Origin of the sequence: Streptococcus parapneumoniae (genome assembly GCF_037076355.1) — a bacterium.
Classification (GTDB): domain Bacteria; phylum Bacillota; class Bacilli; order Lactobacillales; family Streptococcaceae; genus Streptococcus; species Streptococcus parapneumoniae.
On record NZ_AP026968.1, the window covers coordinates 1,874,131 to 1,931,801 of the forward strand.

A 57,671-nucleotide genomic window follows, 5' to 3' on the forward strand; every position below is an offset into this window, starting at 1 on the left:
CAAAGTCCAAGCTTGTCAAGCGACTCTGCTCACGCGCTTCTCTGACTATTTTTGCAATATTCATCTAGGACCCCCTCCGTGCAATCTGACTAGGCTAGCAATGGTGTCTGGCAAATCTCTTCTTTTGACAATCGCATCCACAAAGCCATGTTCCAATAGGAATTCTGCCTTTTGGAAATCCTCAGGCAAGCTTTCACGAACCGTATTTTCAATGACACGACGCCCAGCAAAACCGACCAAGCTCTGTGGTTCAGCCAGAATAATATCGCCTTCCATAGCGAAAGAAGCTGTCACACCACCAGTCGTTGGATCTGTCAAAATGGTCAGGTAAAAGAGACCAGCATTTGAATGGCGTTTAACTGCTGCAGAAATTTTGGCCATCTGCATGAGACTCATGATTCCTTCCTGCATACGGGCTCCACCAGAGGCTGTGAAGAGAACAACTGGCAATTGTTCGACAGTTGCATACTCAAATAAGCGAGTGATTTTTTCCCCTACAACCGTACCCATAGAAGCCATGATAAAGTTGGAATCCATAATACCAAGAGCCACAGTCTGATCTTTAATAAGAGCAGTTCCTGTCACAACAGCTTCATCCAGACCTGTTTTTTCACGCATAGATGCCAGTTTCTTTTGATAACCAGGGAAATGCAAGGGATCCTTACTTTCAATCCCCGTAAACAATTCCTTGAAGGTTCCCATATCAATCGTCAAAGCCAAGCGTTCTTGGGCAGAAATACGAAAGGTATAGCTACAATGTGGACAGATACGCTCACTTCCCAGATCCTTCTGGTAGATGGTATGCTTACAACCCGGACACTGGGAAAATAATTCATCTGGAACCTCTGGCTTAGCTTGAGGTTTTTCCCTAACCGAACGATTGGGATTGATTCGAATATACTTATCTTTTTTACTAAATAGAGCCATTGATTCCCCTTTTCGGTTTAAACTCTTGAAGTCATTTTATTCTTTTTCTTGATATTTAGGTAAGAAAGTTTCCATCAAGAAGGAAGTATCGTAATCTCCAGCAATGACATTGCGATCTGAAATGAGGTCAAGCTGGAAATCTGCATTGGTCTGCACCCCTTCAATCTCTAGTTCATAGAGGGCACGTTGCATTTTCATCAAGGCATCAAAACGATTTTCTCCATGAACGATGATTTTAGCAATCATACTATCATAATAAGGCGGAATGGTATAACCTGGATAAACTGCTGAATCCACGCGCAAGCCAACTCCACCACTTGGCAGATAGAGATTAGTAATCTTACCTGGACTTGGAGCAAAGTTAAAGGCTGGGTTTTCTGCATTGATACGACACTCGATGGCATGACCGCGTAGGACAATATCTTCTTGCTTAACAGACAAAGGATGACCTGCCGCAATGCGAATCTGTTCCTTAACGATATCCACACCTGAAACAAATTCTGTTACTGGATGTTCTACTTGTACACGAGTATTCATTTCCATGAAATAGAAATTGCCACTGACTTCATCAAGAAGAAACTCAATGGTCCCTGCATTTTCATAGCCAACAGACTCTGCCGCTCGAACAGCAGCAGAACCAATTTCATGGCGTAGCGTTTTCCCGATTGCAATCGAAGGACTTTCTTCCAAAACCTTTTGGTTGTTCCGTTGTAGAGAACAATCCCGTTCCCCCAAGTGAATCACATTCCCGTGTTCATCTCCTAGGATTTGAACCTCGATGTGACGAGCTGGATAGATAACCCGTTCTATGTACATGGCACCATTGCCATAATTGGCCTTGGCTTCACTAGAGGCAGTTTCAAAGGCTGAAACGAGGTCTTCTGGCTTTTCAACCTTACGAATCCCTTTACCACCTCCACCTGCTGAAGCCTTGAGCATAACAGGGTAGCCAATTTTTTCAGCAACAATCAAGGCTTCCTCAGAGTTATGCACTTCTCCATCTGAACCTGGAATGACTGGAACACCAGCTTTGATCATCTGAGCACGCGCATTGATTTTGTCTCCCATCATATCCATGACATGACCAGATGGGCCGATAAACTTAATCCCCACCTCTTCACACATGGTCGCAAATTTGGAATTTTCACTGAGAAATCCAAAGCCTGGGTGAATGGCTTCTGCCTCAGTCAAGACTGCAGCTGATAGAACCGCATTGATATTGAGATAAGACTCAGTTGCCTTACCAGGACCGATGCAAACAGCCTCATCTGCCAAAAGCGTATGAAGGGCTTCCTTATCAGCAGTTGAATAAACCGCCACCGTCGCAATCCCCAGTTCACGCGCCGCACGGATAATACGAACCGCAATTTCACCACGATTGGCAATTAAAATTTTTCGAAACATGGAGAACCTCCTTAGTTCCCTATTGCAAAGGTAAGAGTACCACTAGCTGCAAGCTTGCCATCCACTTCAGCCTTTGCTTCAACCACAGCTATGGTGCCACGACGTTTTACAAAAGTCGCTGTCATAAGCAATTGGTCGCCTGGTACAACTTGCTTCTTGAACTTAACCTTGTCCATACCAGCGTAAAAGACCAGTTTTCCTTTATTTTCAGGTTTTGATAACTCCAAGACACCAGCAGTTTGCGCCAAGGCTTCCATAATCAGAACACCTGGCATAACTGGGTATTGAGGAAAATGGCCGTTAAAGAAAGGCTCATTGATGGTCACATTTTTGATGGCAACGATGGTATCCTCGCTCACTTCCAAGACACGGTCCACTAGGAGCATAGGATAACGGTGGGGAAGGGCTTCTTTGATTCCTTGAATATCGATCATTTGATGCGTACCAATCCTTTACCAAACTCAACCATTTCTTCGTTAGAGACGAGAATTTCAGTTACCACACCATCCTTAGGTGCAGGAATTTCATTCATGACTTTCATGGCTTCGATGATCACCAATGTTTGACCTTTTTTGACACTATCGCCAACTGTTACAAAGGCAGGTTTATCTGGACCAGCAGCCAAGTAAGCCACCCCAACAAGTGGGCTCTCTACAACATCTCCCTCAGCAGCCACACTTGCTTCAGCTGGTGCTGGAACCTCTTCTGTTACAGTCTCTGCTGGAGTAGATGTAGTAGCCACTGGACTCGGTGTTGTTAGAACGGGCGCTGGAGCGACTTGAGATGCAACTTCAGATACAAGTCTCGCTTCATTCTTGCTAAACTGCAACTCATTCGTCCCATTCTTATAAGAAAATTCTCTCAAACTTGACTGGTCAAATTGGGCCATCAAGTCTTTAATATCGTTTAAATTCATACTTATTTATTCTCCCAACGTTTGAAAGCAAGAACGGCATTGTGGCCGCCAAAACCAAAAGTATTTGAAATAGCGTATGGAATTTCTTGCTCCAAGCCTTGTCCATAAACGACATTGGCTTCGATATAATCTGATACTTCACTTGTTCCAGCTGTCATTGGTACAAAGTTATGACGCATGGCTTCGATTGTAACGATAGCTTCTACTGCACCCGCAGCACCCAGCAAATGTCCTGTGAAAGACTTGGTTGATGATACAGGTACTTCCTTACCAAGAACATCTACGATTGCACCACTTTCTCCTTTTTCATTAGCAGGAGTTGATGTTCCGTGAGCATTGACATAGGCTACTTGCTCTGGAGAAATCTCTGCTTCTTCCAAGGCTAGTTTGATGGCCTTGATGGCTCCCTGACCTTCTGGATGTGGTGAAGTCATGTGGTAGGCATCACAAGTATTTCCGTAACCAACCACTTCAGCCAGGATAGTAGCGCCACGTTTTTCGGCGTGTTCAAGACTTTCAAGAACCAACATCCCTGAACCTTCCCCCATAACAAACCCATTTCTGTCCTTATCAAATGGGATAGAAGCACGAGTTGGATCCTCTGTAGTAGAGAGAGCTGTCAAGGCTTGGAAACCAGCAATAGCAAAAGGTGTGATAGAGGCTTCTGAACCGCCTACCAACATAACGTCTTGGAAACCAAACTTAATCGAGCGGAAGGCATCCCCAATCGCATCATTTGATGAAGCGCAGGCAGTGTTAATGGATTTACAAACACCGTTTGCTCCAAAACGCATGGCAACATTTCCTGAAGCCATATTTGGCAAGGCTTTTGGAAGGGTCAATGGTTTCACACGTTTTGGTCCTTTTTCGTTGAGACGAAGCACTTGATCTTCAATTTCCTTGATTCCACCAATACCAGAGGCCACAATAACACCAAAACGATCCTTGTCAAGAGTCTCTACATCAAGACCTGCATGATTAACAGCCTCTTGAGCTGCATACAAGGCATATAAAGAATAGTTATCAAAACGGTTGCTATCTTTCTTTACAAAGTATTTATCAAAAGGAAAATCTTGGATTTCTGCCGCATTATGCACATCAAAGTCACTGTGATCAAATTTTGTTATTTGACCAATTCCGATTTTTCCAGTTGTCAAACTATTCCAAAATTCTTCTGGTGTATTTCCGATTGGAGATGTCACTCCATAACCTGTTACTACTACGCGATTTAGTTTCATCTTTTTTACCTCTAGCTTCTGCTACATACTGAGGCCGCCATCAATGGCAACCACTTGACCAGTTAGATAATCTTGGCCTGCTAAAAATACTGTCAAATCTGCAACCTGCTCTGCCTGCCCAAATTCTTTCATCGGAATCTGAGCTAGTGTAGCTTCCTTAATCTTATCTGATAAGATAGCGGTCATATCAGACTCAATCATTCCTGGAGCAATCACATTGACTCGTATATTCCGACTAGCGACTTCGCGTGCCACAGACTTGGTAAAGCCAATCAAGCCAGCCTTAGAAGCAGCATAGTTAGCTTGACCAATATTCCCCATCAAACCAACAACACTAGACATATTAATGATAGCACCTTCTCTGGCTTTCATCATCGGTTTCAAGACTGATTGTGTCATATTAAAGGCACCAGTCAGATTGACCTTGAGCACTTTTTCAAAATCTGCTTCTGTCATCTTGAGCATAAGAGTATCTTGGGTGATCCCTGCATTGTTGACCAAAACATCTACTGAACCCAGTTCTGCAATAGCTTGATCAATCATACGCTTAGCGTCTGCAAAATCTGATACATCTCCTGAAATGGGAACCACCTTGATACCATAGTTTGAAAACTCAGCGAGCAATTCTTCTGAGATTGCCCCACGACTGTTTAAGACAATGTTGGCTCCTGCTTGAGCAAACTTGTGGGCGATGGCAAGACCAATTCCACGACTCGAACCTGTAATAAAGATATTTTTATGTTCTAGTTTCATTTTTTTCCTTTCAAAACTTCTACTTATTTTAGTCTATTTTTCTAAAAGTGCTACTAAACTCGCTTGATCTTCCACATGAGCTAAGTGAGCAGTTTGATCAATTTTTTTAACAAAACCTGACAAGACTTTCCCCGGTCCAATCTCGATAAAGTTGCTTATGCCTGCTTCTTGCATGACCCCAATACTTTCATAGAAACGAACGGGTTCCTTGACCTGACGCGTCAAGAGCTGAGCAATGTCCTCTTTTTGCATCACAGCAGCTTCTGTATTGCCGACTAGGGGACAAGTAAAATCTGAAAAACTTACCTGAGCTAGAGTTTCAGCTAGTTTCTGGCTAGCAGGTTCAAGGAGAGCGGTGTGAAAGGGACCTGACACCTTGAGAGGAATCAAGCGTTTGGCACCTGCTTCTTGCAAAAGTTCAACCGCTCGATCAACTGCAACCACTTCTCCAGCAATGACGATTTGTGCAGGTGTGTTATAGTTGGCTGGAGTAACCACTCCAAGTTCAGAAGCTTTTTGACAGGCTTCTTCAATGACCTCTACTGGCGTATTGAGAACTGCTACCATCTTGCCAGAGTCAGCAGGAGCCGCTTCTTCCATATAGGCTCCACGCTTAGCTACCAAGGCAACCGCATCTTCAAAATCCAAGGCGCCGCTTGCCACCAAGGCAGAGTATTCTCCAAGAGATAAACCAGCAACCATATCAGGCTGATAGCCCTTTTCTTGCAATAAACGGTAGATAGCAACCGAAGTCGCTAGAATGGCTGGTTGCGTATAGCGGGTCTGATTGAGTTTGTCTTCTTCCCTATCGATGAGATAACGCAAATCATAACCGAGCACCTGACTCGCTCGATCAATCGTTTCTTTGACAATAGGGTAGTGATCATAGAGATCCCGTCCCACCCCTAGATACTGGGCACCTTGACCAGCAAATAAAAAGGCTGTTTTAGTCATTTCTTACAACTCCTGCCCAGCGAGAGGCTTCTTCTTGAATTTTCTTAGCTGCTCCGTAATACAAATCTTTTAGGATTTCTTCAGCTGTTTCTTCTTTAGAAACAAGCCCTGCGATTTGACCTGCCATGACAGAGCCACCATCCACATCACCGTGAACAACTGCTTTGGCTAGGGCGCCTGCTCCCATTTGTTCAAAGATTTCTAAATCAGGATCTTCCTGCTTAAAGGCATCTTTTTCAGCCAGTTCAAAATCTCTAGTCAACTGATTTTTAATAGCACGAACAGCATGACCAAAGTGCTGAGCTGAAATCGTAGTATCAATATCCCTTGCTTTTAAAATTTTCTCCTTGTAGTTTGGATGGGCATTCGACTCTTTTGCAACTACAAACCGTGTCCCCACCTGTACAGCCTCTGCACCTAGCATAAAGCCAGCCGCAGCACCTTCACCATCCGCAATTCCTCCTGCAGCAATAACAGGAATAGATACAGCTGCCGCCACTTGACGCACCAAGGTCATGGTTGTTAATTTACCGATATGTCCCCCAGCTTCCATTCCTTCTGCAATAACAGCGTCTGCACCGATTTTTTCCATGCGTTTAGCTAAAGCAACACTAGGAACGACAGGAATAACGATTATCCCTGCTTCATGGAAGCGTTCCATGTATTTGCCAGGATTTCCTGCCCCTGTTGTCACTACCTTAACACCTTCCTCGATAACAAGGTCTACAATATCTTCCACAAAGGGAGACAAGAGCATGATGTTGACACCAAAAGGTTTATCAGTCAATGATTTGATTTTATCAATATTGGCCTTGACAACTTCTTTAGGGGCATTCCCCCCACCGATAATGCCTAGTCCCCCAGCCTTGGAAACAGCCCCTGCCAAATCACCATCAGCAACCCAGGCCATTCCTCCTTGGAAAATAGGATACTCAATATTCAATAATTCTGTAATACGCGTTTTCATAGTGCCTCCATCGTTTCTTGCTTACGTAATAGTTCGATACTGTCATAATTTGACAATCAAACTATTGCCTAAACAAGAGGGAGCGGGTTTCCCTACTCCTTCTATCTATATTCTGCTTATACTCTTCGAAAATCAAATTCAAACCACGTCAGCGTCACCTTGCCGTACTCAAGTACAGCCTGCGGCTAGCTTCCTAGTTTGCTCTTTGATTTTCATTGAGTATTATTTTGTTTGCTCTTCAACGTAGGCAACCAAGTCACCAACTGTTTTCAAGTCATCTTCTGCTTCGATTTGGATATCAAAAGCATCTTCGATTTCTGAGATTACTTGGAACAAGTCCAATGAATCAGCGTCCAAATCATCAAAAGTTGATTCAAGTGTTACTTCTGATGCATCTTTTCCAAGTTCTTCAACGATAATTTCTTGTACTTTTTCAAATACTGCCATGATAGGACTCCTTTAAAATAAATAGTTTTTTATAACAATGTGTTCACCACATGATTACCTAAATTGTAAGAATGAGCGTGCCCCAGGTCAAGCCTCCACCGAAGCCTGATAGCAGAACAGTCTGACTACCATCTAAACGGATGAGGCCTTGTTCTACACACTCTGAAAGTAAAATCGGGATACTGGCTGCACTGGTATTGCCATATTCCATCATATTGGCTGGAAGTTTGGCTCGGTCAACACCAATTTTTCTAGCCATCTTATCCAAAATACGGATATTAGCCTGATGCAATAGCAGATAATCCAAGTCTGTCGCCTCTATAGGAGATTCTTCAATAGTCTGCTTGATAGACTTGGCTACATCCCGAATAGCAAAATCAAAGACCGCGCGCCCATCCATCTTCAAAAATGAATCTGCATTTTCTTGATCTGAAAATGGAGAATGTAGACCTGAATGTCCATAGGTCAGACACTCGCTGCGACTTCCATCGCTATTGAGACTCTCAGCCAAGAAATGCTCTTGCTCGCTAGCTTCTAACAAGACGCCACCAGCACCATCTCCAAACAAAACAGCTGTTGATCGGTCCGACCAATCGACTGCCTTAGAGAGGGTTTCACTACCAATCACCAAGCCTTTTTGAAAGCGACCGGAAGCGATAAACTTTTCAGCAGTTGAAAGAGCAAATACAAATCCACTGCAAGCAGCTGTTAGGTCAAAAGCAAAAGCTTTTTTTGCACCAATATTAGCTTGAACACGAGCAGCTGTAGAGGGCATCATCGAATCTGGAGTAATGGTAGCTAGGATGATAAAATCCAACTCCTCCCCTGTGATTCCTGCTTTTGTCATCAGTTTCTTAGCAACCTCTGTAGCCAAATCACTGGTAGATTCTGTTCTTGAAATATGCCTTTGTCGTATTCCCGTCCGACTTGAAATCCACTCATCATTGGTATCCATAATCTGAGCCAAGTCGTGATTTGTAACCACTTGCTCTGGCACATAATGAGCAACCTGGCTTATTTTTGCAAAAGCCATTATTTCAAATCCTCCAAAAATTGGTAAAGATTGGTCAACCCTTTGCTCATAACATCAATTTCTTCCTTACTCATACCATCAATGATTTTTTCAACCATGGCCTTGTGGAAGCGTTTATGTAACCTATGAACCAAGCGACCCTTCTTTGTCAAATGTAAATGCACCACACGACGATCCTGCTCTGAGCGAATGCGTTCAATGTAACCCTTGCGTTCGAGATTATTCAAACTAGTCGTAACGGTCCCAAGAGTCACCATCAACTCTTTTGACACTTGACTTGGTGTCACGTCTGGGAATTTCCCAATCACATCAATCGTATGCATTTCTTTGATGGAGATATCCTTGAAACGACTACCTCTCAAGCTCACTTCCTCAATGACAAGGACATTGTTAAATATAGATGTTAAATATTCATTAATTCGTTGGTAGTCCAATCTTTCTTTCCCTCCTTCTCAAAAAACTTTTACAATCAAAACATTTGACAAGAGAATTATATCAAAGTTCAAAGAATGATGCAAGTATTTTTTTATTTTCCTGTAAATTTAGGTCTTCTTCTCTCCGAATGAGCTCGCACTCCCTCTTTGAAATCCTCTGTTTGAGCTAAGGATTCCTGTAGGTTCAGTTCTAAAGTAGCGTAATCCTGCCAGTCTTTAAATTGGCTCTCCCAAACCAACTTCTTAATGGCTACATAGGAATTACTTGAACCACGTCTTAATTTTTTAAGAAGCTGTTCTCTCGTCTTTTCAAGTTTATCAGCTTCAGAAACGCGGTAAACCAATCCCCATTCTAGGGCTTTTTCTGCGGTCAAAGCCTCACCTGTCATGGCTAATTGAGTTGCACGCGTCACACCGATACTGCGACTCAAGAGATGAATTCCCCCTGCATCTGGAGCCAAGCCAACGCCAACAAAGGCTTGGATAAACTTAGCCTTATCCGTTGCAAGACAGAAATCTGCCGCAACAGCCATATTCGCTGCGGCACCTGCAACAGCACCGTCAACTTCCATTAAAACAGGTTTGGCTATTTGTTTGATTTTATACGAAATCGTATTGACCAGTTCTGCGATTCTCGTCAATGATGGAATATCATCCTCATCCACTGCCCGCTTCATCTCTACCAAATCTCCTCCAACTGAAAAGACTTTGCCATTGGCATTGATTAAGATAAAATGCACAGCTGGATTTTCTTCTGCCAGAGTCAAGGCTTCTAAAATTTCTTCACACATAGGAATATGAAAGCCATTTGCAACCTCAGGACGGTTCAAGGTAAGGATTGCCAAGTCCTCTTCAAGCTGATAAATAATATGTTCCATCAGGACTCCTTTTTATTTTATAAGCAGTGTAAATTATTTTGTTTTCAAAGTATATCTTTTTTAGGAGCAGAAAGCAAGAAAAAATCGACTAAAAGTGTCTCAGCCGATTGGAAAGGCTCGCTTTAGAATAGAAAACGCTTACATAGACTCCCAAAGAAAGATGGATAGAAAGACGCTTTTCAACTTCTTTCTATCCATTACTTCCTTCAAGAGTCCACACCAGCAATTTTCAGTTCCATTTCATGAACTATCTTACTTGTCTCGTGTTTCTTCTTTATCTTACTCTACCATCAAAGCCTTCTACTTGTACTAGAGGAGGAAGGATTCCCATCCAAAAGATGGTGTCCTGTTTCCAGAACCACTTCCCCGCTAGAAGCTGACATATTCCCACTACAGGTTTGCGACTAATTTTTCCTATAGTTTTTATCCAGCAATATAGTAACTTCTATGGTCGCCTGCGATATTTCACATGTCGCTTATCTTAACTGAGCAAGAATAGCTTTGAGTTTCTCAATCAACTCATCTTCTGTGTGGTCAGACTCTTTCTCATTGGCTAGGAAAGCAACTGCTTGAGCGAGTGCTTCTCGTGCTTGGTCGAGAACTTTCGCATCTACACTTGTAAGGTCGTTTTCTTGCAGAACCTTAGTCAATTCCTTGGTCAATTTCTTGAGTTCTGACTCTTTCTTGCGACGAGCGATGAGGAAGAGAAGGAGACCAAGAAGGGCAAGTAGACTGCCAATCATCGTACCATATGGAAGATGACCTTGCTCTTTCCTTGTTTCTTTCATTTCTTCTTCATCCTTAGTCGCTTGCTTGCCTTTCAAGGATTCGAGTGCTTCTTTGACCTTGGCAGTCATCTCTTTCAAGCCTGCCTCTGTCAAGTCAGCATTTCTAAGGGCTTCTTGACCCTCTCCGAGAATGATCTTCGCAGCGTCGATGACAGATTGATCAATACCATCCAAGTCTTTCAAACGAGTTTCTAGTTCTTCAACCAATCGAGCAAGTTCAGACTTGTCAACAGGACGAGTCTCGCTAGGAGTCACTGTAGTGCCTGAATTGTTTGAAGTAGATGTAGAAACTGGTGTTTCTTGAGCTGGAGTACTTGCTTGAGCCTGTCCAACAGTAGACGATGGAGTAGCAGGATTGCTATTACTACTATCGTCTGTCGTCACACCAGGGGCTGGAGTATTACCACTGTTACCCGGTGTCGTACTGTTGCTATTGCTGTCAGCAGGGGTAGTAGTACCGCCGTTGTTGGTGTTAGCACCGTTATCGGCATTAGTACCGCTGTTGGTGTTAGCACTGTCGTCAGGACGTGGAGTTGGATTTGGACGAGGAGCAGGCTGAGGATTGATGTTATCGATAGCTTGTTTGCCATTATTCTTCGCTTCATCTACCTTATCGTTAGTTGTCGCGTCGTCAATAGCTTTCTTAGCGACAGTTACTGCTGTATCAACATCAGTTTTCGCTTTGTCCTTCTCTTCTTTCGTCAAGTCGGTACGCTTATCAATCTCATCTTTCTTAGCCTTAGCTGCTTGGTCGATTTCTTGCTTAGCGTTTGGTTTTGAATGCGGCGTTGTGTCTACATCGTTGATGGCTTGGATTCCATCCGTTTTCGCTGTAGATACTGTATCATTCGTTGTCGCATCCGTTACAGCTTTCTTCGCTTTTGTAACTTCTGTATCAACTGCTGCTTTCGCCGCTTTCTTCTCTTCATCCGTTAACTGGTTGTTGCCGTCGATAGCGTTTTTCTTCGCTGTGGCTGCCTGATCAATCGCGGTGTTCGCTGCTGGTTTAACCTTGCCTGAATGAGCTTCGTTAAGGGCTTCAATTCCCTTATTCTTCGCGTCCGTTACTCCGGCATCAGTCGTTGCCGCATCAATCTTAGATTCCGCATCTTGCTTCGCATCCGCTACTGCTTGCTTGGCTTCTCTACGTTCGTCTTCCGTCATGTCCGCAGTATTGTCAATCGCGGTGTTTGCCTCTTGAGCTTTCGTTGCGATTTCTTGCTTAGCGTTTGGTTTTGAATGCGGCGTTGTGTCTACATCGTTGATGGCTTGGATTCCATCCGTTTTCGCTGTAGATACTGTATCATTCGTTGTCGCATCCGTTACAGCTTTCTTCGCTTTTGTAACTTCTGTATCAACTGCTGCTTTCGCCGCTTTCTTCTCTTCATCCGTTAACTGGTTGTTGCCGTCGATAGCGTTTTTCTTCGCTGTGGCTGCCTGATCAATCGCGGTGTTCGCTGCTGGTTTAACCTTGCCTGAATGAGCTTCGTTAAGGGCTTCAATTCCCTTATTCTTCGCGTCCGTTACTCCGGCATCAGTCGTTGCCGCATCAATCTTAGATTCCGCATCTTGCTTCGCATCCGCTACTGCTTGCTTGGCTTCTCTACGTTCGTCTTCCGTCATGTCCGCAGTATTGTCAATCGCGGTGTTTGCCTCTTGAGCTTTCGTTGCGATTTCTTGCTTAGCGTTTGGTTTTGAATGCGGCGTTGTGTCTACATCGTTGATGGCTTGGATTCCATCCGTTTTCGCTGTAGATACTGTATCATTCGTTGTCGCATCCGTTACAGCTTTCTTCGCTTTTGTAACTTCTGTATCAACTGCTGCTTTCGCCGCTTTCTTCTCTTCATCCGTTAACTGGTTGTTGCCGTCGATAGCGTTTTTCTTCGCTGTGGCTGCCTGATCAATCGCGGTGTTCGCTGCTGGTTTAACCTTGCCTGAATGAGCTTCGTTAAGGGCTTCAATTCCCTTATTCTTCGCGTCCGTTACTCCGGCATCAGTCGTTGCCGCATCAATCTTAGATTCCGCATCTTGCTTCGCATCCGCTACTGCTTGCTTGGCTTCTCTACGTTCGTCTTCCGTCATGTCCGCAGTATTGTCAATCGCGGTGTTTGCCTCTTGAGCTTTCGTTGCGATTTCTTGCTTAGCGTTTGGTTTTGAATGCGGCGTTGTGTCTACATCGTTGATGGCTTGGATTCCATCCGTTTTCGCTGTAGATACTGTATCATTCGTTGTCGCATCCGTTACAGCTTTCTTCGCTTTTGTAACTTCTGTATCAACTGCTGCTTTCGCCGCTTTCTTCTCTTCATCCGTTAACTGGTTGTTGCCGTCGATAGCGTTTTTCTTCGCTGTGGCTGCCTGATCAATCGCGGTGTTCGCTGCTGGTTTAACCTTGCCTGAATGAGCTTCGTTAAGGGCTTCAATTCCCTTATTCTTCGCGTCCGTTACTCCGGCATCAGTCGTTGCCGCATCAATCTTAGATTCCGCATCTTGCTTCGCATCCGCTACTGCTTGCTTGGCTTCTCTACGTTCGTCTTCCGTCATGTCCGCAGTATTGTCAATCGCGGTGTTTGCCTCTTGAGCTTTCGTTGCGATTTCTTGCTTAGCGTTTGGTTTTGAATGCGGCGTTGTGTCTACATCGTTGATGGCTTGGATTCCATCCGTTTTCGCTGTAGATACTGTATCATTCGTTGTCGCATCCGTTACAGCTTTCTTCGCTTTTGTAACTTCTGTATCAACTGCTGCTTTCGCCGCTTTCTTCTCTTCATCCGTTAACTGGTTGTTGCCGTCGATAGCGTTTTTCTTCGCTGTGGCTGCCTGATCAATCGCGGTGTTCGCTGCTGGTTTAACCTTGCCTGAATGAGCTTCGTTAAGGGCTTCAATTCCCTTATTCTTCGCGTCCGTTACTCCGGCATCAGTCGTTGCCGCATCAATCTTAGATTCCGCATCTTGCTTCGCATCCGCTACTGCTTGCTTGGCTTCTCTACGTTCGTCTTCCGTCATGTCCGCAGTATTGTCAATCGCGGTGTTTGCCTCTTGAGCTTTCGTTGCGATTTCTTGCTTAGCGTTTGGTTTTGAATGCGGCGTTGTGTCTACATCGTTGATGGCTTGGATTCCATCCGTTTTCGCTGTAGATACTGTATCATTCGTTGTCGCATCCGTTACAGCTTTCTTCGCTTTTGTAACTTCTGTATCAACTGCTGCTTTCGCCGCTTTCTTCTCTTCATCCGTTAACTGGTTGTTGCCGTCGATAGCGTTTTTCTTCGCTGTGGCTGCCTGATCAATCGCGGTGTTCGCTGCTGGTTTAACCTTGCCTGAATGAGCTTCGTTAAGGGCTTCAATTCCCTTATTCTTCGCGTCCGTTACTCCGGCATCAGTCGTTGCCGCATCAATCTTAGATTCCGCATCTTGCTTCGCATCCGCTACTGCTTGCTTGGCTTCTCTACGTTCGTCTTCCGTCATGTCCGCAGTATTGTCAATCGCGGTGTTTGCCTCTTGAGCTTTCGTTGCGATTTCTTGCTTAGCGTTTGGTTTTGAATGCGGCGTTGTGTCTACATCGTTGATGGCTTGGATTCCATCCGTTTTCGCTGTAGATACTGTATCATTCGTTGTCGCATCCGTTACAGCTTTCTTCGCTTTTGTAACTTCTGTATCAACTGCTGCTTTCGCCGCTTTCTTCTCTTCATCCGTTAACTGGTTGTTGCCGTCGATAGCGTTTTTCTTCGCTGTGGCTGCCTGATCAATCGCGGTGTTCGCTGCTGGTTTAACCTTGCCTGAATGAGCTTCGTTAAGGGCTTCAATTCCCTTATTCTTCGCGTCCGTTACTCCGGCATCAGTCGTTGCCGCATCAATCTTAGATTCCGCATCTTGCTTCGCATCCGCTACTGCTTGCTTGGCTTCTCTACGTTCGTCTTCCGTCATGTCCGCAGTATTGTCAATCGCGGTGTTTGCCTCTTGAGCTTTCGTTGCGATTTCTTGCTTAGCGTTTGGTTTTGAATGCGGCGTTGTGTCTACATCGTTGATGGCTTGGATTCCATCCGTTTTCGCTGTAGATACTGTATCATTCGTTGTCGCATCCGTTACAGCTTTCTTCGCTTTTGTAACTTCTGTATCAACTGCTGCTTTCGCCGCTTTCTTCTCTTCATCCGTTAACTGGTTGTTGCCGTCGATAGCGTTTTTCTTCGCTGTGGCTGCCTGATCAATCGCGGTGTTCGCTGCTGGTTTAACCTTGCCTGAATGAGCTTCGTTAAGGGCTTCAATTCCCTTATTCTTCGCGTCCGTTACTCCGGCATCAGTCGTTGCCGCATCAATCTTAGATTCCGCATCTTGCTTCGCATCCGCTACTGCTTGCTTGGCTTCTCTACGTTCGTCTTCCGTCATGTCCGCAGTATTGTCAATCGCGGTGTTTGCCTCTTGAGCTTTCGTTGCGATTTCTTGCTTAGCGTTTGGTTTTGAATGCGGCGTTGTGTCTACATCGTTGATGGCTTGGATTCCATCCGTTTTCGCTGTAGATACTGTATCATTCGTTGTCGCATCCGTTACAGCTTTCTTCGCTTTTGTAACTTCTGTATCAACTGCTGCTTTCGCCGCTTTCTTCTCTTCATCCGTTAACTGGTTGTTGCCGTCGATAGCGTTTTTCTTCGCTGTGGCTGCCTGATCAATCGCGGTGTTCGCTGCTGGTTTAACCTTGCCTGAATGAGCTTCGTTAAGGGCTTCAATTCCCTTATTCTTCGCGTCCGTTACTCCGGCATCAGTCGTTGCCGCATCAATCTTAGATTCCGCATCTTGCTTCGCATCCGCTACTGCTTGCTTGGCTTCTCTACGTTCGTCTTCCGTCATGTCCGCAGTATTGTCAATCGCGGTGTTTGCCTCTTGAGCTTTCGTTGCGATTTCTTGCTTAGCGTTTGGTTTTGAATGCGGCGTTGTGTCTACATCGTTGATGGCTTGGATTCCATCCGTTTTCGCTGTAGATACTGTATCATTCGTTGTCGCATCCGTTACAGCTTTCTTCGCTTTTGTAACTTCTGTATCAACTGCTGCTTTCGCCGCTTTCTTCTCTTCATCCGTTAACTGGTTGTTGCCGTCGATAGCGTTTTTCTTCGCTGTGGCTGCCTGATCAATCGCGGTGTTCGCTGCTGGTTTAACCTTGCCTGAATGAGCTTCGTTAAGGGCTTCAATTCCCTTATTCTTCGCGTCCGTTACTCCGGCATCAGTCGTTGCCGCATCAATCTTAGATTCCGCATCTTGCTTCGCATCCGCTACTGCTTGCTTGGCTTCTCTACGTTCGTCTTCCGTCATGTCCGCAGTATTGTCAATCGCGGTGTTTGCCTCTTGAGCTTTCGTTGCGATTTCTTGCTTAGCGTTTGGTTTTGAATGCGGCGTTGTGTCTACATCGTTGATGGCTTGGATTCCATCCGTTTTCGCTGTAGATACTGTATCATTCGTTGTCGCATCCGTTACAGCTTTCTTCGCTTTTGTAACTTCTGTATCAACTGCTGCTTTCGCCGCTTTCTTCTCTTCATCCGTTAACTGGTTGTTGCCGTCGATAGCGTTTTTCTTCGCTGTGGCTGCCTGATCAATCGCGGTGTTCGCTGCTGGTTTAACCTTGCCTGAATGAGCTTCGTTAAGGGCTTCAATTCCCTTATTCTTCGCGTCCGTTACTCCGGCATCAGTCGTTGCCGCATCAATCTTAGATTCCGCATCTTGCTTCGCATCCGCTACTGCTTGCTTGGCTTCTCTACGTTCGTCTTCCGTCATGTCCGCAGTATTGTCAATCGCGGTGTTTGCCTCTTGAGCTTTCGTTGCGATTTCTTGCTTAGCGTTTGGTTTTGAATGCGGCGTTGTGTCTACATCGTTGATGGCTTGGATTCCATCCGTTTTCGCTGTAGATACTGTATCATTCGTTGTCGCATCCGTTACAGCTTTCTTCGCTTTTGTAACTTCTGTATCAACTGCTGCTTTCGCCGCTTTCTTCTCTTCATCCGTTAACTGGTTGTTGCCGTCGATAGCGTTTTTCTTCGCTGTGGCTGCCTGATCAATCGCGGTGTTCGCTGCTGGTTTAACCTTGCCTGAATGAGCTTCGTTAAGGGCTTCAATTCCCTTATTCTTCGCGTCCGTTACTCCGGCATCAGTCGTTGCCGCATCAATCTTAGATTCCGCATCTTGCTTCGCATCCGCTACTGCTTGCTTGGCTTCTCTACGTTCGTCTTCCGTCATGTCCGCAGTATTGTCAATCGCGGTGTTTGCCTCTTGAGCTTTCGTTGCGATTTCTTGCTTAGCGTTTGGTTTTGAATGCGGCGTTGTGTCTACATCGTTGATGGCTTGGATTCCATCCGTTTTCGCTGTAGATACTGTATCATTCGTTGTCGCATCCGTTACAGCTTTCTTCGCTTTTGTAACTTCTGTATCAACTGCTGCTTTCGCCGCTTTCTTCTCTTCATCCGTTAACTGGTTGTTGCCGTCGATAGCGTTTTTCTTCGCTGTGGCTGCCTGATCAATCGCGGTGTTCGCTGCTGGTTTAACCTTGCCTGAATGAGCTTCGTTAAGGGCTTCAATTCCCTTATTCTTCGCGTCCGTTACTCCGGCATCAGTCGTTGCCGCATCAATCTTAGATTCCGCATCTTGCTTCGCATCCGCTACTGCTTGCTTGGCTTCTCTACGTTCGTCTTCCGTCATGTCCGCAGTATTGTCAATCGCGGTGTTTGCCTCTTGAGCTTTCGTTGCGATTTCTTGCTTAGCGTTTGGTTTTGAATGCGGCGTTGTGTCTACATCGTTGATGGCTTGGATTCCATCCGTTTTCGCTGTAGATACTGTATCATTCGTTGTCGCATCCGTTACAGCTTTCTTCGCTTTTGTAACTTCTGTATCAACTGCTGCTTTCGCCGCTTTCTTCTCTTCATCCGTTAACTGGTTGTTGCCGTCGATAGCGTTTTTCTTCGCTGTGGCTGCCTGATCAATCGCGGTGTTCGCTGCTGGTTTAACCTTGCCTGAATGAGCTTCGTTAAGGGCTTCAATTCCCTTATTCTTCGCGTCCGTTACTCCGGCATCAGTCGTTGCCGCATCAATCTTAGATTCCGCATCTTGCTTCGCATCCGCTACTGCTTGCTTGGCTTCTCTACGTTCGTCTTCCGTCATGTCCGCAGTATTGTCAATCGCGGTGTTTGCCTCTTGAGCTTTCGTTGCGATTTCTTGCTTAGCGTTTGGTTTTGAATGCGGCGTTGTGTCTACATCGTTGATGGCTTGGATTCCATCCGTTTTCGCTGTAGATACTGTATCATTCGTTGTCGCATCCGTTACAGCTTTCTTCGCTTTTGTAACTTCTGTATCAACTGCTGCTTTCGCCGCTTTCTTCTCTTCATCCGTTAACTGGTTGTTGCCGTCGATAGCGTTTTTCTTCGCTGTGGCTGCCTGATCAATCGCGGTGTTCGCTGCTGGTTTAACCTTGCCTGAATGAGCTTCGTTAAGGGCTTCAATTCCCTTATTCTTCGCGTCCGTTACTCCGGCATCAGTCGTTGCCGCATCAATCTTAGATTCCGCATCTTGCTTCGCATCCGCTACTGCTTGCTTGGCTTCTCTACGTTCGTCTTCCGTCATGTCCGCAGTATTGTCAATCGCGGTGTTTGCCTCTTGAGCTTTCGTTGCGATTTCTTGCTTAGCGTTTGGTTTTGAATGCGGCGTTGTGTCTACATCGTTGATGGCTTGGATTCCATCCGTTTTCGCTGTAGATACTGTATCATTCGTTGTCGCATCCGTTACAGCTTTCTTCGCTTTTGTAACTTCTGTATCAACTGCTGCTTTCGCCGCTTTCTTCTCTTCATCCGTTAACTGGTTGTTGCCGTCGATAGCGTTTTTCTTCGCTGTGGCTGCCTGATCAATCGCGGTGTTCGCTGCTGGTTTAACCTTGCCTGAATGAGCTTCGTTAAGGGCTTCAATTCCCTTATTCTTCGCGTCCGTTACTCCGGCATCAGTCGTTGCCGCATCAATCTTAGATTCCGCATCTTGCTTCGCATCCGCTACTGCTTGCTTGGCTTCTCTACGTTCGTCTTCCGTCATGTCCGCAGTATTGTCAATCGCGGTGTTTGCCTCTTGAGCTTTCGTTGCGATTTCTTGCTTAGCGTTTGGTTTTGAATGCGGCGTTGTGTCTACATCGTTGATGGCTTGGATTCCATCCGTTTTCGCTGTAGATACTGTATCATTCGTTGTCGCATCCGTTACAGCTTTCTTCGCTTTTGTAACTTCTGTATCAACTGCTGCTTTCGCCGCTTTCTTCTCTTCATCCGTTAACTGGTTGTTGCCGTCGATAGCGTTTTTCTTCGCTGTGGCTGCCTGATCAATCGCGGTGTTCGCTGCTGGTTTAACCTTGCCTGAATGAGCTTCGTTAAGGGCTTCAATTCCCTTATTCTTCGCGTCCGTTACTCCGGCATCAGTCGTTGCCGCATCAATCTTAGATTCCGCATCTTGCTTCGCATCCGCTACTGCTTGCTTGGCTTCTCTACGTTCGTCTTCCGTCATGTCCGCAGTATTGTCAATCGCGGTGTTTGCCTCTTGAGCTTTCGTTGCGATTTCTTGCTTAGCGTTTGGTTTTGAATGCGGCGTTGTGTCTACATCGTTGATGGCTTGGATTCCATCCGTTTTCGCTGTAGATACTGTATCATTCGTTGTCGCATCCGTTACAGCTTTCTTCGCTTTTGTAACTTCTGTATCAACTGCTGCTTTCGCCGCTTTCTTCTCTTCATCCGTTAACTGGTTGTTGCCGTCGATAGCGTTTTTCTTCGCTGTGGCTGCCTGATCAATCGCGGTGTTCGCTGCTGGTTTAACCTTGCCTGAATGAGCTTCGTTAAGGGCTTCAATTCCCTTATTCTTCGCGTCCGTTACTCCGGCATCAGTCGTTGCCGCATCAATCTTAGATTCCGCATCTTGCTTCGCATCCGCTACTGCTTGCTTGGCTTCTCTACGTTCGTCTTCCGTCATGTCCGCAGTATTGTCAATCGCGGTGTTTGCCTCTTGAGCTTTCGTTGCGATTTCTTGCTTAGCGTTTGGTTTTGAATGCGGCGTTGTGTCTACATCGTTGATGGCTTGGATTCCATCCGTTTTCGCTGTAGATACTGTATCATTCGTTGTCGCATCCGTTACAGCTTTCTTCGCTTTTGTAACTTCTGTATCAACTGCTGCTTTCGCCGCTTTCTTCTCTTCATCCGTTAACTGGTTGTTGCCGTCGATAGCGTTTTTCTTCGCTGTGGCTGCCTGATCAATCGCGGTGTTCGCTGCTGGTTTAACCTTGCCTGAATGAGCTTCGTTAAGGGCTTCAATTCCCTTATTCTTCGCGTCCGTTACTCCGGCATCAGTCGTTGCCGCATCAATCTTAGATTCCGCATCTTGCTTCGCATCCGCTACTGCTTGCTTGGCTTCTCTACGTTCGTCTTCCGTCATGTCCGCAGTATTGTCAATCGCGGTGTTTGCCTCTTGAGCTTTCGTTGCGATTTCTTGCTTAGCGTTTGGTTTTGAATGCGGCGTTGTGTCTACATCGTTGATGGCTTGGATTCCATCCGTTTTCGCTGTAGATACTGTATCATTCGTTGTCGCATCCGTTACAGCTTTCTTCGCTTTTGTAACTTCTGTATCAACTGCTGCTTTCGCCGCTTTCTTCTCTTCATCCGTTAACTGGTTGTTGCCGTCGATAGCGTTTTTCTTCGCTGTGGCTGCCTGATCAATCGCGGTGTTCGCTGCTGGTTTAACCTTGCCTGAATGAGCTTCGTTAAGGGCTTCAATTCCCTTATTCTTCGCGTCCGTTACTCCGGCATCAGTCGTTGCCGCATCAATCTTAGATTCCGCATCTTGCTTCGCATCCGCTACTGCTTGCTTGGCTTCTCTACGTTCGTCTTCCGTCATGTCCGCAGTATTGTCAATCGCGGTGTTTGCCTCTTGAGCTTTCGTTGCGATTTCTTGCTTAGCGTTTGGTTTTGAATGCGGCGTTGTGTCTACATCGTTGATGGCTTGGATTCCATCCGTTTTCGCTGTAGATACTGTATCATTCGTTGTCGCATCCGTTACAGCTTTCTTCGCTTTTGTAACTTCTGTATCAACTGCTGCTTTCGCCGCTTTCTTCTCTTCATCCGTTAACTGGTTGTTGCCGTCGATAGCGTTTTTCTTCGCTGTGGCTGCCTGATCAATCGCGGTGTTCGCTGCTGGTTTAACCTTGCCTGAATGAGCTTCGTTAAGGGCTTCAATTCCCTTATTCTTCGCGTCCGTTACTCCGGCATCAGTCGTTGCCGCATCAATCTTAGATTCCGCATCTTGCTTCGCATCCGCTACTGCTTGCTTGGCTTCTCTACGTTCGTCTTCCGTCATGTCCGCAGTATTGTCAATCGCGGTGTTTGCCTCTTGAGCTTTCGTTGCGATTTCTTGCTTAGCGTTTGGTTTTGAATGCGGCGTTGTGTCTACATCGTTGATGGCTTGGATTCCATCCGTTTTCGCTGTAGATACTGTATCATTCGTTGTCGCATCCGTTACAGCTTTCTTCGCTTTTGTAACTTCTGTATCAACTGCTGCTTTCGCCGCTTTCTTCTCTTCATCCGTTAACTGGTTGTTGCCGTCGATAGCGTTTTTCTTCGCTGTGGCTGCCTGATCAATCGCGGTGTTCGCTGCTGGTTTAACCTTGCCTGAATGAGCTTCGTTAAGGGCTTCAATTCCCTTATTCTTCGCGTCCGTTACTCCGGCATCAGTCGTTGCCGCATCAATCTTAGATTCCGCATCTTGCTTCGCATCCGCTACTGCTTGCTTGGCTTCTCTACGTTCGTCTTCCGTCATGTCCGCAGTATTGTCAATCGCGGTGTTTGCCTCTTGAGCTTTCGTTGCGATTTCTTGCTTAGCGTTTGGTTTTGAATGCGGCGTTGTGTCTACATCGTTGATGGCTTGGATTCCATCCGTTTTCGCTGTAGATACTGTATCATTCGTTGTCGCATCCGTTACAGCTTTCTTCGCTTTTGTAACTTCTGTATCAACTGCTGCTTTCGCCGCTTTCTTCTCTTCATCCGTTAACTGGTTGTTGCCGTCGATAGCGTTTTTCTTCGCTGTGGCTGCCTGATCAATCGCGGTGTTCGCTGCTGGTTTAACCTTGCCTGAATGAGCTTCGTTAAGGGCTTCAATTCCCTTATTCTTCGCGTCCGTTACTCCGGCATCAGTCGTTGCCGCATCAATCTTAGATTCCGCATCTTGCTTCGCATCCGCTACTGCTTGCTTGGCTTCTCTACGTTCGTCTTCCGTCATGTCCGCAGTATTGTCAATCGCGGTGTTTGCCTCTTGAGCTTTCGTTGCGATTTCTTGCTTAGCGTTTGGTTTTGAATGCGGCGTTGTGTCTACATCGTTGATGGCTTGGATTCCATCCGTTTTCGCTGTAGATACTGTATCATTCGTTGTCGCATCCGTTACAGCTTTCTTCGCTTTTGTAACTTCTGTATCAACTGCTGCTTTCGCCGCTTTCTTCTCTTCATCCGTTAACTGGTTGTTGCCGTCGATAGCGTTTTTCTTCGCTGTGGCTGCCTGATCAATCGCGGTGTTCGCTGCTGGTTTAACCTTGCCTGAATGAGCTTCGTTAAGGGCTTCAATTCCCTTATTCTTCGCGTCCGTTACTCCGGCATCAGTCGTTGCCGCATCAATCTTAGATTCCGCATCTTGCTTCGCATCCGCTACTGCTTGCTTGGCTTCTCTACGTTCGTCTTCCGTCATGTCCGCAGTATTGTCAATCGCGGTGTTTGCCTCTTGAGCTTTCGTTGCGATTTCTTGCTTAGCGTTTGGTTTTGAATGCGGCGTTGTGTCTACATCGTTGATGGCTTGGATTCCATCCGTTTTCGCTGTAGATACTGTATCATTCGTTGTCGCATCCGTTACAGCTTTCTTCGCTTTTGTAACTTCTGTATCAACTGCTGCTTTCGCCGCTTTCTTCTCTTCATCCGTTAACTGGTTGTTGCCGTCGATAGCGTTTTTCTTCGCTGTGGCTGCCTGATCAATCGCGGTGTTCGCTGCTGGTTTAACCTTGCCTGAATGAGCTTCGTTAAGGGCTTCAATTCCCTTATTCTTCGCGTCCGTTACTCCGGCATCAGTCGTTGCCGCATCAATCTTAGATTCCGCATCTTGCTTCGCATCCGCTACTGCTTGCTTGGCTTCTCTACGTTCGTCTTCCGTCATGTCCGCAGTATTGTCAATCGCGGTGTTTGCCTCTTGAGCTTTCGTTGCGATTTCTTGCTTAGCGTTTGGTTTTGAATGCGGCGTTGTGTCTACATCGTTGATGGCTTGGATTCCATCCGTTTTCGCTGTAGATACTGTATCATTCGTTGTCGCATCCGTTACAGCTTTCTTCGCTTTTGTAACTTCTGTATCAACTGCTGCTTTCGCCGCTTTCTTCTCTTCATCCGTTAACTGGTTGTTGCCGTCGATAGCGTTTTTCTTCGCTGTGGCTGCCTGATCAATCGCGGTGTTCGCTGCTGGTTTAACCTTGCCTGAATGAGCTTCGTTAAGGGCTTCAATTCCCTTATTCTTCGCGTCCGTTACTCCGGCATCAGTCGTTGCCGCATCAATCTTAGATTCCGCATCTTGCTTCGCATCCGCTACTGCTTGCTTGGCTTCTCTACGTTCGTCTTCCGTCATGTCCGCAGTATTGTCAATCGCGGTGTTTGCCTCTTGAGCTTTCGTTGCGATTTCTTGCTTAGCGTTTGGTTTTGAATGCGGCGTTGTGTCTACATCGTTGATGGCTTGGATTCCATCCGTTTTCGCTGTAGATACTGTATCATTCGTTGTCGCATCCGTTACAGCTTTCTTCGCTTTTGTAACTTCTGTATCAACTGCTGCTTTCGCCGCTTTCTTCTCTTCATCCGTTAACTGGTTGTTGCCGTCGATAGCGTTTTTCTTCGCTGTGGCTGCCTGATCAATCGCGGTGTTCGCTGCTGGTTTAACCTTGCCTGAATGAGCTTCGTTAAGGGCTTCAATTCCCTTATTCTTCGCGTCCGTTACTCCGGCATCAGTCGTTGCCGCATCAATCTTAGATTCCGCATCTTGCTTCGCATCCGCTACTGCTTGCTTGGCTTCTCTACGTTCGTCTTCCGTCATGTCCGCAGTATTGTCAATCGCGGTGTTTGCCTCTTGAGCTTTCGTTGCGATTTCTTGCTTAGCGTTTGGTTTTGAATGCGGCGTTGTGTCTACATCGTTGATGGCTTGGATTCCATCCGTTTTCGCTGTAGATACTGTATCATTCGTTGTCGCATCCGTTACAGCTTTCTTCGCTTTTGTAACTTCTGTATCAACTGCTGCTTTCGCCGCTTTCTTCTCTTCATCCGTTAACTGGTTGTTGCCGTCGATAGCGTTTTTCTTCGCTGTGGCTGCCTGATCAATCGCGGTGTTCGCTGCTGGTTTAACCTTGCCTGAATGAGCTTCGTTAAGGGCTTCAATTCCCTTATTCTTCGCGTCCGTTACTCCGGCATCAGTCGTTGCCGCATCAATCTTAGATTCCGCATCTTGCTTCGCATCCGCTACTGCTTGCTTGGCTTCTCTACGTTCGTCTTCCGTCATGTCCGCAGTATTGTCAATCGCGGTGTTTGCCTCTTGAGCTTTCGTTGCGATTTCTTGCTTAGCGTTTGGTTTTGAATGCGGCGTTGTGTCTACATCGTTGATGGCTTGGATTCCATCCGTTTTCGCTGTAGATACTGTATCATTCGTTGTCGCATCCGTTACAGCTTTCTTCGCTTTTGTAACTTCTGTATCAACTGCTGCTTTCGCCGCTTTCTTCTCTTCATCCGTTAACTGGTTGTTGCCGTCGATAGCGTTTTTCTTCGCTGTGGCTGCCTGATCAATCGCGGTGTTCGCTGCTGGTTTAACCTTGCCTGAATGAGCTTCGTTAAGGGCTTCAATTCCCTTATTCTTCGCGTCCGTTACTCCGGCATCAGTCGTTGCCGCATCAATCTTAGATTCCGCATCTTGCTTCGCATCCGCTACTGCTTGCTTGGCTTCTCTACGTTCGTCTTCCGTCATGTCCGCAGTATTGTCAATCGCGGTGTTTGCCTCTTGAGCTTTCGTTGCGATTTCTTGCTTAGCGTTTGGTTTTGAATGCGGCGTTGTGTCTACATCGTTGATGGCTTGGATTCCATCCGTTTTCGCTGTAGATACTGTATCATTCGTTGTCGCATCCGTTACAGCTTTCTTCGCTTTTGTAACTTCTGTATCAACTGCTGCTTTCGCCGCTTTCTTCTCTTCATCCGTTAACTGGTTGTTGCCGTCGATAGCGTTTTTCTTCGCTGTGGCTGCCTGATCAATCGCGGTGTTCGCTGCTGGTTTAACCTTGCCTGAATGAGCTTCGTTAAGGGCTTCAATTCCCTTATTCTTCGCGTCCGTTACTCCGGCATCAGTCGTTGCCGCATCAATCTTAGATTCCGCATCTTGCTTCGCATCCGCTACTGCTTGCTTGGCTTCTCTACGTTCGTCTTCCGTCATGTCCGCAGTATTGTCAATCGCGGTGTTTGCCTCTTGAGCTTTCGTTGCGATTTCTTGCTTAGCGTTTGGTTTTGAATGCGGCGTTGTGTCTACATCGTTGATGGCTTGGATTCCATCCGTTTTCGCTGTAGATACTGTATCATTCGTTGTCGCATCCGTTACAGCTTTCTTCGCTTTTGTAACTTCTGTATCAACTGCTGCTTTCGCCGCTTTCTTCTCTTCATCCGTTAACTGGTTGTTGCCGTCGATAGCGTTTTTCTTCGCTGTGGCTGCCTGATCAATCGCGGTGTTCGCTGCTGGTTTAACCTTGCCTGAATGAGCTTCGTTAAGGGCTTCAATTCCCTTATTCTTCGCGTCCGTTACTCCGGCATCAGTCGTTGCCGCATCAATCTTAGATTCCGCATCTTGCTTCGCATCCGCTACTGCTTGCTTGGCTTCTCTACGTTCGTCTTCCGTCATGTCCGCAGTATTGTCAATCGCGGTGTTTGCCTCTTGAGCTTTCGTTGCGATTTCTTGCTTAGCGTTTGGTTTTGAATGCGGCGTTGTGTCTACATCGTTGATGGCTTGGATTCCATCCGTTTTCGCTGTAGATACTGTATCATTCGTTGTCGCATCCGTTACAGCTTTCTTCGCTTTTGTAACTTCTGTATCAACTGCTGCTTTCGCCGCTTTCTTCTCTTCATCCGTTAACTGGTTGTTGCCGTCGATAGCGTTTTTCTTCGCTGTGGCTGCCTGATCAATCGCGGTGTTCGCTGCTGGTTTAACCTTGCCTGAATGAGCTTCGTTAAGGGCTTCAATTCCCTTATTCTTCGCGTCCGTTACTCCGGCATCAGTCGTTGCCGCATCAATCTTAGATTCCGCATCTTGCTTCGCATCCGCTACTGCTTGCTTGGCTTCTCTACGTTCGTCTTCCGTCATGTCCGCAGTATTGTCAATCGCGGTGTTTGCCTCTTGAGCTTTCGTTGCGATTTCTTGCTTAGCGTTTGGTTTTGAATGCGGCGTTGTGTCTACATCGTTGATGGCTTGGATTCCATCCGTTTTCGCTGTAGATACTGTATCATTCGTTGTCGCATCCGTTACAGCTTTCTTCGCTTTTGTAACTTCTGTATCAACTGCTGCTTTCGCCGCTTTCTTCTCTTCATCCGTTAACTGGTTGTTGCCGTCGATAGCGTTTTTCTTCGCTGTGGCTGCCTGATCAATCGCGGTGTTCGCTGCTGGTTTAACCTTGCCTGAATGAGCTTCGTTAAGGGCTTCAATTCCCTTATTCTTCGCGTCCGTTACTCCGGCATCAGTCGTTGCCGCATCAATCTTAGATTCCGCATCTTGCTTCGCATCCGCTACTGCTTGCTTGGCTTCTCTACGTTCGTCTTCCGTCATGTCCGCAGTATTGTCAATCGCGGTGTTTGCCTCTTGAGCTTTCGTTGCGATTTCTTGCTTAGCGTTTGGTTTTGAATGCGGCGTTGTGTCTACATCGTTGATGGCTTGGATTCCATCCGTTTTCGCTGTAGATACTGTATCATTCGTTGTCGCATCCGTTACAGCTTTCTTCGCTTTTGTAACTTCTGTATCAACTGCTGCTTTCGCCGCTTTCTTCTCTTCATCCGTTAACTGGTTGTTGCCGTCGATAGCGTTTTTCTTCGCTGTGGCTGCCTGATCAATCGCGGTGTTCGCTGCTGGTTTAACCTTGCCTGAATGAGCTTCGTTAAGGGCTTCAATTCCCTTATTCTTCGCGTCCGTTACTCCGGCATCAGTCGTTGCCGCATCAATCTTAGATTCCGCATCTTGCTTCGCATCCGCTACTGCTTGCTTGGCTTCTCTACGTTCGTCTTCCGTCATGTCCGCAGTATTGTCAATCGCGGTGTTTGCCTCTTGAGCTTTCGTTGCGATTTCTTGCTTAGCGTTTGGTTTTGAATGCGGCGTTGTGTCTACATCGTTGATGGCTTGGATTCCATCCGTTTTCGCTGTAGATACTGTATCATTCGTTGTCGCATCCGTTACAGCTTTCTTCGCTTTTGTAACTTCTGTATCAACTGCTGCTTTCGCCGCTTTCTTCTCTTCATCCGTTAACTGGTTGTTGCCGTCGATAGCGTTTTTCTTCGCTGTGGCTGCCTGATCAATCGCGGTGTTCGCTGCTGGTTTAACCTTGCCTGAATGAGCTTCGTTAAGGGCTTCAATTCCCTTATTCTTCGCGTCCGTTACTCCGGCATCAGTCGTTGCCGCATCAATCTTAGATTCCGCATCTTGCTTCGCATCCGCTACTGCTTGCTTGGCTTCTCTACGTTCGTCTTCCGTCATGTCCGCAGTATTGTCAATCGCGGTGTTTGCCTCTTGAGCTTTCGTTGCGATTTCTTGCTTAGCGTTTGGTTTTGAATGCGGCGTTGTGTCTACATCGTTGATGGCTTGGATTCCATCCGTTTTCGCTGTAGATACTGTATCATTCGTTGTCGCATCCGTTACAGCTTTCTTCGCTTTTGTAACTTCTGTATCAACTGCTGCTTTCGCCGCTTTCTTCTCTTCATCCGTTAACTGGTTGTTGCCGTCGATAGCGTTTTTCTTCGCTGTGGCTGCCTGATCAATCGCGGTGTTCGCTGCTGGTTTAACCTTGCCTGAATGAGCTTCGTTAAGGGCTTCAATTCCCTTATTCTTCGCGTCCGTTACTCCGGCATCAGTCGTTGCCGCATCAATCTTAGATTCCGCATCTTGCTTCGCATCCGCTACTGCTTGCTTGGCTTCTCTACGTTCGTCTTCCGTCATGTCCGCAGTATTGTCAATCGCGGTGTTTGCCTCTTGAGCTTTCGTTGCGATTTCTTGCTTAGCGTTTGGTTTTGAATGCGGCGTTGTGTCTACATCGTTGATGGCTTGGATTCCATCCGTTTTCGCTGTAGATACTGTATCATTCGTTGTCGCATCCGTTACAGCTTTCTTCGCTTTTGTAACTTCTGTATCAACTGCTGCTTTCGCCGCTTTCTTCTCTTCATCCGTTAACTGGTTGTTGCCGTCGATAGCGTTTTTCTTCGCTGTGGCTGCCTGATCAATCGCGGTGTTCGCTGCTGGTTTAACCTTGCCTGAATGAGCTTCGTTAAGGGCTTCAATTCCCTTATTCTTCGCGTCCGTTACTCCGGCATCAGTCGTTGCCGCATCAATCTTAGATTCCGCATCTTGCTTCGCATCCGCTACTGCTTGCTTGGCTTCTCTACGTTCGTCTTCCGTCATGTCCGCAGTATTGTCAATCGCGGTGTTTGCCTCTTGAGCTTTCGTTGCGATTTCTTGCTTAGCGTTTGGTTTTGAATGCGGCGTTGTGTCTACATCGTTGATGGCTTGGATTCCATCCGTTTTCGCTGTAGATACTGTATCATTCGTTGTCGCATCCGTTACAGCTTTCTTCGCTTTTGTAACTTCTGTATCAACTGCTGCTTTCGCCGCTTTCTTCTCTTCATCCGTTAACTGGTTGTTGCCGTCGATAGCGTTTTTCTTCGCTGTGGCTGCCTGATCAATCGCGGTGTTCGCTGCTGGTCTTGTATCTGGAACAACATAATTAACTGAAACTTCTTCTTGGCTCTCATCCTTATAAATTACGTGAAGAATAATCTTATGGGTACCAAATGTTTCTGAGTAACTTTGTCCTTGTTTCAATACCACAGACTTCTTATTATCAACTGTTACAGCGTTTGATAAATCTGTTTCTGTTGGAGTTCCTGTAGACGGTTTAGTAATATCACTAACCGTAATATCATGTTCAGGCACCGTAATTGATGTTTCTGTTTCTGCGCTCTTAAGATTTCCTTCACCTTTAGTAGCAACAGCTGTAATCTTGCGAGTTCTTCCAACATCTTTCGAGTTAACAACTAAGTAGTCACCATCTTTTGTAAGTACAGAGTTAGCTGGTACTGTCCATCCATCCCTTTCTGAGTGTGTGACAATCACATCATTTAACTGATTATCACCAGGGATTGTAAATTCAACTCTATCCGCATCATCTGGTAACTTAATACGAGTTGTACCATTTTGCTTGTTCTCATGAGCCAACTCTGCTGGTGCTGGATTGGTAACTGTAATCTTTACATCGCGTTCGTCGACCCTACTTGAACCAGTCTCTGATAATCGAACCTTATATGTTCTTGTTCCAACCCTTTCAATATCAGGCTGTCCGTCTTTCCATATAGCTGTAAAGTCACCTGGGAAGTCTTTTTCTACATCGTTTTCAGTATATTTAATGCCTTTTCGAGCATCTGCTTTCAAGGCAGTCAGAGTTTGACTTCCCTTAGCTGCTGTAATGGTTTTACCTTCGAAATTACGCTTTTTAGCTACATAAATCTTGCTTTCATCGCTTTCGGCAGTAAAGACAATTTGTTTTACTTTAACAGGTTGGTCTGACGAGCCAATTTCAGCTGTGTGCTCTGTTTGACGTAAGTACATATTATTCTCTAGTTTATATGTCCAGACACCATTTTTCAGTGCACCTTCGCCTGGTTGAAGATTAGCTGGGTCTTTTCCGTTATTAGCGTCAATTCCAACAGTTTTACCTGTTTGTAAGGTCAATACAACCTTCGTAGCACTTTGAAGCGCCCTACCTCTAACTACACGGTCTATATCTTGTAACTTAGGATCATGTTCATCACCAGCGGTCCTAGTAAATGTCGGCTCTGTTGGTTTGGCTACTTGAGTATGAGAAATAGCAATAGTAGAACCATCTGGGAAACCAAGCACAGCTACCTTGGTCTTATCTTCTATATTACCAGCTGTATAGGTTGTTGTAGCTGGAAGTACCGTACGATTTAGCTCTTGGATCTTATCTTTAAAGTTTGTTTTGGCTGCTGGTGTAAAGTTACCATTCGTGATGGCCGTATCATTATAGGTGACTTTTTCAGCATCTGTTGGGTACTTAACAGTGTCACGATAATAATTAGCATGGCTCTTAATCACGACATTTCTTTCAAGAAGATTAGACTCTTCTCCTGCAGCATCTCGTGTTGATAAGACAAGAGTATAGTTACCTGGAGCGATGCGACCATTTGCTTGAGCACTGACAGAAGTTCCCTCGATATTGCGAGCAGTATCTCGACCAGTGAATACACGAACACGTAAGTTCCTTTGTGAAGAAGCTCCGTATCCTACTGTCTTACCTGCATCATCCTCAACGTCATGACCCGCAAAGTAATCTTTCAACTCATCGACTGTTGGCGATGGAATGGTTTGACCTTCCTGAACTTCTTTTCCAGACCGCCATTCTACTGTTGGAAGTGTATTGGTTACCGAGCTTCCAACCCATCCGCTCGCAGGTCTACCCCAAATATCGTTACCTATCGGTACATGAACACGTGTCTCTATCTTGTTATCACCTTTTTGAAGCCTAAAGCTAGGTGTACTTGCTGGATCGGTATTTTTCAACCTAAGTGTTAGATTTATGCGACTCGGATCCTGATTCGCACTACCTTGAACAATCTCTATAGCATCACGATCTCTAGCATCCACAATTCTCCAGTTTCCTGTAGCATCTCGAGTAATTCCGATATCACTTCCCCTACCTGCTACTTTTACTGCCACTGTGTACGCATCGTGCGGAATGCTCAAATCAATATCACGACCAGCCGCTACCGCTCCTACTACATTGGCATTTCCTAGATAAACATCTATCTCTTTTTCAGCAGAAGAAATATTGTCTACCGTTTGCGAAACTTTAACACGAGTTGCATTAACCCCTAGAGTATCCGTTCTATTGTTATTAAAACCATTAGGTGTATATGATAACACTTCTCTATCTTTTAGAGCATAACTCCATGCACCGTTTTCATCCGCTTGCGCAGTACGTTGTGTTCCATCTTGCAAGGTGATTGTTACAGTTGCCCTTGGAGCTGCTGTTCCTGAAATGCTACGCGCTGTAGATTCCAAAGCTTCATCAACAAGATTTTCTCGACTCTTAGTTACTGTTGGAGTATTTGGTCTTGATTTAACCGTTATATCTACATCTTCCGTTGACCCATCTTGGTAAGTCAAGGTAGTTGCAACAACTTTCGTCGTTCCTGCAGCAATAGCGGTTTGTGGGTCTTTAGCTACAACGGATTGTTTGGTTGCGACTGTTACACCTGTAGCTAGCTGCTCATTTGTAGGTGTCGCACCGGCAGCGATAACAACGTTTTGGGTTGTTGGAGCTGTGTGTTCTGGGATAGCATAACTTTGGTTATTTGCTTGAGATTCAACATCACCCTTTCCTCTAGTAGAGGCCGTTGTGATATTTGTATCCCTATTTACTTTTGTATAGTCAAGCGTAACCTTACCATTTGCTAGACTGACACCATCTGGTAAGTTTGTTGAAGATGTCCAATTAGTTCCTTCTTTAGCCAAGGTTACTGTGGCATTGGTATTTTGTTTATTCTTATAAGTTAAGGTTACTTTTTCTGCATCTGTCGGTAATGTAACTTCTACATCTCCGTTTTGACGTGTAGTACTAGTTGTTCCGCTCGGTTGTTCAAACTTGGCTTTGCTTTCTACAGTAGTAGTTGTACTATTGTCATTTGATGCGATGACCGAAACTGTTGAGCCATCCGCAACATTAGCTTTCGGAATAATAATCTTACGATCTTCAGAATAAGTGTTTGTTCCATCGTGTCTTGTCCAGGTTGTTCCCGTTTTGGTATATTCCAATGTCTTAGGTGCTGCTTGACCCTGTGGCGTATAGGTCAAACTCATACGCGTCGCATCTTCCGGAACACGGATTTCCACAGAACCATCTGCTTGGGCTACATTCGTCAAGCCTTCCAAGCGTCCTAAAACTTTATGAACGGCATTCTCAGATACAAGGGTTTGTCCTTCTTCTCTCTGGTTGGTTACAACTTGCGAACCAATTCTAGCTTCTCCATATGGGATACGAACTAGGGCTGTTCCATCGTTACTATTTGTAACAGAGACATATGGGACCGCTTGCGCTTGATCCTTTTCCCAACTGTTTCCTGTTTTAGAAAGCATTACAGTTTGGAAAGAGCCCCTTGGATCACTAAATAATACAGTTGCTCTATTCGCGTTTCCTCGTCCTACTTTTATGGTTACATCCAAGTCTTCTGGACTTTGGTTAATCTCTGGTTTGTTTGGATGTCGGGCTGTTGGTCCCGTAGGTACATCTATACTACTCTCTTCGCTGTACTCTGTACTAGCATCTACTTTTTGGCGAGCATAGATTTTTGTGCCACCCTTAGCTGTACCAGAAGGAATATGAACCGTTGCTGTTCCTGTATTTCCAGCATCTTCTGTTACGACGATAGTGGTATCTTGATTCGGATTGTCTTTTTCCCAACGACTATTGACCTTGCTAAAACCAACAGTCTTGTCAATTCCAGCTTCATCTTTATAGCGAACTTGCGCCTTATCCGCTTGTAAGTGACCGATAGAAGCTGTAATTTCATTCGTTCCCTTGTCTAGTTCTGGACTCTTGGTAAACTGAGGGTAAGTAGCTTCCAGAGTATCATCACTCAAAGCAGAGACGTACTTATCGACAATTTGATTTGTGTCAGTATTGACCATAGCCACAACCAGATGCAAGGGTTCCCTTTTCAATTGTTCCCGCTTGAAATCCCCTTTTCGAGCAGATATAAATTCAGCAGTTCCATCTTCTTTAACTATTGTCTCTGCTACAATATGATCTTTAAAGTCAACTGCTTTTTTACTACCAGAATCTGAATCGTCAACATTTCTACCACCATCTACTAAGAAAGCCTTCCATTTATGTTTACCGTCAATGCCATGAGCGTTACTAACATTGATTCCTTTAGCTTTAATAACAATTGGTGGCTGTTCTGTTGCAAGAGGAACCAGAGCCTTACCCTTGAGCTTTTCTGGAGTGCTGACATAGTCTTCTGGTGGATTTTTGTCAAAGCTACCTGAGTTTGGCGGAAAACTTATATTCATTCGGTATTCTTTTACATTCCCTAAACTATCAGTAGCAGCGACGACGACAGAATAGCCACCTGAGTTTCCTCCTGGAGCTCTTAAGTTGACCCCTAGTGTCGTTTCGCCTTTTTGTCCATAAGATTCTTTAGCCTCTCCTTTTAGCCCACCCAAAACAGTGACATTCAAGCTCTTAAGCCCTTTTGGACTCTTAGCTCGAAATCCTATCAAAACGTCACTTCCAGCTGGTAGGTTAAAGTCCGTAATGTTATTTAAAGCAGGTTTATCCTTCCAATTTGTATCGCTTCGTCCACCAATAGCAGCGATACGCTCTATAACAATCGCTGATGCATCTTTTTCTGACGATTGGTCTGAATAGACACCCTCACGTTTTGTACCATCCTGTCCATACCAAGTGCCGTTAACCTTTTGCTTGACGTAATAATTTGCATAGTCAACAGTGATATTGTTAAAAGTAACGGTTCCTCCTTGGTCCCCTGAAGAGATACTAGATACCAGGGTGTCGTTTTGTCCCTCACCGACTTTTTTATAGAGTTCAACAGTCGTATTGCTATCCACATTGGATACTCTAATATTCGTAGTTGTCCCAGCCGCTGTGCTCAAGTTTGTATCAATAGTTGGTTTCTTCGGTTTTGTTACAAAATTAATTGTACCTTCATTATAAGAACCATCTGTATATGAAACTTTATATTTATAAGTATGAACACCAGGTGTAGAGATAGCATCTTTTGTTAGGTCTTCTTTGCTGATTTCACCTACACCTTTGTACCAAGTAATATTTTGACCTGCAGCTTCTGCATCGTGTATAGCTGTTTCTTTATTTAGTACCCTATCAGCTTCATCTACATATTCGCTATACGATTTCACATCAAGCTCGAATGCTCCGTCTGAACCTCTATTCTTACTAGCAGTTAACACTCCCTTAACTCCAGAGTCCAGAGGTCTATCATCATATTTAGCATAAGAGTAAGCTTTATTGTTACCATCTGTTTTAACGACACTACCTTCTCCATATAAACCACTATTTGTGAAGTAAGCGGTATTTTTATCAACTTCGTAGTATCCATTCCCTTTAAGGCGGAATTTCTTTTTATCTGCGAAACCTTTTTCAGCATCCGTTCTGGCATGTAAAACTAAACCATAGTTAGCTCTACCATTTATAAATCCTTTTATAGCAGCTAGATATGATAACTTATCTAAATCATCATTTCCTGTAGTTTGGAAAGCAATTCGGTATTTGTTATTTCCAGCTACACGACCATAATAAGTCGTTCCCCTAGAATCTATAACTTGTTTTAGTTTATTATCCCCTAAAGTAAGTTCCGAAGAGTCATGAAGTTCTTCATACCCGCCGCGCCTGCTTCCATCTCCCCTAGAGTAGTAAGCATCTCCAAACTTTCCAGCTTCTCCAGTTACAAAATCCTGAAGCGTCCTAACACTATAATAATTTGATTGTGACGAATGTCTCCCAATATTCTGTGCATTCGTATTAGCTGGCGTTCCTTTAGCTACATTTTGTGCATTAGCCCTTTTTAAAGATGCGCTCAGCTCATCATCACTTCCACTAGCACTAGCAGAGTGCGAAGTAGTACCTTGGTCATCCGTTTTAGTTACAGTTACTGTATCTGGTTTTATAATTTGTCCACTAGGTACAGTAAAAATAAAGCTAAGTCCATCTACAGATTGTCTACCCTTGTTAATTTCAATATCCCAATGAAGTCCATTCCCTGTTGGAGTAACTTTTGCTGTTAAATAGCTTTCTAAGCCTTTTACTAACTCAGGTATCCCTGTACCTTGAGGTCTTTTTAAGTTAAAGAAGGCAAGAGTATAACGACTATAAGGACTGTCAGGGTCTTGACCCCTTTCAAAATAATATCTATATTTATTTTTATAAATTCCTGTTCCTGCTCTATTTTGATCAGCAGAACGTGTCGTACGAGTTAGTGCGCCTGCTGACACATTGCGGAAACCTGACCATCCTGTAGTGTTGGTTCGTGGTTGGATAGTTACATTGTCAGCTATTGCTGATTCATCCTCAATTGGAATAGCTTCATAGTCAGATGAACCACCATTCGAAGCTCGTGGTTCAAGGGGATTTGAAACAACCGCTCCATTAGCCTCTTTTTCAGAGAGGACTCCTTCAATCAGTTCACGTGATTTTTTCAGATCTGCTAGGGCAGCATTAAAATCTTCTTGACTGATGGTGTAGCCTTTAGAGAAGGCTTCATTGAACTTATCAACAGCTGCCTTGGCTGCTTGGATTTTATCTGCTGACGCTCCGTTAGCTCGGAGTTGCTCAGTGATGAACTCTAATTCATCTTTTAGTCCATAAACACCATTTTCACCTTCTGTATTGGTGTAGGTTGGGAGTGCCTGCGGAGTCGTTTGAGAGTTCGTCCCAGCAGCTGTTGTGTTTCCTCCAGCAGATGGATTGGCTTGATTTTCATCTGACGTAGGCGCGCTCAAAGCTCTTCTACGACCTTTCCCTCCACTTGCTTGATTAGTCGTAGCTCCCTCTGGACTAGCAAGTCCAGTAGATGCCAAACCTGTAGATGTGAGACCCGCATTTTCCAAGATTGTTGGAGTTTCTAGGCTAGGTGTCAAGGCTTGATTAACACGGCTCATAAGCTCAGCCATCAGTCTTGCTTGCTCATCAACCTGCGCTTGTGTCGCTTTAGGGTCGCTCAAAACTGCATTAGCTGCTGCTAGACCCGCTTCCACTTCATCGTGGAGAGCCTTCATAGAGTCTAGGGTTAGGTTTGCCAACAAAGCTTGCAGATTCCCTTGAGTCGATTTGGCTGCCTCTGTATTAGCAACAGCAGCTGGCTGTTCTTGCTCTTTTTCTCCCTCTGCTTGAGGCTTCTCTTGAGCAGACTCTGGCTGGCTAGAGTTAGAGTCTACCTCAGCAGGCTTAGACACAGCTTTCCCTTGTTCAGCTTCTTCAGCCGGCGCCTCTTGTGCTTTTAGCTCATCAGCTGGTTTAAGTTCAGCTGGCTGGTCAGTCAGAGCTTGCTTGGAGTCTTCCTCATCCGAGGTTCCTGGAACCCCATCTGCATTGCCATCAGAACCTGCCGTAACGACATCACTTGCCGTAACTGGAGTAATTGTCTCACTCGCTGCCACAGCTCCGTTGGCAAAAAACATCAGAGCCGCTACCGCAACACTGGCAGCACCAAAGTGGTACTTACGAATGGAATAACGGAAGACCTTTTCCCCGTTATCATCACGATATGATTTTTTCATGATTGAATTACCTCTCGTTTTTTCCTTTCTGGAGGTACTAAAAAATACCCCCCCCTTAAATATTTTAGTATTTAAGGAAAGGATATGTTTTTTTCTTTTTGTTCCCAGGCTTGTCAAAAGACAAGTTTTGAGACAGTATTATTATATACTATTTTCGCAAATTTGAACAGCAAAATGCTAACTTTTTGCTGGCGTTTGTTAAGGATTTTTTTCAGAAAGATACCGAGCAAGTCTAGTCTATAGATCAGATTATCTTAAAAGAGCTCTATTGACAAAAATTTGAAGTTCTACGGAATTCTTTTATTCTCATTTATCTAAAATAGATAAATATAAATCTAGTTTCTGATTCAAATATAGAGCAAACATATCTGCCATGGCTGATAAATCATCCCTTAAATGATAGTGGTCAAAAGCTTCATAATATTTTAATCTATCAGTAAATTTTATATCAATAGGTGGATAACCTGCTTTCATCAGTTCCAAATTAACCAATAACCTCCCTGTTCTTCCATTTCCATCAATGAAGGGATGAATAGATTCAAACTCAATATGAAAACGGGCAAGTTTAGTAACCATATCTTCTTTGCTATTTTCGTATCGTTCCAGTAACTCTTCCATCTTAGGAACAATTAAATAGGGTTGCACAGGTTCATGAGCTGCCCCCATGATTCGAACCGGAACTCTTCGATACACACCCCTATCTTCTTTCTTGTCTGCCAAAACCAAATAGTGAATATCTTTTATAATCTTTTCAGAAATTGGAGCATCTTCACTAACAAGTTGCCTTACATAATCAAAAGCATCTTTATGCCCAATGACCTCCAAATGCTCTTTTAAGGATTTCCGGTCAATTGTAAGTCCTCTAAGAACCATATCTGTTTCGCGTAAAGTCAGTGTATTCCCTTCAATAGCATTAGAATTGTATGTATATTCTACTAAAAATTCTTCATTTAATCTTTCTACTTCCCCTTCAGTTAAAGGACGTCGTTTTTTTAGACTTTCTAATTTATCTTCCAAGACTAGAGTGAGTGATTCTTTAGTCTTATATCTCCCATCTGTCGGCTTTACTGCGTCACATGGGATTTTCCAAGTTCTTCCCTCTTGATATGCACCGTGAATCTTCCCTTCTGAGCACAAAATTCTTACTCTTCTGTCAGATATTCCCCACTTTTCAGCGGTTTCTTTCACTGTAATATACATCTTTTATCCCTCCGTTCTGTCACATTATATCACCTTGTCGGAACAATAGCAAGGAAGTCGGAACAACATCTATCACTTATCGGAACAATAGTATTTTCCACTATAACTATGGGATATAATATATCGAAGGTAAATGTGAACAAAGTAATTAGGGAATTTAAACTAGTTTATGACAATATTTGAGAAATTATATGGTAGTATTACAGACTCAATCTCCTCGATACATTACACACTAAAATAATATAGTAGATTAAAATAATGATGTATAGACACTAATTCCGAGCAGTTTAAACACCCAAACAAGATAGCATTTTCTTCATTGAAAAAAGCCTTTCTTTCTGCTATAATCGTATAAAATACTTACTTTAGGAGTTCTTATGAAGGTTGTTAAATTTGGAGGTAGCTCTCTTGCCTCTGCTAGTCAATTAGAAAAAGTTTTAAACATCGTAAAAAGCGATCCAGAGCGTCGTTTTGTAGTTGTTTCTGCACCTGGTAAACGCAATGCTGAGGATACTAAGGTTACGGATGCCTTGATTAAATACTACCGCGACTATGTTGCTGGTAACGATATTAGCAAGAGCCAAAACTGGATTATCGACCGCTATGCTGCTATGGTTAGTGAACTAGGTCTTAAACCAGCTGTGCTAGAAAAAATTTCTAAAAGCATTCGTGCCTTGGCTACTCTTCCTATTGAAGAAAATGAATTTCTCTATGATACCTTCCTAGCAGCCGGTGAAAACAACAATGCTAAATTGATTGCAGCCTACTTTAACCAAAACGGTATCGATGCACGCTATGTTCACCCTAGAGAAGCTGGGATTGTGGTAACAAGTGAACCTGGTCACGCTCGCATCATTCCATCAAGTTATGACAAGATTGAAGAATTGACAAATACAAATGAAGTCCTTGTCATTCCTGGTTTCTTTGGAGTTACCAAGGACAATCAAATCTGTACCTTCTCACGTGGAGGCTCAGACATTACAGGTTCTATCATTGCTGCTGGTGTCAAAGCTGACCTTTATGAAAACTTTACGGACGTTGATGGTATCTTTGCGGCTCACCCAGGTATTATCCACCAACCACACTCGATTCCTGAGTTAACCTACCGTGAAATGCGTGAGTTGGCCTATGCAGGCTTCTCAGTCCTTCATGACGAAGCTCTTCTTCCTGCCTACCGTGGAAAAATCCCTCTCGTTATCAAGAATACCAATAATCCTGACCATCCAGGTACTCGTATCGTTCTAAAACATAGTAGTGATGAATTTCCAGTTGTGGGAATTGCTGGTGACTCAGGCTTTGTTAGCATTAACATGTCGAAATACCTCATGAACCGCGAGGTTGGATTTGGTCGTAAGGTTCTGCAAATCCTTGAAGATCTTAACATCGGTTGGGAACATATGCCAACAGGTATCGACGATCTTTCAATCATCCTCCGTTCTCGCGAACTAACTCCTATCAAGGAAGAAGAAATCCTTCGTCAGTTGGTTCAAAAGACTGAAGTAGACCATGCAGAAATCGAACACGACCTTTCAATCATTATGATTGTTGGAGAAAAAATGAAGAGTCATATCGGAGTGACTGCTACTGCGACACGCGCTTTATCTGAAAACAAGATCAACATCCAGATGATGTCTCAAGGTTCTAGTGAAGTTTCTATCATGTTCGTTGTCAATAAAGACCAAGAGAAAGCAGCAATCAAAGCCCTCTACAATGCCTTTTTCGGTGAAAGTAAGGAAGACTAACCATGGCCCAATCTCTTAACAAAACAGTGCTTCTCAGCACGACAGGCACTTCCTACCTCTCTATAGCTGGGAAAGTTGGGAAATTCCTTGTCGGAGATCAGGCCTTGGAATTTTACCCAGATGTCAATGTTGAACAATTTATCCAGATTCCTTGGAGCCATATCAACCAAATTGGAGCCAATGTCACTGGGCGGAAAATCAGTCGCCACTTCGAAGTCTTTACAGACAAAGGAAAATTCCTCTTTGCTTCAAAAGACTCAGGCGCCATTCTCAAAATTGCTCGTGAAAAACTGGGCAATGACAAGGTCGTCAAACTTCCGACCCTAATTCAGACAATTAGCCAAAAATTTAAAAATCTATTTGCAAAAAAGTAGAAACTTTAGTATAATCATAGCAACGGATAAGTAGGTTATCTTCTTCTTTCAGAAAGTCTGCGGGTGCTGCGAGCAGATAGGAGGGATAGGTGAAATTCTACCGTTAGTAACAATTACATACACAATCAAGTGCACACCTGTGAAGTTGGATGGAACCGTGGCCCTGCCACTCCAACGCTTTGTCAGGTGTGCTTTTTTCATAAAGGAGTTCTTATGTTAGATATCAAACGTATTCGTACAGACTTTGATGCTGTCGCAGAAAAATTGGCTACACGTGGCGTAGATGCTGCTGTCTTGAATGAGATGAAAGAAATCGATGCTAAACGTCGTGACATCTTGGTCAAGGTTGAAACTCTCAAGGCTGAACGTAACACAGTTTCAGCTGAGATTGCCCAAGCTAAGCGCAACAAAGAAAATGCAGATGACAAGATTGCTGCCATGCAAACTCTATCTGCTGAGGTCAAAGCCTTGGATGCTGAATTGGCAGACATCGATGCTAAATTGACAGAATTTACCACTACTCTTCCAAACATTCCAGCTGACAGTGTTCCTGTTGGGGCTGACGAAGATGACAATGTGGAAGTTCGCCGTTGGGGGACTCCACGCGAGTTCGACTTCGAGCCAAAAGCTCACTGGGATCTTGGTGAAGACCTTGGTATCCTTGACTGGGAACGCGGTGGTAAGGTAACAGGCGCTCGTTTCCTCTTCTATAAAGGTCTCGGTGCTCGTTTGGAACGTGCTATCTACAACTTTATGTTGGATGAACATGGAAAAGAAGGCTATACAGAAGTCATCACGCCTTACATGGTTAACCATGATTCTATGTTTGGGACTGGTCAATATCCAAAATTCAAGGAAGACACTTTTGAACTCAGCGATACCAACTTTGTCTTGATTCCAACTGCTGAAGTTCCTCTGACAAACTACTACCGTGATGAAATCCTTGACGGTAAAGACCTGCCAATCTACTTCACTGCTATGAGTCCATCATTCCGTTCTGAGGCTGGTTCAGCTGGCCGTGATACTCGTGGTTTGATTCGTCTGCACCAATTCCATAAGGTTGAAATGGTTAAATTTGCCAAACCAGAAGAATCTTACGAAGAATTGGAAAAAATGACGGCCAACGCTGAAAACATTCTTCAAAAACTCAACCTTCCATACCGTGTCCTTGCTCTCTCTACTGGAGATATGGGCTTCTCAGCTGCGAAGACTTACGACTTGGAAGTGTGGATTCCAGCCCAAAATACCTACCGTGAAATCTCAAGCTGTTCAAACACAGAAGATTTCCAAGCCCGTCGTGCCCAAATCCGTTACCGTGATGAAGCAGATGGCAAGGTGAAATTGCTCCATACCTTGAACGGTTCTGGACTTGCAGTTGGACGTACAGTGGCTGCTATTCTTGAAAACTACCAAAATGAAGATGGTTCTGTGACCATCCCAGAAGCACTTCGTCCATACATGGGTGGAGCTGAGGTCATCAAACCATAAAAAATAAGGTTTAGCTATTTCTAGCTAGACCTTTTTTCGTAACCAAATCAGATAAGCACCTAGTACAAAGAATAAAATAGTTAGGCATATAATGGTTTCAGCCAATACTAGGTAATCCAGAAATGGAAGTTTCAAAATTCCCTGAGCCATCTTGAGCGAAGTAGCTGTGATAATGGTTGGGAAGGTGAGGGCTGAGAAGGCTGGTTGAAAGCCTTGTTTTAAAATATTGGGCAGGCGAGTCAAAACAAAGAAAAAGAAGAACTGGGAAGCCAAAATCATGGCAATCAAGAGCCAAGTCGGTAGGCTGGCTCCTCCAACTCGAACTAGGGAAGCCAAGAGTAGAGAGAAAGGAGCACAGTAGATACCTTCTTGCCCAAGCAAGGCTAATGGGAGTGGATTTTTCTTTAAATCGCTATAAATAAGCGGATAGAGATAGAAGGTTAGGAGAAAACCAAAACTCAAGGTCGCATAGGCAATTTCGATGATACCTACAAGAGGATAGGTTAAAGCAGCCACTGCTATCCCTACATAGAGAACAGTCCAACTTGGAGTCGCATTGACTCTCTTACCTGGACAAGCAAACTTGATGGTGAAACCAGCAATCAAGGCCAAATCCAAGAGAAATGAACACCACCAGAGTCCTTGCGCAACCAAAGGAAGATGAGGGAATACGCGAAAGACATAGGTCGATAAAATCATCCCAGCCATGGGAAAGGTTGCCATCCCTGATAAAAGAGGGGGCTTGGTCAACTCTTGCTTGGTTTCTTTCCAATTAAAAAGATGCAGAAGCAGAAAGTAAATCCACAAAATCAAACCTGTCAGACTCAATAGATGGGACAGAACCGGCAACGTATCTAAAACGAGATTTCCAGCTCCTGCCAAACCTAGCAAACAACCTGAAAATACTAAGGGGAGTTTTTTCATCCTAACCTCCAATAATCATGTTAGTTTCAGTATAGCATAAAAGCGCTTAAATGAGGGGATAAAAAACGAAGTCCGTTGATTTCAGACTTCATTTTTTACTCAGATATGAATTAAGCATAAGGTTGCAATTCTGGGTTAATTGGGGTATTGGCTAGGTTGTTGGCATAATTACAGAGGCTTGCTAGGCTGACACCAAGGACTACATCCAAGGCATTTTGTTGCGTGTAGCCAGCTTCTAAAAACTCAGCCAAGGCTTCATCTCCTACACGACCCTTGGTATTGATAACTGCCAAAGTAAACTTAGCTAGGGTATCCAATTTAGGATCTGTTTCAATTGGAGTACGATTGCGAAGAGCTTGAATCAAGTCATCATTCATCTGGATTTGTTTGATGGAAAAGGCTGTGTGACCTGCGACACAGAAGGCACAACCATTGGTCACGGCTGCCGTGATTTGCACCACTTCACGCTCAACGGGTGTCAGGCTGTTGCGACGGTTGATAGATGCGACAGTTCGGTAGGCTTCTAAAGCAGTCGGGGCATTGGCCAAAAGACCGATTAGGTTGGGAATATAGCCATTGTTGTCTTTTTCTACTGTCTCAAGAACTTCTTTCACTTCTGCTGGTGCTGATTCTACTGTATGGATTGTAAATGTTGTCATAAGATACCTCTTTTCTTGTTATTGACACTAGTATTATTGGAAAATCTTATAAAATCCTGATTCCTAAGTTTATTTAAGATAAAGCTTTATTCTCTCATAAGATTTTCGTTGTATATTAGTTTATCACACTTCCAATCACTTGCATAATATATATTATATATCAGCTTGATAAAAATCATTTATAGGCAAAAAAATCACACGAGCTGTGTGATTTCATTATTTATCAAAATACTTTTTAGTTTCAGCAATAACGACTGGCGACAAGACTAATAGGGCAATCAAGTTTGGCAGAGCCATCAAGGCATTGACAATATCTGCGATAATCCAAACCATATCCAACTCGATAAATCCTCCCAACAAGACCATGAGCACAAAGACCACACGGTAGAGCCAGATAAAACGAACACCAAAGAGGAACTCGAAACAGCGTTCTCCGTAATAGTTCCAACCTAGAATCGTTGTGAAGGCAAAAAGTACAAGGAAGATGGTCAAAAGGGCAGGCCCAAAGTGTGAAAAGACTGTTGAGAAAGCTGACTGAGTCAAGGCAACCCCATTTAAGTCACCACTCCAAACACCAGTCACCAAGATGGTCAAACCAGTCAGAGTACAGATAATGAGAGTATCAATAAAGGTTCCTGTCATAGAAATCAAACCTTGCTCTACTGGTTCATTTGTCTTAGCCGCAGCAGCTGCAATGGGAGCAGAACCCAGACCAGATTCATTTGAGAACACACCACGCGCCACACCATTTTGAATAGCCATCCGAACGCTAGCACCAGCAAATCCACCTACCGCAGCAAGGGGACTAAAAGCTGAGGTAAAGACTAAAGCGATTGTGGCAGGGATTTTCCCAATATTAAAGAAAATAACTGTAAGAGTTCCCAAAATATAAATGATAGCCATAAAAGGAACAACAGTAGTTGAAACCTTTGAAATGGACTTGAGTCCACCAAAGACTGCAATCGCTACAAAGACAGACAAGACGAGAGCTGTGATGGCTGGCGAAATAGCCGTTGTATTTTGGATAGATTCTGTAATCGAGTTGACTTGGGTGAAGGTTCCGATTCCCAAGAGAGCAACCAGTACTCCTGCTACTGCAAACAAAACAGCAAGGGGACGCCACTTTTCTCCCATCCCTAGAAGGATATAGTGCATGGGACCTCCCGCTACTGCACCATGGTCGTCCTTGGTGCGGTATTTGATGGCCAAGAGTCCCTCCGCATACTTTGTAGCCATTCCAAAGAAAGCCGCCATCCACATCCAAAAGAGGGCTCCTGGTCCCCCAACCTTGATAGCCGTCGCAACCCCTATGATATTCCCTGTCCCAACGGTTGATGCCAAAGCTGTACACAGAGCTGCAAAACTAGATACATCACCATGTCCCTTATCCTGGATAAAAATAAGCTGAAAGGCCTTGGGCAGACGCAAAACCTGCAAGAGTCCTAGCCGAATAGTTAGGTAAATCCCTGTTCCGACTAATAAAATCAAGAGGGGCGGTCCCCAAGCAAAAGCATCGATTGATTTAAGCAATTCTAACATTTCCTTCTCCTATCGTTTCAACCCCAAAAGAAAGAGCACATGCAAGATACATGTACTCTGGAATGCTTAGATAAATGCTAAAAAGCGGTCTATCCTAGCTCTGTCCTTTTACCTGAGAGTTTGAGCAGTTGCCTGCCTTGCCCCTTCGGTGCCTTTACGGTCTCTCCAGAGTTCCGTCCATTTACAGTCATGGAAAATCAAACGATTCCCCACTTCTATTAAACTTCATTCGGTGTTGGTATTTAATTGATTCTTATTTTACAAAAAATGTTGGCTTTTGTCAATGTGTTTATTAGTAAAAATTAGTTCAACAGTTTTTACTTTATAAAGTCCAGAATACTGCTATCCTTTAAAAGTCACAATAGTTGCACCACTACCTCCAGCATTTTGTGGAGCATAACCAAAACTCTTGACATGTTTGTTTCTTTGTAGGTATTTGGTGACTCCTTCACGGATGACACCTGTACCGATACCATGAATGATATCTACTTGAGCCATATTATTAAGCAAGGCTTGGTCGATAAAAGCATCTAGCTCATTCATTGCTTCTTCATAGCGTTTGCCTCGAAGGTCCAGTCTGGCTTGTGGGCCACGACCAGAAGTTCGTTTCACGACATTGACCTGTTTCTTCTTGACTTGCTTTTCTTGCTGGGATTGAACGAGGTCAAATTCTTTCTCTTCTAAAGTCATCTTAATCAAGCCTACTTGGGCTTCCCAGCGGCCATCTTTGAGTTGACTGGTCAAGGTACCACGCTGTCCGTAACTGAGCACCACGATATCATCTCCCACCTTTGGAGCCCGTTTTTTCTTTGCCTTTTGAAGCACCTTATTTTTTGACAAATCTACTTTTTCAGGAGCCAATTTCTTCAGCTTAGCCTTGGCTTCAATGATTTCGTGGGGCTTGAGTTGAGATTTACTGTGGAGATTTTTGAGAATCTGGTCACTTTCACTTAGGGCCATGTCCACAATCTCAGCAGCCTGTTCACGCGCTTTATTGAGCTCCGTTTCTTTTTCACGATTGAGCTCATTGTAGAGCTTTTTGAGAGCGCGGTTCATCTTGAGATTTTCTTGCTCCACCTCACGGATATTGTCCAAGCGTTTGCGGCTTTCCAGCGTCTGCTCTTCCAGTTGCTCAATAATCCGGTTGACATCATTGTCCTGATCGACCTGCTGGCTGGCATCCCCCACTATAACCTCAGATAGGCCTAGACGTTTGGCAATTTCAAAGGCATTGCTTCGGCCAGGAACACCCTGCATAAAGCGATAGGTCGGGCGTAGAGTTGCAGTATCAAACTCCATGCTGGCATTTTGCACAAAGGCTGTCTCAATACCGTAGGCCTTGAGTTCTGGATAGTGGGTGGTCGCCATGGTCTTGACTTGACGCAGGCGAAGGTCTTCCAGAATAGCCATAGCAAGGGCTGCTCCTTCTTGAGGGTCTGTACCAGCCCCCAACTCATCCAAGAGTAAGAGTGAATTTTGATTGACCTTGCCAAGAATATCCACAATATTGGTCATGTGGCTAGAGAAGGTAGACAAGCTCTGTTCAATAGATTGCTCATCTCCAATATCAGCAAAGATTTCTTCAAAAATACCAACACGACTTCCCTTATCTGCTAAAATCGGCAAACCAGACTGAGCCATAACCTGCGTCAATCCCAGAGTTTTAAGCATGATGGTCTTCCCACCTGTATTGGGACCTGTAATGACAATCGCTGTTAAATCTTGACCAAAATGGACATCATTTGCGACGGCATTTTTGACCAGAGGATGGCAGACATGGAGCAGTTGAATCTCTTGATTTTCTGACAGCTCAGGAACGACTGCTTGCCTTTCTTGCATAAAGCGGACCTTGGCACGAATCAAGTCCAGATGACCGATAATCCAAGCGTCATTGGCAATCTCAGTCGCATGAGGGCGGACACGCTCAGAAATTTCTTGGAGAATGCGAAACATTTCATAGCGCTCATCTGCTCGCAAACTAGCAATTTCTTCGCTCAGTTTGACCACCTCACGTGGTTCGATATAGACGGTATTTCCACTAGCAGAAATATCATGAACGACACCTGCAATCTTATTGCGGTAGGTGTTTTTGACAGGTAGAACCTGACGGCCATTTCTGCTGGCAACAATTACTTCTGTCAACATCTGCGCTTTTTGCTTGAGCAGGTCCTGTAAAACATCGCGGACCTGACTCTCGCTATCATGGATTTTTCGACGGATGCGCGCCAATTCTTCACTGGCAAAATTTTCAATGAAACCTGCATCATTAAAGGCTTGGAGATTTCCTTGTAATTGCGGAAAATCATGTAATTTCTCAAACCAAAGGGCTAATTCTTCCAAGCTAACATTTTCCAGATTAGCATAAAAACTTTGCAGCTCTCGGCTAGACAGAAGCACGCGCTTCAAAAGTAGGAACTCCTCGATATTGAGGTCCGCTCCCATCTCCAACCGCTTACAGACTCCTGCAATTTCCTTGGTTGCGAGAATGGTAAAATGCGGTTGCTCAACAAAAAGAGCCTGCATTTCCTTCATCTCAGCAAAAGCCTGTTTGATTTTATCTGCTTTGGCAATCGGAGCCAGCTGTCTCAATTGCTCCAAGCCCTGCTCGGTCAACAAATGGGATTCAAACAAGGCCTTGACCTTATTGAACTCTAATGTTTCTAATATTTTCTTGTTCATCTTTATTTCCTTGTCTTTGAATGTCTAGGTGTGGTATACTCAATGAAAATCAAAGAGCAAACTAGGAAGCTAGCCGCAGGTTGCTCAAAACAGTGTTTTGAGGTTGCAGATGGAAGCTGACGTGGTTTGAAGAGATTTTCGAAGAGTATTAGATTTTTACATTCTGATAGATTCGAGTCAAATCTGTAAACAAAGGGCTAGGAAAACTCCTGCCCTTTTTATCCGATTAAATTTGTCACCCAGATTTGTTTAAGCCAACTAGTTGTTACTGGTATGCTCTGGATGATATGTTTTGCGACGATACTCTTTTCAAGAGGATTTTGTATAACTGCCATGGGGATAGTCGCCAAGATGGTCAAGGCCATTTGCAAGACAAATAAGGTCACCAACATGGACAAGATACCTGCTGAAACTTGGAACAACTTACCACCCAGTTTTTTACTAGGAAGTAAGTGTAAGAGGAGACCAAGCAAACGACCGATGCTATAGACAACCCCGAAAACCAACAAGTAGCCGATACCCGCGTAAAAGACCTTATCCAACTGAAAGAGTTGATCCGATGGGAAAAAGAAAGTTCCCTGACCTTCCTGCGGATTTGCATAAGGGAGCAATAAATGGAATTGTTCTCCCAGCCCCTTATAAAACTGGCCAGCCATAAAAGCCGATGCCATGGCTGAAATCAGGTAATAAACCTGTAAGAGCAGGCCTCTCCGATAGCCGATATAAAATCCCCAAGCCAAGACCAATAGAAGAAGGAGTGAAATCATAAGGAATCCTCAATCTTGCTCTGTTCTTGCTTGCAAGTCACCAGCTTGTGACGGAGTTCTTCTAATTCTTGCTCCTTATCATCAAATTCAATCTCACGGCTGAGTTGAGTTGACAAACAGTTGACTGCCAACAAAAGAGCGATTGTTTCATCATCTGCGCTAGGCATTTGTTCTTTAATTGCTTGGTATTTTTCTGTCGCAACCTTGGCGATTTCCTCCATAAAGAGATTGTCATGTTCGCTTGTCAAGGTTAATGATTTTTTCCCGAATGTAAATTTGAATCGATTTAGATTTGCCATAAAATTCACCTCACGATATTATACCAAAATTCGCTAATTTTGTCAGTTTTTACAAATTTACCTGCTTTTATGGTACAATAGAAACTATGGCAAGTATAACACTCACACCAAGCGAAAAGGAGATTCAGACTTTTCTTGAACACTATCAAAGCAGTCTGGCTCCCAGCAAGAATCCCTATATTCGCTACTTTTTGCGACTACCTCAAGCAACGGTTTCTATCTATACTTCTGGAAAGGTCTTGCTTCAGGGTGAAGGGGCTGAGAAATATGCTAGTTTCTTTGGCTATCAAGTTGTAGAGGAAAACAGGGGACAAAATTTCCCTTTGATTGGGACAGATGAGGTTGGAAATGGTTCCTACTTTGGTGGGCTTGCAGTTGTGGCTTCCTTTGTCACACCCGACCAGCATGACTTCTTGCGAAAACTCGGTGTGGGAGATTCTAAAACTCTGACCGACCAAAAGATTCGTCAGATTGCCCCTATCCTCAAGGAAAAAATCCAGCATCAGGCACTGCTTCTCTCACCAAGCAAGTACAACGAAGTCATCGGAGACCGCTACAACGCTGTTTCGGTTAAGGTTGCCCTCCATAATCAGGCTATCTATCTCCTCCTTCAAAAAGGTGTTCAGCCTGAGAAAATTGTGATTGATGCCTTTACCAGTGCTAAAAATTATGACAAGTACTTAGCACAAGAGGCCAATCGTTTCAGCAATCCTATCAGCTTAGAAGAAAAGGCTGAGGGCAAATACTTGGCTGTCGCAGTTTCTTCCATCATTGCGCGTGATCTCTTTCTAGAAAATCTTGAAAATCTAGGACGAGAACTGGGTTATCAACTTCCAAGTGGAGCTGGAACGGCTTCTGATAAGGTAGCTAGCCAGATTTTACAAGCCTATGGTATGCAGGGACTCAACTTCTGCGCCAAACTGCACTTTAAAAATACTGAAAAAGCGAAAAAACGCTTAGAAAGGTAAATTATGAATTCATTTAAAAATTTCTTAAAAGAGTGGGGATTGTTCCTCCTGATTCTGTCATTACTAGCTTTAAGCCGTATCTTTTTTTGGAGTAATGTCCGCGTAGAAGGACACTCCATGGATCCTACCCTAGCGGATGGCGAAATTCTCTTTGTTGTCAAACACCTCCCTATTGACCGTTTTGATATCGTGGTAGCCCATGAGGAAGACGGTAATAAGGACATTGTCAAGCGCGTGATTGGAATGCCTGGCGACACTATCCGTTACGAAAACGATAAACTTTACATCAATGACAAAGAGACAGATGAACCTTATCTAGCTGACTATATCAAACGCTTCAAGGATGACAAACTCCAAAGCACATACTCAGGCAAGGGCTTTGAAGGAAATAAAGGCACTTTCTTTAGAAGTATCGCTCAAAAAGCGCAAGCCTTCACAGTTGATGTCAACTATAACACCAACTTTAGCTTTACTGTTCCAGAAGGAGAATACCTTCTCCTCGGAGATGACCGCCTGGTTTCGAGCGACAGCCGCCATGTAGGTACTTTTAAAGCAAAAGATATCACAGGGGAAGCTAAATTCCGCTTCTGGCCAATCACCCGTATCGGAACATTTTAAGAAACCTAAGAGGCCGAGAATCAAGAATCTCAGCCTCTTCTTCTATCGTGAGAAGATGATTATTCACTACCCAGTCTAACTAGGATAGAAACAACCCCAGCTCTCACCTATTCATACAAAGGAATTTTATGGAAGTTTATTTTTCAGGAACCATTGAACGGATTATTTTTGAAAATCCCAGCAATTTTTATCGTATCCTCCTCCTAGAAATCGAAGATACGGACGCAGAAGATTTTGATGATTTTGAAATCATTGTCACGGGCACCATGGCTGATGTGATTGAGGGAGAAGACTATACTTTTTGGGGACAAATTGTCCAGCACTCCAAGTATGGGGAGCAACTGCAAATCAGTCGTTATGAACGCGCAAAACCAACTAGCAAGGGCTTGGTTAAGTACTTTTCAAGTAGCCATTTCAAGGGAATTGGTCTCAAGACAGCTCAGAAAATCGTGGACACCTACGGCGACAATACCATTGACGAAATTTTGCAACATCCAGAAAAGTTAGAAGGCATCGCAGGACTCTCTGCCAAAAATCGTGAGGCTTTCGTCTCCACCCTCCGTCTCAACTACGGAACAGAGATGGTTTTGGCCAAACTAGCCAACTACGGCATTCCCAATAAACTAGCCTTTCAAATTCAAGACTTTTACAAGGAAGAAACCCTTGATGTGGTTGAAAATTATCCCTATCAGCTGGTTGAAGATATCAAAGGATTGGGATTTACCATTGCTGACCAACTAGCTGAGGAACTAGGCATCGAAAGTCAGGCTCCTGAACGCTTCCGCGCCGGTCTAGTTCACATTCTTTTTCAGACCTGTATGGAAACAGGGGACACCTATGTTGAAGCACGGGATTTGCTAGAACAAACCCTTAATCTCCTTGAATCTTCTCGCCCCGTGGAACTGGATCCCAGCCAAGTGGCCCAAGAACTCTCCTACCTGATCGAAGAAGACAAGGTTCAGCAGATTGATACCAAAATTTTTGACAACAGCCTCTTTTTCGCTGAGGAAGGCATCCGCAGTCACTTGGTTCGTATCCTTGAAAAAGGAAAACAGAAGAGTCATGATTTAGAAACTATTCAAAAACATATCACTACTGTCGAGGAAGAACTGGGGATTGAGTATGATAGCATTCAAAAACAGGCTATCTGCGATGCTATCCAGAACAAGGTCTTTATCCTGACAGGTGGGCCTGGTACTGGTAAGACAACAGTTATCAATGGGATCATCGCTGTTTATGCCCTTTTAGAAGGACTTGACCTCAGGAAAAAAAGCAATCTACCGATTCTTCTTGCTGCTCCAACTGGACGAGCAGCTCGCCGCATGAATGAATTGACAGGCTTGCCTAGCGCGACCATACACCGTCATTTAGGAATGACAGGTGACGATGACACCAGTCATCTGGAAGATTATCTGGATGCCGACTTTATTATCGTGGATGAATTTTCTATGGTGGATACTTGGCTGGCCAACCAACTCTTCTCCAACATCTCTTCTAACAGCAAGATCCTCATCGTGGGTGACAGCGACCAGTTGCCGTCTGTCAGTCCTGGACAGGTTCTAGCGGATCTGCTTCATATTCCCTTGATTCCTCAGACTCGCTTGGAAAATATTTACCGGCAAAGCGAAGAATCAACCATTGTCACCCTAGCTAGTCAGATTAGACAGGGCATCCTGCCATCTGATTTTACCCAGAAAAAAGCAGACCGTTCCTACTTTGAAATTGCTAGCGGGCATATTCCTGCTACCATTGAAAAGATTTTAGGCGCGGCCCTAAGAAGTGGTATTCCTGCCCGTGATATTCAGGTTCTGGCCCCCATGTACCGAGGGACGGCAGGAATTGATGCCATCAACCAGCTCATGCAAGACCTCCTGAATCCACCACAAAAAGATCAACTCAGTTTTGAAGCTCCCCAGTGCCACTATCGCAAGGGAGACAAGGTCATTCATTTAGTCAACGATGCTGAAATCAATGTCTTTAATGGAGATTTGGGAGCTATCACAGACCTGATTCCTGGTAAATACACCGAGTCGAAACAAGATGAGATTGTCATTGATTTTGACGGCAACGAAGTCTCTTACCCACGTAACGAATGGTACAAAATTCGCTTGGCCTATGCCATGAGTATCCATAAATCACAGGGAAGTGAGTTCCCTGTTGTCATCCTACCTATCACTAGTGCTAGTAGGCGTATGCTGGAGCGCAATCTCATCTATACAGCCATTACACGCGCCAAAAGCAAGCTTATCTTACTAGGCGAATTACAAGCCTTCGACTATGCTACCCAGCACATCGGAACTGCCCGAAAAACCTATCTGATTGAACGCTTCAGTGATTTATTGGAGAATGTTGAAGAAAAGCAACCAGCTATCTCTGAAACTGCCACATCAAGCGCCTCTGAACAATCCTACATCCTGACAGAAGAAAACTGGGACAGCATCCCAGCCATGATTGGGATTACAGACGCAGACCTCAAAGAGATTTTTGGAAAATAGTGTATAAGAAAACCCACCAATTCAGGTGGGTTTTCTGTTTATTAAGATTATTTTACTGTTGCTGTGCTTGTGATCAATTCAACAGCTTTTTTGATAGTGATATCATGTTTCAACATGTCAGCTGAAAGCAAGTTTTGAACTTGTGCAACTTCCATGTTGTAGTCTGCTGCCAATTGCTCAACTTCTTTTTGTATTTCTTCTTCTGAAGCATCAAATCCTTCAGCTTTGGCAACTGCTTCGATAACAAGGTTAGTCTTAGTACGTGACTCAGCTTCTGCTTGGTATTGGTTGTGAAGGTCTTCTTGAGTAGTTCCAGTGATTTGGAAGTACATGTCAGGGTTGATCCCTTGACGTTGCAAGTTCCCAAGGAATTCATTTACTGAACGGTGAACTTCTTCGTGGATCATTTCTTCTGGAAGTTCTACGATTTCAGCATTTTCTACAGCTGTATCAATTGCTGCACCTTCAACTGCATCTTTGTAAGCTTCTTCTTTAGCAGTAGCCAATTCTTTGCGGTATTTTTCTTTCAAGTCAGCAAGTGTTTCAACTTCTTCATCAATGTCTTTTGCAAGTTCATCGTCAAGAGCTGGAACTTCTTTAGCTTTTACTTCGTGGATAGTTGTCACGAATTTAGCTTCTTTACCTGCAAGGTCTTCTGCTTGGTAGTCTTCTGGGAATGTTACGATAACATCAACAGTTTCGCCAGCTGAGTGGCCTACCAATTGGTCTTCGAAACCAGGGATGAATTGACCTGAACCAAGTCCAAGTGAGAAGTTTTCACCTTTTCCGCCGTCAAATTCAACACCGTCGATAGAACCAACGAAGTCGATGACAACAGTGTCGCCGTTTTCAGCAGCAGCTTCTTTGATAACCAATTCAGCCAAGTTGTTGCGTTCGCGTTCGATACGCTCTTCAACATCAGCGTCAGTTACTCCTTTTTCTAGATCAACTGATACTTCAAGGTTTTTGTAGTCACCCAATTTTACTTCAGGTTTTGTAACGACTTCAGCAGTGATAACCCAGTCTTGACCTTTTTCCATTGAAGTTACATCAATTTTTGGTTGTGCAACCACTTCAAGATCAGCTTCTTTTACAGCTGCTTCATAAGCGTTTGGCAAAAGAGCGTTCATAACGTCTTGGTAAAGTGATTCTTCACCAAATTTTTTGTCGAAGATAGGGCGTGGAAGGTGACCTTTACGGAAACCTGGGACATTAAGAGATTTCTTCACTGAGTTGAAGACACGGTCCAATTCTGGTTTGATTTGGTCTTGAGAGATAGTGAAAGTCAAGACACCACGGTTTGTTTCTTTGTTTTCAAATGATACAGACATTCTGTCATTTCTCCTTAAAATTTTTTAAATACAGTCTATTATAACATAAACGAGCGAATTTTTTCAAGTAATGACTGCGCTTTTCAATGATGCTGGAAGTATGGTTTCTTCTTGGTTTTCTTTAGGTTTCGAATATAATCTTATAAAAGATGCTTAATGATGGCTGATTACAGTAAAAAACGAATCGCCCACACATCCCTCATTAGGCGATTCGTTTTGTATTATTTAACCACAAGAACCTTGTAATATTCATACTTATTTGGCTGTGTAATCTTAATTTTTTGACCATAGAAACCATCGATTTCTTTGTCAAAATAATCTGAAAATCTTGATGGCAAGCGTTTCATCTTAAGAACCTCACCAGATTGGTCTGCATATACAAGGAAATGATAGTGGGTTGTAGACATACCGTCATCAATCAATACAAAGTAACCTGTTTTAAGCTTACCTTGTCCATTATCTAAATGGTATAGTTTATTGTTATTGATTGTGAAGTTAGTAGATGGAAGTCTAAGTCGTACACCTGGGTCTTCTAGATAAAGATCATTGCCAACTTTTTTGATTTCTGATCTAGTTGTCATCTCTGGAAGTGGTAATACTCTACGACCATCTGCTCCAAAGTAATATCGACCTGGTAGATTTTGGAAATTACGAATAACAGCTTTAGGATCAATTTCTTGTCCTTCTTCTTTATTATCTACTAAAGCTAAGATTGTATTTGAAACTTGATCCCCATATTTGTCGGAAAACTTCTTGAACTCAGGTTTGATGTACCAAGTGTTTTTATCCACGATAACATCAGTAAAGTTATTTCCGTCAAATTTTGATGTAATCAGATACTCATATCCATCACCTAAACGGACAATATCATCATTTTTATAAGGGCTATTTTTTAAAGTCAACATATAGCCATCCTTACCAATGATATAACTTTCTCCATCGCTGGCTGGAACAGCTCTGTCTGCGACCATAGCACCTGATTTTTCAAAGTAAGACCATTCACCATTTGCAGTCGCCCATCCTGTTGCCATAGCGCCACTGCCTTTGAGGTAATACCATGTAGACCCTTCTTTGTACCAACCAGTACGCATAGCACCACTAGCTGCTAATGAGTACCATGTGCTTCCTTCCTTATACCAGCCAGTACGCATAGCGCCACTATCTGCTAGTGAATACCATGTATTGCCGTCTTTGAGCCAACCTGTCTGCATTTTACCAGCGCTATCGAAGTGGTACCAAGAACCAGCATTTTGTACCCATTTATTTTTAGCAAGACTGCCATCTTGAGAAAGATTCCAGTCAGCACCATTTTTAACCCAAGTATCTGCAGCCTGTGCTTGGTTGATAGATAAAAGTAGACCAGCACCTGCAAGTAAACCAAGTGTAAGTAGTTTAGATTTTTTCATAGCTATTTCCTCCTTTATTGAATAGTTATAAAAAGATAGTTTTCCATCATAAACATTCTACATAACTCCTAATAATCCTTAAGAGTCAACCAACACCTTCTTTCTATCATCATTGCCCACCCCACACCTTTATGATATACTAAGTATAAATATTTTCTTAAAACTTCTACTTTTGGAACATTTTTGGAGGCAAAAATATGCGGTGGGATATTGGTTCAGTTTATAAATACATTCGTAAGTCAAAAGGGATTACACAAAATGAGGTCTGTGGTGACTACATTACTCATTCTAACTTATCTAAGTTTGAAAATAATCATTCTACTCCTAGGTATGATACTATGGAGTTACTTTTGAGACAAATTGATATGAGTTTCGATGAATTTCATTATATTTGTCAACATTACCAAATGGATTCTCGTAAGAAATTATTTTCAGAATATTATCAAGTCATTTCTTCACCTAATCTAGAAGAAATGAAGACACTGCTATCAAAATGTCAAATTTATCTAGATGAAGTGCAGAATGATATCCCAATAGAACACGCTGTGAAAGAACTAACCATTTTTATAGAAGTGATTGAAAATCAGTTTTCCGATAAAGCCCAAGCCTTAGCTGAAGAGTTATGGAAAGAATTGGAAAAAAGAGATCAGTGGTTTCTCTCAGATTTACGGTTGTTAGTGATGATCATTTTCCATTTCCCTGTTGATTCACTAGAAATGCTACGTCAAAGACTTGTCAAATCTCTAAATAAATACACAGATTATCGCCCAATTCAAAGTATTCATTACTCCATTCTAGCCAATATGACCCGAATGTACCTTGAAGCAGGGAAGAAAGATGACTGTCTATGCTTAATTCAAGAATGTCTTGATTTAGCAAAAATATTGAAACGATACGATTTATTAGGTGTAGCTCAAGTACGTCTGGGAATCGTTAATGAAAATCATGCTATGATTAATAAAGGATTATCCTTACTCAAATCAACAAATGAAAGTCGATTACTGCGGGAAATGAAAAGAGAAGTTAGTGATTATTATCAAGCAGATTTTTTTGAAACAGAGGGCAAATAGTAACTATTATTTTATGAATAAAAGCGAACATGACTTCCTAGTAGACAAAGTTGTTCGCTTTTTTCGTTTTACTCTGTCTGATAGTTTATTTCACAACAGAAACATTTCCTGTCTTACTATCGATTTTAACAGTTTGACCGTAGAAACCGTCAATTTCTTTATTAAGATAATCTGAAATTCCTGTTGGCAATCGTTTCATTTTAAGAATTTCACCAGATTGGTCTGCATAAACAAGAATATGATAGTGATGAGAACTTGGTCTATCATCAATCAATGCGAGATAGCCTGTTTTTAGTTTGCCATTAGCTCCATCTAAATAGTATAGTTTATTGTTATTGATTGTAAAGCTGGTAGCCCCAAGACGAAGGCGTGCACCTGGATTTTCTAGATAGACATCATTGCCAACTTTTTTAACCTCTGAATAGGTGGTCATTTCTGGTAAATTTGTTACGCGACGACCATCTGCCCCAAAGTAATACCTGTTTGGTAAGTTTTGGAAATTCTTTATAACAGCTTTAGGATCAATTTCCTGTCCTTGATCTTTATTATCTATTAAAGCCAACATCGTATTGGAAACATAATCCCCATATTTATTAGAAAACTTTTTAAACTCTGGTTTGATATACCAGGCATTCTTTTCAACAATGACTCCATCTTTTGTATAAATAAGGTGATAATCATAACCATCAGACAAAGTAACAATATTTGTGATAATTGTATCATCCGCTTGAGATTGTTCAACCTGACTTGGGAGTTTGGTTAACAGATAACCATCCTTACCAATGACATAACTTTTCCCATCACTGGCTGGAACAGCTCTGTCTGCGACCATAGCACCTGATTTTTCAAAGTAAGACCATTGACCATTTGCAGTCGCCCATCCTGTTGCCATAGCGCCACTGTCTTTGAGGTAATACCATGTAGCCCCTTCTTTGTACCAACCTGTACGTATGGCGCCACTATCTGCTAGGGAGTACCATGTGCCATCTTCCTTGTACCAGCCAGTACGCATAGCACCACTATCTGCTAGTGAATACCAGGTATCCCCATCTTTGAGCCAGCCTGTCTGCATTTTACCAGAACCGTCGAAGTGGTACCATGAGCCAGCATTTTGTACCCATTTATCCTTAGCTAGACTGCCATCTTGAGAAAGATTCCAGTCAGCACCATTTTTAACCCAAGTATCTGCAGCCTGTGCTTGATTGATAGACAAAAGTAGACCAGCACCTACAAGCAAACCAAGTGTTAGTAGTTTAGATTTTTTCATAGCCATTTCCTCCACGAATTAAAACTGTGAGATAGAGTTAGTTTAACCATATTTTTATAGCACTCTTAAAGAGATGAAATACAAATCCTATTTTTGCTAAACTTGTTCGGAAACTATTTTATAAACACTATATTATTTTATCTATTTCTAACTCTATTTTACTCCCCTATAAAATGAATGTCAACAAATAACATAAAGACATTGTGAAAAAAATATTTTATTGTGCTGGAGATACTTGCTCGCTTCTTTGATACTAAGGTCAGCTACTAAAAATTCTTTACTCTGCCAAAAAGTTCTGAATGGCTGGTATGGCAATTTTACTAAAATTCTCATCAATACGATGACTTCCACCTTCTACTGTAACCAGTTTAGCATTTGGAATTCTTTGACTCGCATCTACTGAATATTGGTAGGGAGCAGTTGTATCATTGGTTCCATGTACAATTAGAGTAGGAGCCGTGATCTTCCTCTGTACATCTTCAATATCAA

At 43.7% G+C, this 57,671-nt stretch carries 32 protein-coding genes and 1 riboswitch (2 of these 33 only partly in view); of the genes, 7 read left to right on the forward strand and 25 right to left on the reverse strand.

The annotated features are described in order from the left end of the window. The 15 genes from SP4011_RS09475 to SP4011_RS09545 form a co-directional block, all read right to left on the reverse strand. Positions 1-64, reverse strand: the start of a protein-coding gene (locus SP4011_RS09475) for an acetyl-CoA carboxylase carboxyl transferase subunit alpha (RefSeq protein WP_338619026.1). Its footprint begins 704 nt before the window's first position; 64 of the gene's 768 nt are visible here — the first part of the coding sequence; it begins with the start codon at positions 62-64; its stop codon lies beyond the left edge, outside the window. Next, a complete protein-coding gene (gene accD, locus SP4011_RS09480) occupies positions 61-927 on the reverse strand; it encodes an acetyl-CoA carboxylase, carboxyltransferase subunit beta (RefSeq protein ID WP_338619029.1) in 867 nt (288 codons plus the stop codon). Before accD ends, SP4011_RS09475 begins: the two co-directional genes overlap by 4 nt. 36 nt (positions 928-963) lie before the next feature. Continuing rightward, positions 964-2,331, reverse strand: a complete 1,368-nt coding sequence (gene accC, locus SP4011_RS09485; protein ID WP_338619031.1) for an acetyl-CoA carboxylase biotin carboxylase subunit — start codon at positions 2,329-2,331, stop codon at positions 964-966. Between the two features lie 11 nt (positions 2,332-2,342). After that, on the reverse strand, positions 2,343-2,765 hold the full coding sequence (fabZ, locus tag SP4011_RS09490; RefSeq protein WP_000565509.1) for a 3-hydroxyacyl-ACP dehydratase FabZ: 423 nt from the start codon (positions 2,763-2,765) through the stop codon (positions 2,343-2,345). Continuing rightward, positions 2,762-3,247 (reverse strand): acetyl-CoA carboxylase biotin carboxyl carrier protein, encoded by a 486-nt coding sequence (gene accB, locus SP4011_RS09495; protein WP_338619033.1) that lies wholly within the window; start codon positions 3,245-3,247, stop codon positions 2,762-2,764. The genes fabZ and accB overlap by 4 nt, the downstream gene beginning before the upstream one ends. A 2-nt stretch (positions 3,248-3,249) precedes the next feature. Next, a complete protein-coding gene (fabF, locus tag SP4011_RS09500; protein ID WP_338619035.1) occupies positions 3,250-4,485 on the reverse strand; it encodes a beta-ketoacyl-ACP synthase II in 1,236 nt (411 codons plus the stop codon). Between the two features lie 21 nt (positions 4,486-4,506). Beyond that, a complete protein-coding gene (gene fabG / locus SP4011_RS09505; protein WP_000763053.1) occupies positions 4,507-5,238 on the reverse strand; it encodes a 3-oxoacyl-[acyl-carrier-protein] reductase in 732 nt (243 codons plus the stop codon). 33 nt (positions 5,239-5,271) lie between these two features. Further along, positions 5,272-6,192 (reverse strand): ACP S-malonyltransferase, encoded by a 921-nt coding sequence (gene fabD, locus SP4011_RS09510; protein ID WP_023933124.1) that lies wholly within the window; start codon positions 6,190-6,192, stop codon positions 5,272-5,274. Then, positions 6,185-7,159 (reverse strand): enoyl-[acyl-carrier-protein] reductase FabK, encoded by a 975-nt coding sequence (gene fabK / locus SP4011_RS09515; RefSeq protein WP_172924595.1) that lies wholly within the window; start codon positions 7,157-7,159, stop codon positions 6,185-6,187. The genes fabD and fabK overlap by 8 nt, the downstream gene beginning before the upstream one ends. Before the next feature lie 222 nt (positions 7,160-7,381). Beyond that, positions 7,382-7,606 (reverse strand): acyl carrier protein, encoded by a 225-nt coding sequence (locus SP4011_RS09520; RefSeq protein ID WP_000257838.1) that lies wholly within the window; start codon positions 7,604-7,606, stop codon positions 7,382-7,384. A gap of 58 nt (positions 7,607-7,664) precedes the next feature. Further along, complete coding sequence (locus tag SP4011_RS09525) at positions 7,665-8,639, reverse strand: beta-ketoacyl-ACP synthase III (protein ID WP_119946911.1); 975 nt, start codon at positions 8,637-8,639, stop codon at positions 7,665-7,667. Then, positions 8,639-9,073, reverse strand: coding sequence for a MarR family winged helix-turn-helix transcriptional regulator (locus tag SP4011_RS09530; RefSeq protein WP_000386353.1), 435 nt, complete (start codon positions 9,071-9,073; stop codon positions 8,639-8,641). The genes SP4011_RS09525 and SP4011_RS09530 overlap by 1 nt, the downstream gene beginning before the upstream one ends. 92 nt (positions 9,074-9,165) lie before the next feature. Next, positions 9,166-9,951: an enoyl-CoA hydratase gene (locus tag SP4011_RS09535; RefSeq protein ID WP_338619045.1), complete on the reverse strand. Its 786-nt coding sequence runs from the start codon at positions 9,949-9,951 to the stop codon at positions 9,166-9,168. 476 nt (positions 9,952-10,427) lie between these two features. Further along, entirely contained in the window at positions 10,428-36,356 is a 25,929-nt protein-coding gene (locus tag SP4011_RS09540) for a DUF1542 domain-containing protein (protein ID WP_338619047.1), read from the reverse strand. 306 nt (positions 36,357-36,662) lie between these two features. Continuing rightward, positions 36,663-37,556, reverse strand: coding sequence for a Fic family protein (locus SP4011_RS09545; protein ID WP_173214214.1), 894 nt, complete (start codon positions 37,554-37,556; stop codon positions 36,663-36,665). Positions 37,557-37,933: 377 nt separating this feature from the next. Here SP4011_RS09545 and SP4011_RS09550 point away from each other — a divergent pair, with 377 nt between their 5' ends. The 3 genes from SP4011_RS09550 to serS all read left to right on the forward strand — a co-directional run bounded on the left by SP4011_RS09550 (position 37,934) and on the right by serS (position 41,160). After that, on the forward strand, positions 37,934-39,298 hold the full coding sequence (locus SP4011_RS09550) for an aspartate kinase (RefSeq protein WP_338619049.1): 1,365 nt from the start codon (positions 37,934-37,936) through the stop codon (positions 39,296-39,298). A 2-nt stretch (positions 39,299-39,300) separates the two neighbouring features. Further along, complete coding sequence (locus tag SP4011_RS09555) at positions 39,301-39,672, forward strand: DUF956 family protein (protein ID WP_000079358.1); 372 nt, start codon at positions 39,301-39,303, stop codon at positions 39,670-39,672. Between the two features lie 213 nt (positions 39,673-39,885). Then, positions 39,886-41,160 carry a serine--tRNA ligase gene (gene serS / locus SP4011_RS09560; protein WP_338619054.1) on the forward strand — a complete coding sequence of 425 codons (1,275 nt, stop codon included), beginning with the start codon at positions 39,886-39,888 and terminating at the stop codon, positions 41,158-41,160. Between the two features lie 24 nt (positions 41,161-41,184). On the opposite strand, the gene SP4011_RS09565 is transcribed toward serS, so the two are convergent. From SP4011_RS09565 to zapA, 6 genes are all read right to left on the reverse strand, one after another. Next, positions 41,185-42,084 carry a TDT family transporter gene (locus tag SP4011_RS09565; protein WP_000735985.1) on the reverse strand — a complete coding sequence of 300 codons (900 nt, stop codon included), beginning with the start codon at positions 42,082-42,084 and terminating at the stop codon, positions 41,185-41,187. A gap of 110 nt (positions 42,085-42,194) precedes the next feature. Continuing rightward, the gene (locus tag SP4011_RS09570; protein WP_050223066.1) at positions 42,195-42,743 is read right to left on the reverse strand and encodes a carboxymuconolactone decarboxylase family protein; all 549 of its coding nucleotides are present in this window, start codon (positions 42,741-42,743) and stop codon (positions 42,195-42,197) included. Between the two features lie 216 nt (positions 42,744-42,959). Further along, positions 42,960-44,282 (reverse strand): alanine/glycine:cation symporter family protein, encoded by a 1,323-nt coding sequence (locus SP4011_RS09575; RefSeq protein WP_050223065.1) that lies wholly within the window; start codon positions 44,280-44,282, stop codon positions 42,960-42,962. A 90-nt stretch (positions 44,283-44,372) separates the two neighbouring features. Further along, positions 44,373-44,461, reverse strand: a riboswitch (glycine riboswitch). A gap of 163 nt (positions 44,462-44,624) precedes the next feature. Continuing rightward, entirely contained in the window at positions 44,625-46,961 is a 2,337-nt protein-coding gene (locus SP4011_RS09580; RefSeq protein ID WP_338619058.1) for an endonuclease MutS2, read from the reverse strand. A gap of 218 nt (positions 46,962-47,179) precedes the next feature. Then, positions 47,180-47,728 carry a CvpA family protein gene (locus tag SP4011_RS09585; protein WP_261066411.1) on the reverse strand — a complete coding sequence of 183 codons (549 nt, stop codon included), beginning with the start codon at positions 47,726-47,728 and terminating at the stop codon, positions 47,180-47,182. Next, a complete protein-coding gene (gene zapA, locus SP4011_RS09590) occupies positions 47,725-48,027 on the reverse strand; it encodes a cell division protein ZapA (protein ID WP_000002019.1) in 303 nt (100 codons plus the stop codon). Before zapA ends, SP4011_RS09585 begins: the two co-directional genes overlap by 4 nt. Positions 48,028-48,113: 86 nt before the next feature. On the opposite strand from zapA, the gene rnhC reads away from it, so the two are divergent. The 3 genes from rnhC (at position 48,114) to SP4011_RS09605 (ending at position 52,108) form a co-directional block, all read left to right on the forward strand. Further along, a complete protein-coding gene (gene rnhC / locus SP4011_RS09595; RefSeq protein ID WP_338619069.1) occupies positions 48,114-48,995 on the forward strand; it encodes a ribonuclease HIII in 882 nt (293 codons plus the stop codon). A 3-nt stretch (positions 48,996-48,998) separates the two neighbouring features. Then, positions 48,999-49,613, forward strand: a complete 615-nt coding sequence (gene lepB, locus SP4011_RS09600) for a signal peptidase I (RefSeq protein ID WP_001083986.1) — start codon at positions 48,999-49,001, stop codon at positions 49,611-49,613. Positions 49,614-49,741: 128 nt separating this feature from the next. Beyond that, entirely contained in the window at positions 49,742-52,108 is a 2,367-nt protein-coding gene (locus SP4011_RS09605) for an ATP-dependent RecD-like DNA helicase (RefSeq protein WP_338619075.1), read from the forward strand. A 47-nt stretch (positions 52,109-52,155) separates the two neighbouring features. Here SP4011_RS09605 and tig read toward each other — a convergent pair whose 3' ends face one another. Beyond that, entirely contained in the window at positions 52,156-53,439 is a 1,284-nt protein-coding gene (tig, locus tag SP4011_RS09610) for a trigger factor (protein WP_338619077.1), read from the reverse strand. 221 nt (positions 53,440-53,660) lie between these two features. Further along, the gene (locus tag SP4011_RS09615; RefSeq protein WP_338619078.1) at positions 53,661-54,845 is read right to left on the reverse strand and encodes an N-acetylmuramoyl-L-alanine amidase family protein; all 1,185 of its coding nucleotides are present in this window, start codon (positions 54,843-54,845) and stop codon (positions 53,661-53,663) included. Between the two features lie 197 nt (positions 54,846-55,042). Between SP4011_RS09615 and SP4011_RS09620 the strand changes: the two genes are divergently transcribed. Further along, positions 55,043-55,915: a helix-turn-helix transcriptional regulator gene (locus tag SP4011_RS09620; RefSeq protein ID WP_338619079.1), complete on the forward strand. Its 873-nt coding sequence runs from the start codon at positions 55,043-55,045 to the stop codon at positions 55,913-55,915. An 85-nt stretch (positions 55,916-56,000) separates the two neighbouring features. On the opposite strand, the gene SP4011_RS09625 is transcribed toward SP4011_RS09620, so the two are convergent. Next, a complete protein-coding gene (locus SP4011_RS09625; RefSeq protein ID WP_338619081.1) occupies positions 56,001-57,182 on the reverse strand; it encodes an N-acetylmuramoyl-L-alanine amidase family protein in 1,182 nt (393 codons plus the stop codon). Positions 57,183-57,459: 277 nt separating this feature from the next. Next, positions 57,460-57,671 carry the end of an alpha/beta hydrolase gene (locus tag SP4011_RS09630; protein WP_338619084.1) on the reverse strand. The gene runs 736 nt beyond the window's last position, so only the last 212 of its 948 coding nucleotides appear in the window; the start codon falls outside the window, past its right edge — the gene reads right to left on this strand; its stop codon occupies positions 57,460-57,462.

What these genes read in the sequence shown, in the direction of transcription:
- accD (WP_338619029.1), bottom strand. Translation starts at nt 927, where the DNA reads ATGGCTCTATTTAGTAAAAAAGATAAGTATATTCGAATCAATCCCAAT.
- accC (WP_338619031.1), bottom strand. Translation starts at nt 2,331, where the DNA reads ATGTTTCGAAAAATTTTAATTGCCAATCGTGGTGAAATTGCGGTTCGT.
- fabZ (WP_000565509.1), bottom strand. Translation starts at nt 2,765, where the DNA reads ATGATCGATATTCAAGGAATCAAAGAAGCCCTTCCCCACCGTTATCCT.
- accB (WP_338619033.1), bottom strand. Translation starts at nt 3,247, where the DNA reads ATGAATTTAAACGATATTAAAGACTTGATGGCCCAATTTGACCAGTCA.
- fabF (WP_338619035.1), bottom strand. Translation starts at nt 4,485, where the DNA reads ATGAAACTAAATCGCGTAGTAGTAACAGGTTATGGAGTGACATCTCCA.
- fabG (WP_000763053.1), bottom strand. Translation starts at nt 5,238, where the DNA reads ATGAAACTAGAACATAAAAATATCTTTATTACAGGTTCGAGTCGTGGA.
- fabD (WP_023933124.1), bottom strand. Translation starts at nt 6,192, where the DNA reads ATGACTAAAACAGCCTTTTTATTTGCTGGTCAAGGTGCCCAGTATCTA.
- fabK (WP_172924595.1), bottom strand. Translation starts at nt 7,159, where the DNA reads ATGAAAACGCGTATTACAGAATTATTGAATATTGAGTATCCTATTTTC.
- SP4011_RS09520 (WP_000257838.1), bottom strand. Translation starts at nt 7,606, where the DNA reads ATGGCAGTATTTGAAAAAGTACAAGAAATTATCGTTGAAGAACTTGGA.
- SP4011_RS09525 (WP_119946911.1), bottom strand. Translation starts at nt 8,639, where the DNA reads ATGGCTTTTGCAAAAATAAGCCAGGTTGCTCATTATGTGCCAGAGCAA.
- SP4011_RS09535 (WP_338619045.1), bottom strand. Translation starts at nt 9,951, where the DNA reads ATGGAACATATTATTTATCAGCTTGAAGAGGACTTGGCAATCCTTACC.
- SP4011_RS09540 (WP_338619047.1), bottom strand. Translation starts at nt 36,356, where the DNA reads ATGAAAAAATCATATCGTGATGATAACGGGGAAAAGGTCTTCCGTTAT.
- SP4011_RS09545 (WP_173214214.1), bottom strand. Translation starts at nt 37,556, where the DNA reads ATGTATATTACAGTGAAAGAAACCGCTGAAAAGTGGGGAATATCTGAC.
- SP4011_RS09550 (WP_338619049.1), top strand. Translation starts at nt 37,934, where the DNA reads ATGAAGGTTGTTAAATTTGGAGGTAGCTCTCTTGCCTCTGCTAGTCAA.
- SP4011_RS09555 (WP_000079358.1), top strand. Translation starts at nt 39,301, where the DNA reads ATGGCCCAATCTCTTAACAAAACAGTGCTTCTCAGCACGACAGGCACT.
- serS (WP_338619054.1), top strand. Translation starts at nt 39,886, where the DNA reads ATGTTAGATATCAAACGTATTCGTACAGACTTTGATGCTGTCGCAGAA.
- SP4011_RS09565 (WP_000735985.1), bottom strand. Translation starts at nt 42,084, where the DNA reads ATGAAAAAACTCCCCTTAGTATTTTCAGGTTGTTTGCTAGGTTTGGCA.
- SP4011_RS09570 (WP_050223066.1), bottom strand. Translation starts at nt 42,743, where the DNA reads ATGACAACATTTACAATCCATACAGTAGAATCAGCACCAGCAGAAGTG.
- SP4011_RS09575 (WP_050223065.1), bottom strand. Translation starts at nt 44,282, where the DNA reads ATGTTAGAATTGCTTAAATCAATCGATGCTTTTGCTTGGGGACCGCCC.
- SP4011_RS09580 (WP_338619058.1), bottom strand. Translation starts at nt 46,961, where the DNA reads ATGAACAAGAAAATATTAGAAACATTAGAGTTCAATAAGGTCAAGGCC.
- SP4011_RS09585 (WP_261066411.1), bottom strand. Translation starts at nt 47,728, where the DNA reads ATGATTTCACTCCTTCTTCTATTGGTCTTGGCTTGGGGATTTTATATC.
- zapA (WP_000002019.1), bottom strand. Translation starts at nt 48,027, where the DNA reads ATGGCAAATCTAAATCGATTCAAATTTACATTCGGGAAAAAATCATTA.
- rnhC (WP_338619069.1), top strand. Translation starts at nt 48,114, where the DNA reads ATGGCAAGTATAACACTCACACCAAGCGAAAAGGAGATTCAGACTTTT.
- lepB (WP_001083986.1), top strand. Translation starts at nt 48,999, where the DNA reads ATGAATTCATTTAAAAATTTCTTAAAAGAGTGGGGATTGTTCCTCCTG.
- SP4011_RS09605 (WP_338619075.1), top strand. Translation starts at nt 49,742, where the DNA reads ATGGAAGTTTATTTTTCAGGAACCATTGAACGGATTATTTTTGAAAAT.
- tig (WP_338619077.1), bottom strand. Translation starts at nt 53,439, where the DNA reads ATGTCTGTATCATTTGAAAACAAAGAAACAAACCGTGGTGTCTTGACT.
- SP4011_RS09615 (WP_338619078.1), bottom strand. Translation starts at nt 54,845, where the DNA reads ATGAAAAAATCTAAACTACTTACACTTGGTTTACTTGCAGGTGCTGGT.
- SP4011_RS09620 (WP_338619079.1), top strand. Translation starts at nt 55,043, where the DNA reads ATGCGGTGGGATATTGGTTCAGTTTATAAATACATTCGTAAGTCAAAA.
- SP4011_RS09625 (WP_338619081.1), bottom strand. Translation starts at nt 57,182, where the DNA reads ATGAAAAAATCTAAACTACTAACACTTGGTTTGCTTGTAGGTGCTGGT.